Source organism: Salinarimonas chemoclinalis (assembly GCF_041514305.1).
Classification (GTDB): domain Bacteria; phylum Pseudomonadota; class Alphaproteobacteria; order Rhizobiales; family Beijerinckiaceae; genus Salinarimonas; species Salinarimonas chemoclinalis.
The window spans coordinates 162,619-217,677 of record NZ_JBGMWH010000005.1 but is presented as its reverse complement, the minus strand read 5'-3'; the positions used below and the strand labels follow the sequence as shown (position 1 = coordinate 217,677).

Sequence of the window (55,059 nt, the reverse complement as noted above, 5' to 3'; positions counted from 1 at the left end):
CGTCGTGTTCGTGCCCCCCTGCGTCGGGTCGTCCCCGGCGTTGGAATAGACCAGCGCGCCGAGAACGGCGTTGACGCTGTTCAGGCTCGCGAGCGCGGTGAACGTGACGACGGCGTTCGCGCCGAGGCCGCCGGCGAGCGTCGCGACGACGTCGCCGCCGATGGTGACGTGCCCCGTGCCGGCGTCGAAGGTGATGCCGTTCACGTCGGCGATGCCGAAGATGTCCTGCGCCTGGAAGGCGCCGGCGGTGAGGCTCACGGTCAAGGTGGCGCCCGTCACGGTGCCCGTCGCCGCCGCATTGGTGATGTCGACGTCGGTCACGGCGGCGCCGGCCTGCAGCAGGGGCTGCGTCCCCACGTTCTCGACATAGGTCGGGTTCGCCGCGGTGGCGGTGAGCACCGGCGGGTCGTTCACCGGGTCGATCGAGGTCGTGATCGTCGCCGTCGCCGCCGAGACGGCGGTCGCGCCGCCGTTCGCCGCGGCGTTCAGCGTCGCGCGGGTCTCGGTCCCCGCGGTGGACGAGAAGCCGCCTGCGTAGCTCGAATCGACGGCGCGGATGGTCAGCGCCGGCGGCGCGCCGTTGAAGTCCGCCACGGGCACGAAGCGCACCAGCGTCGCCGACGACAGCGCGAGCGCGGTGGCGTCGTCGGCGACCGCGCCGACGGCGAACCAGTTCGTCCCGCCGTTGGTGGAATATTGCCAGACGCCCTGCGTCCCCGCGTTCGCCGTGTTGCCGACGACGGCGTAGCCCGTCACCGTGCCGTCGACGTCCACGGCGGTGATGCCGAGCGCGCTCAGCGCCGCGCCGGGCGGGTTCGCGGTGTCCTCGTCCACGGCCGGGAGCACGCCGCCGCCGGTCAGCGTGGGCGCGTCGTTCACCCCGACCACCGTCACCGTGGCGGCGACGTTGGGCGAGGAGACGTCCACCCCGCCGTTCGCGACGCCGCCCGAATCGCGGATCTGCGTGATCGTGGCGACGCGGTTCGCCTCGGTGGGGTTCTCGCTCGTGTTGCGGTAGGCGAGGCCGTCGACCAGCGTCTGTGCGGCCGCGGTCGTGAGCCCGGCGCCGGCGAACGAGACGGTCGCCGTCGCGCCCGTCACGCTCACGGTCACGGTCAGGCCGTTCGTCGCGGTGAGGACCGAGTTGCCGTTCGTGAGCGCCACGTCGCTGCCGTCGATGCGCAGGATCTCGCTCGCGCCGTCGGTCACGTTGGAGATCGTCAGGGTGAGGCCCGTGATGGTCTGCCCGGCCTCGACGGTCGAGATCGTCACGCCCGAGAACAGGTCCGCGCCCGGGGCGGCGTCGCCCTCGGTGAAGGTGGGGGTGTTGCCGGTCGCCGTCAGGGTCGGCGGGTCGTTCACCGGCGTCAGGTTCACCGTGACGTTCGACGTCGCGGAGGTGCCGCCGTCGCCGTCGGTCAGGGTGAAGCCGACGGTGCGGGAGCCCGTCGGGTTCTGGCTGTCGTTGGAATAGGTGATGGCGTTGATCAGCGCCGCGGCCGCGGCCGGGCTCGAGTTCGCGTTGAACGTCACGACGAGGTTGGCGCCGTTCTGGCCGTTCGCGGTGATCGTGCCGATGGCGACGCCGCCGAACGTGACGGTGGAGCCCGCGACGCCGATTTGGCCCGCGCCGGTCCCCTGGTTGACGATCCCCAGATCCTCGTTGGCGTTGCCGCCGGTGATGGCGACCGTGAGCGTCCCGGTGTCGAAATTGGGCGAATCCGCGTCGGTCACCGTCGCGGCCGCGCCCTGGTCGAGGACCAGGGCGCCCGCGTCCTCGATGTAGGCGAGGGTGTCGCCGTCGAGGTTGGCGATGACGGGAGGGTCGTTGAACCCGGTGGACGTGAAATTGATGATGAGCTGGCCGCCCGACACGTAATTGAACGCGCCGATGACGATGGTGTCGTTGAAGCCGTCGGTCCCCGGGGTGAGCGCCCCATCGCCGGCGACCGCATCGCGGTCGGCGAGCGAGACGGTCGGAGCGGCGAACGTGGACGACGCGATCGAGACGGAATCGATGGACCTGAGGTTCGTGCCGTAGAAAACCAGTTCACTCGGCGTGAGGCTGCCGTTCTGAGTGAACGTGAAGATGATCTGATTTGCCGTGATATCGGCCTGCACAGCGGTTCCGCCGACTCCTCCGAACTGGAACTCCGGGCCGCCCGGATCGAGGATCACGCCGGTTCGAAAGCCGCCGAAATAATCGAAATTGGCACCGAGGACGTTCAGGGTGCCGGAAAAGCCGCTGGACGAGATGCTCGCGACGTCGATGGTCCCGCTGTTCCACTCCAGAACCCAGTCGCCGTTCGCCTCGGAGGCGCCGGTGAGGTTGTCCGATGCCGCTACGTCGGCATTCGTGGCGCGCGCGAATGCTTCGAGGAATGCGACACCGGTCTCGTCCGCACCGACGGAGCATCCATACAGCAGGATGTCACCGCCCTCCACGAGCGCGGCTCCGATGCGGGCGAGCACATCCGAGTATCCGTCCAGATTCGCGCCGTCCACGCGGCCGGATCCGAACGAGAGGGCACCGACGTCCCCGTGGCTCAGGATGTGAATGGCGGCCACGTCGGAGCGACCGTCGAGCGCGGCGGCGATCTGATGCAACGCATCGGTCCGCGCATCGAGGAGGATGACCTCCTTGGTGCCAGCGATGTCGTCGACGAGGTCGCGATAGCCCTCGATCGTCGTGTCGACGAACACGATCTCGACGGGCGGAGGCGTCTTGGTCTCTGCGACCGCGACGTCGGCCCCGTCCGCGGCATCGAAATAGGTCGCGGCGCCGGCGGCATCGAACATGATGCGCGGCTCGAGCGCCATCGTCAGGGGCGCGCGGGTCCACGGATCGCGATGCTTCCAGGCCATGACGATTCTCCGTCGTCGGGTTGCGGCACGCGACATTGCCCCGAAACCGCCCCCTTGCAAAGTGGCCGTGCCGCAACAGAAGCTGGCGAACTGAAGAGTTGTTGACCGGGACGCCTAAAGGGCCGCGCATTCCTCCGCCTGCGGCCGGGAACCGGCGATGAAGCCTTGGCTTCGATCCTCGGTCGTGTTCCCCTCCGGCAAGCCCGCGTTCTGCGAATCAGCGTACGGCCATTCCGGCGCGCGCGGGCGGAGCAAGGAGGGGCGGACATGGAAACCTTCATCGCGACGATCCTGATCTGGGCGCCGAACTTCGCGCCGAAGAACTGGGCCTATTGCGGGGGCCAGCTGATGGCGATCTCGCAGAACTCGGCCCTGTTCTCGCTGCTGGGAACCACCTACGGCGGCGACGGGCAGACCACCTTCGCGCTGCCGGACCTGCGCTCGCGGGTGCCGATCGGCGCCGGCATGGGCCAGGGGCCGGGGCTCTCCGACTACCGGCTCGGAGTCAAGGGCGGCGTGGAGGACGTCACGCTCAACCAACTGGAGATGCCGTCTCACAGTCACGTCGCACAGGGTGAGATTCGGGCCTTCGATACGAACGCCACCTCGAGCTCACCGCTCGCCGGGGGTGCTCTGGCAACGGTGGGAATCCCCGACGGTCCCAGCTTCACCAACGTCAACGCCTATGCCACAGCCGGTGGGAGTCCTGTGCTCCTCTCCCCGCAGGGTGTGAGCGTCCAGATCGGGAACACCGGCGGCAACCTGTCGCACGAGAACCGGATGCCGTTCGAGGGGCTGAGCTTCATCATCGCGCTCTTCGGCATCTACCCCTCGCGGGGCTGATCCGGCGCGGCCGATCCGCACCGCCGCGGCGCGCCGGACGTGCGCCGCGGTTCACGCAACGTTAACCAAGAAATCAATCTACGCCTGATCGTCATATCTCGGTAAGCCACACCGTGTTCCTCTCCGCCCGCGTCCGTTGCGTGTCGGCTCCCGCCGTCACCCCGGCGCGGTACACCTGGAGGGGACGATGGACTACTACATCGGGACGGTTCTGATCTGGGCGCCGAACTTCGCGCCGCTGCAATTCGCCTATTGCGCCGGGCAGACGCTCGGCATCGCGCAGAATACCGCGCTGTTCAGCCTCATCGGCACGGTCTACGGCGGCAACGGCTCCACCACCTTCATGCTGCCGGACCTGCGCTCGCGTGTGCCGGTCGGGGGCGGCATGGGTGCCGGCAACGGCCTGAGCACCTACCCGCTCGGCGTGATGGCGGGCACGGAGACGGTCACGCTGAACACGAGCCAGATGCCGATCCACAACCACGGCGCCACGGGCGAGATCGTCGCGACCAACGCCAATGCGACGAGCAGCCCGCCGCTGGCCGGCGGAACGCTCGCGACCGTCGGGATCCCCGATGGGCCGAGCTTCACCGGAGTGAACGCCTACGCTGCGACGGGCGGCACCCCCGTCACCCTCGCCCAGGGCAGCGTCGCCGTGCAGACGGCCAACAACGGCGGCAGCCAGCCCCATGAGAACCGGCAGCCGTTCCTCGGCATCTCCTTCATCATCTGCCTCCAGGGCATCTTCCCGCCGCGTCCGTGACCGCGCGGGACGGGGCGGCGGCGACCGCCGCCCCGGAGACGAACTGCGGCATCATTCCGCAGGCGGACTCGGCTCGACGCCGTCGTACGGATCGACGTCGGCGATCGCCACCTGCTCCTGCATGAGCACGTGCATGATCTTGAAGAACAGGCCGGCCGAGACGTCCGCGCGGGACACGCGTGCCTCCAGCATCTCCGGCGAGATCGCGGTGCCGCGCAGCGTGAGTTCGGCCGCGAGGCCGGCCCAGGTCTCGGAGCGGCTCCTCATGCAGGCCTCGAGATAGGCCGCGGCCTCCCGGTTCCAGAGGAACTCGGGCATCGGGATGGGATGCGGTAGGCTGATCATGACAGAGCCGCGACCCTCAGTGGTTCTCGATGTGTCTATCTTCCATTGCTTCACGTCGGGTTGTCCAGCGAAAAGAGGTGCCGATGCACGACGCCGCCGACGGACTCTCCTCCCTGCGCGTGCACCCCTGCGGCCTCGCTCACGAGGGTCGCACCGGGCGGGGCCTGTGCCCCCGTGCCGTGCGGGACGACAACGTCGCCTGCGCCCACACCATGGCACGGTGGCGCCTCAAGGCCGCGCTCGAGGCGCGCGCCGCCTCCGGCGTCCCGGGCGCCGCGGACGCGCTCGCGCGCTGGCACGCGCTCGACCTCGCGGTGGGGCGGGCCGACCACGACCGCACCCGCGCCGAGGCCGCCGGCGATGTCGCCGCCGTCGCCGCCGCGGTCGCCGCCCACGACGCCGCCGCCGCCGCGCTCGTCGGCCTGCTCGCGGAGGCCCGCACGCCGGCGATCCGGGAAACCGCCGCCTGAACCGTGCGGAAAGACGGGCGCTTGCCCCGAATCGCCGCGGCGGCGATGATGCGGCGATGGTCCTCTCGCTCCTGCGCCGCACCCTCGTCGCGCCGCCGGCCCGGCCGCTGCCGGAGCCGGGCGCGCTGCGCGTGGCGCACGGGGATGCGGCCTTCGAGGTCGTGCTCAAGCGCTCGGCGCGGGCGCGGCGGCTGACGCTGCGGGTGTCGAGCGCGACGGGGGAGGTCGTCCTCACCATCCCCGCGCGGACCGCGCTCGCCACCGCCGAGCGCTTCGCCCGCGACCACGCCGGCTGGATCGCCGCCCGGGTGGCGAAGCTCCCCGGCCGCGTGGCCTTCGCCGACGGCATCGCGGTGCCCCTGCGCGGCGCGCCGCACCGGATCGTCGCCACCGGCGGGCGGCGGGCGCCCGCGCGGATCGGGCGGGACGCCGACGGCGCGCCCGCGATCGTCGTGCCCGGCGACGCCGCTCTCGTCGGCAAGCGCGTGGCGGAGCTGCTGATGCGCGAGGCGCGGACCGACCTCGCCGCGGCGGTGGCCCGCCACACGGCGGTGCTCGGCATTCCGGCGAAGCGCCTGACGCTGCGCGACACGAGGAGCCGCTGGGGCTCCTGCTCGGCGCGCGGGCACCTCTCCTTCTCCTGGCGGCTGATCCTCGCCCCGCCCTTCGTGCTCGACTACCTCGCCGCGCACGAGGTGGCGCACCTGAAGGAGATGAACCATTCCGCCCGCTTCTGGCGCCTCACCGAAAGGTTGTGCCCGCGGACGGACGAGGCGGAGGCCTGGCTCCGGCGCAACGGCGCCGGGTTGCATCGCTGGGGTGCGTGACCCGGCCGACGGCGCGCGCGCTCACTCGCCGATCGCCCACTCCATCCCGACCTGCGCGCCGAAGACGAGCCGCGCCGGCGGCACGATCGGCACCGCGGGGGCGGCGGAGGCGCGCATCATCATGCGGTCCATCTCCGGCTGCGGCCCGCCGCCGACGTGCCCGTCGCCGATGCGGCGGATCGGGCCGAGCGTCACCCCGGCGGCCTCGGCCAGCACCTGCGCCTGACGCCGCGCGTCGGCGACGGCGCGGCGCATCGCCTCGTCCTGCGCCTCCTCGCTGCGCTCGAGCCCCCAGGCGATCGCCTGGAACGTGATCGCGTCGAGCGCCAGGATCTCGCCGGCGAAGGCGCCGACGGCGTCGGTGTCGCGCAGGACGATCGTCAGCCGGTGCGTCGCGGTGAAGGGCTCGACCGGGCGGGGATCGCCGTTTCGGTCGTATTCCTCCGGCGTCTCGAACACCTGGAAGTTGGCGGTCTGCACGTCCTCGCGGGCGACGCCGCGGGCCTCGATCGCGGCGAGCGCGTCCTCGGTCGCGGCCCGGTTCGCCTCGACGACCGCAGCGACGCTGTCGCCGCGGTTGGTGACCGACACGAAGACGCGCGCGAAGTCCGGCGCCCGCTCGACCTCGCCGGTGCCGGTGACGGAGATCCGCCCCACGGCTGCGGGCACCTCCTGCGCGGCCGCGGGCGGCGTCCCGGAGGCGAGCGGGCTCGCGAGCGCGGCGGCGAGGGCGAGGGGCGCGAGGCGGGCGGCGAGGCGGCTGGGCGGGCGAATCGGCATCGGATGCGGTCCTCGGACGGGATGAACGGGTGCGACACTCTGCCCGTCATTGCGGCCGTGTCGAGGCACCGGGACCATCCGGCCGCGCGGCGCGCCCCTCAGCCCGCGCGGATCTGCGTCGGATCGACGAAGTTGAATTCCTCCACCATCAGCTCGCGCACCACGTCCTCGCCCAGCCGGGCGTTCACGGATCGCGTGAGCCCCGCGAGGAAGCCGCGCATGTCGAAGGCGCGCAGGTTCGCGAAGTCGATCGTCTCGTCGGCGAACAGCCGCTGGAAGGTCTCGTCGAGGATGAAGCTCTCCGGCGGCACGCGCAGCCGGCGCAGGTCCTCGGTGTCCACCGTGTAGACGAACTGCGCCACCACGTAGCCGGCTATACGTCCGTCGCGCAGGATCGGCACGGAGAGCGGCCGGGTCTTCTCGTAGGAGACGCCGCGGAAGTAGCTCGGCTCGCCGGCGGCCTCGGCGGCGCGCTTGGCGCGCCAGTCGGCGACGAGGTGCGAGGAGACGAAGACCGTGGCGCACAGCCACAGCCCCGCGACGAGGAGGCGCGCCGTCATCGCCGCGAACCCTCGGCGCGCGCGCGCACCGGACGCTCGGCGTAGGTGCCGTCGGATTCGCGCGCCTCCAGCGCGCCGGCGATGGTGCCGGCGATCTCGCGCACGGCGTCGAGGTGGGTGGCGAGCACCTCTTGATTGCGGGCGATCGCGTCGCGCAGGCGCGCCAGGCGCTCGCGCAGCACGGGGGAGACCATCTGCTCGGCGAGCGGGCGTGCGGCGCGGGTGAACTCGAGCAGGCACAGGCTCTTGCGCCGGTTGAGCTCCTTGAGCTGTGCGGTCGACAGCCGCCCGAGCTCCGCGGTCTCGTGCTCGAGCACCGCCTCCAGCCGGCCGATCGCGGCGATCATGCCGGTGGCGTCGCCGAAGTCCGGGTTGAGCGCCGGCGCGAGCGGGACGGGGAGCGGAGGCGGCGCGGCGCCGCTTTCGTGCGCCTCGGTGCCGGTGTGCGCCGGGTCGGTGTCGTGGGGCGATGCGGTGGGGGTGGCGTCGGTCATGATCGATCCCGGGTCAGCTGCGGTAGAAGCCGGAGAAGTAGGGTGCGCCGCCGGACGGCCCGACGGCGCCGGCGGCGGCCGGCGCATGCTCGGGCCAGAGCGCGGCCTTGGCGGCGTTCACCCGGCCGAGCCCCGGATGGGCCTCGGCCACCGCCGCGGCGATGCCGACGCCGCCGGCGCGGGCGAGCTCGGCGCCGATCTCCTCGGCGAGGAAGCCGCGCCAGATCGAGCCGGCGGTGCCCTCGCCGAACACCGCCTCGCTCTCCGGCATCAGGGTCTCGACGACCTGGCGCAGGAAGGTCGCCTCGAAGGCCTGGGCCGGGGACTGCGGGCCGGCCGCCGCGCGCGGCGCGCCCGGCAGGTCGGGTCCGGTGCCGATGCGGGGCGTCGCCGAGGGCGCGAGCGCGGCGAGCGTCTCGCGCAGGCGCTCGGGGGAGGGGGGCGGCATGAGCACCGGGGGCGCCGGCCGCCGGGCGGCCTCCGCGACCATCGTGTCGAACCCCTCGCCGGAGCGGCCGCGGGCGGCGGCGATGTCGCGCAGCCGCTCCGTCGCGGCGGCGAGCGCGCTCGGGTCCGCCGCGCGGGCGACCTCGAGAATGATGTCGGAGGGCGGTGAGATGGTCATGGCGTGCCTCCTCCTCTCCTGGATCGGTCCGTGAGGAGGCTAGGGCCGGGCGCTTGCCCGAGGCTTGCGCCCGGGGCGATCGGCGGGTGGCCGCCGGCGAGGAAGGCTTCGAGGATCGCGAGGTCCTCCTGGCGCCGCCGCTCCTCCTCCACGCGTCGCGCGGCCTCCTTCTCGAGGATGCAGGCGGCCTTCTCGCGGCGCGCCTCGACGCGCATCGCCTCGCCCTGGCGCTCGGTCGCCGCCTCCAGGCTGCGCCGCTGGCGCGCGAGGCTCTCGAGCCGGCGCGCGCCGCTCTCGACGAACAGGCCCTTCAGCGGCCCGTCGGCGTTGAGCGCGGCTATGGTCTGCGCCTCCGCGTCGGAGACCGCGCGGGCGCGCCGGGTGAAATCGGCGAGCTTCCACTCCTCCAGCTTGCGCTTGGTCTCCTGGAGCGCGCGGATGCGCACGAGCGCGGCGTGCCGGGTGCGGGCGTCGGTCATGGTGCGTCCGTCATGGGGCGTCCCTCGTGCCGCTCACCCCGTCCGCAGCCAGTCGGCGAAGCCGGCGGCGAAGAGCGCGAGGTACTCGCCCACGAGGAAGTAGAACACGAACAGGCCGCCCATCAGCACGGCGGGGAGCGCCACGAAGTAGATCGGGATCTGCTGGGCGAGCTTGTTCATGACGCCGAGCGCGAAATTCGCCAGGAAGGCGAAGATCACGAAGGGCGCGGAGATCCGCAGCGCCAGCAGGAAGGCCTCGCCGATCCGGTCCGCGAGGGAGGCGAGCGAGGCGCGCGCGTCGAAGCCCGTGACCGGCGGCAGCGTCTCGTAGGAGACCGCCAGCCCGCGGAAGATCTCCCAATGCAGGTCGGCGATGAAGAACAAGGCGGTCGCCGAGAGCATCACCAGCGACCCGAGGGCGGGAATCGGCTCGAGCTCGTCGACCGGCGCGCCGGGCATGGCGCCGAAGCCCACCAGCATCGTGCTCGCGTGCGCCAGCGTCTGGAGCGCGAGGTAGAAGATCCGGCCGATGACGCCGATCTGCGCGCCGATCAGGGTCTCGGTGACGATCAGCGCCAGCACGTCCGCCTGCGAGGCGGCGGCGACCACGGGCAGGAGCCCCGGCACCACGATCGGCGCCATCGCGAGCGTCGCGCCGACGACGATGAACAGCCGTACCTGCGGCGGGACGCGCAGGGAGGAGAAGCCCGGCATCAGCATCAGGCACGCCCCGATCCGGCAGAAGACCAGGAAGGTCGCGAGGATCAGGTCCGGCGCGAGCAGGCTCACCCGACGGTCCCCAGGCTCTCGATGTCGACGCCGCGGGGGATCTCGACGTGGGAGAGCACCGGCAGCGTCGGGAACAGCCGCTCGATCACCATGCGCACGTAGGGCCGCGCGTCCGGCGCGGTGACGATGGCGAAGGGCTTGCCCTGCTCGAGCCGCTGCTTGATCGCCGTCGAGGCCGCCTGGCCGAACTCCTCGAGCAGCCGCGGGTCGATGTCGAACTCGGCGACCTCGCCCTTGGCGTCGCGCTTGACCGACTGGTGGAAGGCGAGGTCCCAGCGGTTGCCGAGCCGCAGCACCCGGAGCGACCCGCCCTCCGTGAGGTCACCGCAGATCTGCTGGGCCATGCGCATGCGCACGTGCTCGACCACCTGCTCGGAGCGGCGCACGTGCGGCGCGATCTCCGCCACCGCCTCGAGCACGAGGTTGAGGTTGCGGATCGAGACGCGCTCCGCGAGCAGCAGCTTGAGCACGCCCTGCAGGCCCGAGTACGAGATCTGCGAGGGCACGATGTCGTCGACGAGGCGCTTGTACTCGGGGTCGAGCCGGTCGATCAGCGCGCGCATGTCCTTGTAGGACAGGAGCTGGGGCAGGTTGTTGCGGATCACCTCGGACAGGTGGGTGAGGAGCACCGACAGGTTGTCGATGGGCGTGAAGCCCTCGCGCTTGGCCTCGGCCGCGTAGCTCTCCGCGATCCACATGGCGGGCATGCCGAAGGCGGGCTCGCGGGCCTCGTCGCCGGGCACGTCGGGCTTCGACTGGCTGGTGATGACCATGACCTCGCCGATGCGCAGCTCGCTCGTCGCGATCGGCGTGCCGTGGATGCGGATCTCGTAGGTCTTGCGCGGCAGCGTGAGCGAGTCCGAGAGCTTGATCTCGGGCACCACGAAGCCGTACTGGCGCGCGAACTTTCGGCGCATCTTCGAGACGCGGTGGGCGAGCTCGCCGTGGGCGGTGAGCAGCTCGGCCGAGAGCTGCTTGCCGAGCACGAGCTCGATCTCGGGCGTGCGCAGCTCCTCCTTGACCGAGTCGCGGCTCTCCTCCTCGACGCGGGCCTCCTCCTCGACCCGCAGCATCTCGCGCTGCGCCTCCGCCTCCGCGATCTTGCGCGGGATCGCCCAGGCGGCGAAGGCGAGGATGCCGGCGAGGACGGCGAGGGGGAAGAAGGGCAGGCCCGGCGTGAGCGCGAGCAGCAGCATGACGCCGCCGGCCATCAGCAGCGCGCGCGGGTAGCCGGAGAGCTGGGTCGTCACCGTCTCCTCGGCCGAGCCGCGGGTGCCGCCCTTCGAGACGAGCAGGCCCGCCGCGAGCGAGACGATCAGCGCCGGGATCTGCGTCACGAGCCCGTCGCCCACCGACAGCTTGACGAAGACGTCGGCGGCATCCGCGAGTTCCATGCCGTGGCGCGTCGTGCCGATGACGATCCCGCCGAGCATGTTGATCGCGGTGATGATCAGGCCTGCGATGGCGTCTCCGCGCACGAACTTGGAGGCGCCGTCCATGGCGCCGAAGAAGGAGCTCTCCTCCTCGAGCTCGCGCCTCCTGCGCTGCGCCTCCTTGTCGTCGATGAGCCCCGCCGAGAGGTCGGCGTCGATCGCCATCTGCTTGCCGGGGATGGCGTCGAGCGTGAAGCGCGCGCCGACCTCGGCGATGCGCGTCGCGCCCTTGGTGATGACGATGAAGTTCACCGTCACCAGGATCGCGAAGATGATGAGGCCGATGACGAAGTCGCCCGACATCACGAGGCGCGAGAACCCGTCGATGATCATGCCGGCCGCGTCGCCGCCGGTGTCGCCCTCGGACAGGATCATGCGCGTCGTCGCGATGTTGAGCGCGAGCCGCAGCATCGTGGCGATCAGCAGCACGGTGGGGAAGGCCGAGAACTCCAGCGGCTTCTGGATCCACAGCGCCACCATCAGGATGAGCACCGAGAGCGCGATCGACAGCGCGAGCCCGGCATCGATGAGAAAGGCGGGGATCGGCAGGAAGAGGATCGTCAGGATGACGACGATGCCCAGCGCGAACCCGATGTCGCGCAGTCCCCGCGCCTGCGCCGCCCCCGCGGCCGCGATCGCCTTCGCCATGCCCGATACGCCCCCGTGATGCGTGATACGTCGGGGAGGATGGGGGCTCGAGCTTGCGCGAGGGTGGTGGGCCGGCGTGCCGCTGATATTCCTACGAATGCGAATACAGGAATGTGTATTCGTGCACCAGAGTTCTTGATCCCGATCAACCGCCCCGCTCCGCCGCCGCGACATGCTCCCCCCGCGTAAGTCGTCGCGAGCAGACGAAGGGGTGAGGCGCCATGGTGGGGTATGTCGCCACGCGGACCGGACGCACGCTCGGGTATCGGCTCGGCTCCGCCGTGATCGGTGCGGCGTCCTTCGGCTTGGTCGCCGCGCCGTTGCTGCCGCTATCCTACCTGCCGGCGGCGGTAATACTCGCCTTCCTCTACGGCTTCTTCTTCCTGGGCGGGGCCGGATACCGCATTCTGACCGCGGTCACACGGCGCGACGCCGGTGCGCCGGCGCCGGTGTCGTGGACGGGCGGCGCCGCCGCTTCCGCCCTCGCTGCGGCCTTGGCGGGTGTGGCCCTCACGCTCGCGAGCGGCGACGGCGCGCTCCTCCTCGCCGCCTACGCGGTGGGCGCGAACGTGTCCTACGCCTTCGCCAAGCTCGGCTGCCTGGAGGCGGGGTGCTGCGCGGCCGCGCGCCCGGTGCCGCTCCTCGCGCGGCTCGACCTGCGCGTGGCGGAGGTCGCGGCGACGCTCGCGATCCTCGCGCTCGCGGGCGGTGGGCTCGCCGCGGGCCTGCCGGCCGCCGCGGCGCTCGCCGGCATCGGCGGGCATCTCCTCGTGCGGATCGTCTCGCGGTGGGCGCGCGATCGCCGCCCGCGGGGCGTCCTCACGCTCTCGGGCACGGGCCAGGAGCTGATCCCGCTCCTCGCCGTGCTCGGGGTCGCCATGGGCCTCGCGCTCTCGGGCGCCTGGTCTTCCCTCGTCCGGTGAGACGCAGACACGGGCCGCGGCCGGCCGCCGCGGCCCCTCGAAGACGGAGAGACCGAGAATGCAGACGAACGAGACTCGATCCCCCGCGGTCGCCGAGCCCGGCGACCCGCCCGCGATCGTGGCGGCTCCGGAGACGCCCGACCGGTCGCGCCTCGCGCTGCTCGGCGCGTTGAGCGCCGCTGCCGCCGGCGGCGGCTGTTCGGCGACGATCGAGGGCGGAGCCCAGGCGATCGGCAGCCACGCCCTGTCGCGGGCCCGGCAGCGTGCCGCGGAGGATCCGCGCATGCGCCAGCCGGACACCAGCGGGGGCGACAGTGGCGGTGGCGACGGTGGTGGTGGCGGTGGCGGCGCGCATTGAGGCACCCCGCGCCGAGCGGAGAGGCGAAAGGAGCAGCGTGATGGACGAAGGTCGGACGATGAACGACAGCCGGGTCTCGAATGCGGAGGAGGTCTCGGACGGGACCCTCGCACAGCCCGCGGAGGCGCCGGATCGATCCCGCCTCCAGCTCCTCGGCGCCCTGGGCGCGGGGGCGGCGGCGGGCGCCTGCACGCCCGTCGGGCGCTCGGACGCCCCCGTCGTCACCAACGATCCGCGGTTCAGGCCCATCGATTCGGGCGACGGCGGCGGCGACAGTGGCGGCGGTGGCGGCGGCGGCGGCGGCGGCGGATCGCATTGAGCGCCGCCGTGGAGAGCGCCCCCTTGGACCGGCGTCGCTTCCTGCGGATGGCGGCGGGGCTCGGCCTCGCCGCCGGCCTCGGCGGCTGCGAGACGCCGGGCGGGGCGGCGCTCCCGTCCCCGGCGGCCCGGCGCGTCCCCGGCGACCTCGCCGGCGCGGCGGTCTGGGTGCCCGGCTACGAGCCGGGCGCGGCGACCGCCAACGGCGTGCCCCTCGTCGCGAACCGGCGGATCGCCCGCGCCGTGCGCGACCCCAGCAAGCCCCATCGGCTGCTCTCCCGCATCGGCATGGACGGCGGCGTGCGCCAGGCGCTCCTGCCCGCCCACGCCCACGACGTCGCCATCGCGCCCGACCGCAGCGTCGGCGTGCTGTGCGGCTTCGAGGCCGCCGACCAGGTCGCCTTCGACCCGCTGACGCTCGATCTCGTGGCGAGCGCCCCCGCCTTCGGCGAGGGCTGGCGCGGCGGCGGGCACGCGGCGTATCTCGACGACGGGCGCAGCGTGCTGATCTCCGAGCGCGCCCCGCGACGAGCCCGCGACGGCGGGCCGATCGACGCCCATTTCGGGCGCATCACCATCCGCGACGCCGACACGCTGCGGGTGCGCGAGAGCTACTCCACCCACGGCATCGACCCGCACGAGATCGTCCTCGTCGAGAACGGGCGCTACCTCGTGGCGGCGAACTACGGCTCGCTCCCGCGCGACGGCGAGCGCTCGCTCGCCGTGCCCCGCCACGTCGTGGAGGCGAGCGTCACCATCGTCGACATGGCCGACGGGCGCCTCCTCGACAAGCGGGTGACGAGCACGCGCGACCTCGAGGTGCGCCACCTCGCGGTGGGCGGGCTCGCGCGCATCTTCGCCATCCAGGCGCGGCTCGGCAGCGAGGCGGACCTCGCGCGGGTGACGGCGGGCGACGCGCTCGCCGAGGGCGTCGACATCACGAGCGAGCCGGGCATCGCCTACCTCCCGGCGGCGACGCTGAAGCTCGCCGGCGGCGCGCGGCGCGGCGCGATGACGGCGCAGCCGATGGGCTCCGCCGCCGATCGCGCGCTGATGCGCCACGGGCTCTCGATCGTCTACGACCCGATCCACGACCAGGCGATCGCGACCTTCCCCAGCGCCCACGCGGTGATGGCCTTCGACGGCGCCTCGGGCGAGACCGTCTCGCGGCTCGACGGGCGCGGCGTCGGCCTGCGCTTCCCCTGCGGGATCACCCTGCTGCCGGACGGCGTCCACTACGCCGTCACCGGCTACTGGGAGAACCTCTACGTCTTCGAGCGCGGCAGCCACCGGCTGGTGCGCGATCTGTGCCTCTACCCCGCCTTCTTCGGCCACAGCCACGTGACCGCGGCCTAGGCCTACCTCGTGCAATCGACGTTTCCGCTCACGCCGCAGCCCTTTGTTCACTCTTCCCGGGCATGGTGCCCGCGCTCGGGAAGGTGTGGCGGGACGGGTATGCAGGCGTTGCAGGCGATACAGAACGAGATTCTCGAGCTCGTGGCGCGGGGCGTGCCGCTGCGCGACCTGGCCGAGCGGTTGTGCCGGCTGGTGGAGGCGCACGACGCCTCCGTCGTCTGCTCCGTCCTCGCCATCGACGACGAGCGGCGGCTGCGCCCCGTCGCGGCGCCCAGCCTGCCGGCGGACTACTCCGCCTCGATCGACGGCGTTCCGATCGGCCCGAAGGCCGGCTCCTGCGGAACGGCCGCCTTCCTGGGCCGGGAAGTGCTCGTCCGGGACATAGCGACCGATCCGCTCTGGGAGGGGTACGCGCACCTCGCGCTCGATGCGGGCCTCGCCGCCTGCTGGTCGCGGCCGGTGCGCGGAGCGGACGGGCGGGTGCTCGGCACCTTCGCGCTCTACTATCGCGAATGCCGCGGTCCGGCGCCGGCGCACCGCGCCATCATCGAGCGCTGCACGCACCTGTGCTCCATCGCGATGGAGCACGACCTGCTGATCGCCCGCAATCGGCGGATCGCGCTGGCGGACCAGCTCACCGGCCTGCCCAACCGCACCGCCTTCGAGGAGGACCTCGGGGCGCTCGCCGGGCGCGGGCCGTGCGCCACCGGCCTGCTGCTCGTCGACGTCGACGGGCTCAAGATCGTCAACGACACCCTCGGCCACGCGGCCGGAGACGCGCTCGTCGCCTCGGTCGCTTCGGTGCTCGCGGGGCTCGACGGCGGCATCCGCGCCTACCGGATCGGCGGCGACGAGTTCGCGCTCGTGCGCCCCGTCACCGCCACGCCCCAGGGGCTGCGCGCGCTCGCCTCCTCGATCTTCCGGCGCCTGCGGGCGCTGCCGCAGGACGCGACCGCCCTCGGCGCGCCGAGCGTGACGATCGGCGCGGCGATCGATCACGAGACCGGCGAGCTGCGCCGCAAGGCGGACCTCGCGCTCTACCACGCCAAGGCCGAGCGGCGCGGCAGCTACATGATGTACAAGGAGGGCATGCGCACCGCCATCGGCTCGCGGCTCGACGCCATCCGCGAGGTCGGCGCCGCGCTCGCGGACGAGCGCATGACCACCTGGCTGCAGCCGATCGTCGACCTCTCCGACGGACGCATCGTCGCCATGGAAGCGCTCGCGCGCATGCGCCGGGACGACGGGGTCGTGGTCACCGCCGGCGCCTTCCAGGCAGCGCTCGACGACGCCGGCATCGCGTGCGCCATCACCGACGCGACGCTCGCGCGGGTGGCGGCGACGATCCGCGCCTGGGACGACGCCGGCGTCGGCGCGCCGAGGATCGGCGTCAACGTCACCGCCTTCGACCTCGCCCGCGGCGGGCTCGACCGGCGCCTCGCCCGCGCCTGCGAGCGCGCCGGCATCGCGCCCTCGCGCATGTCGGTCGAGATCACCGAGAACGCCGTCATGCGCGCCGGCGACCGGGCGGTGACGACGACGCTCGCCGCCCTCAAGCGCCGGGGCGTGCGCGTGGCGCTCGACGATTTCGGCACGGGCTTCGCCTCGCTGACGCACCTGCTCGAGCTGCCGGTCGACGTCATCAAGATCGACCGCGCCTTCGTCTCGCGCATGCGCACGGACCCGCGGGCACGCACCATCGTCGAGGCGCTCCTGTCGATCTCGCGCGGTCTCTCGCTCAAGCTGATCGCCGAGGGCATCGAGACGATGCGCCAGGCGGAGGATCTGCGCGCCATGGGCTGCACGCTCGGCCAGGGCTTCCTCTTCGGCCGCGCCGAAGCACCCGAGATCGCGCGCGAGCTGTACCGCCGGCTCGGCCGGCCGACGACGACGCCCGCCGCGCGGACGGTGTCGGCGGCCTGAGCGTCGGAGGCACCCTGCCGGCGAGAGGCCTCCCGTCCACGAGGACGGGGGGCAGCGCGCGTGTTCGGACGGCGGAGCGTGAGGACGGCCTCTACAGGAAGCTCTGCGGGTCCACGTCCACCTGCACGCGGATGCCGCCGGTCGGCTTCGGGCCCGCGGCGAGCCAGTCGCGCAGGAAGCCCTGGAGGTCGCGGGTGCGCGCGGCGCGCACGAGGATGCGCACGCGGTGGCGGCCGCGGATCATGGCGATGGGGGCTTCCGCCGGGCCGAGCACCGAGAGGTCGGCGTCGAGCACGCCCATGGCGTGGGCGGCGCGCACCAGCGCACGGGCGTGGACGTGGGTCGCCTCCTTGTCCGCGCCCGTGACGACGAGCGCCGCGAGGCGGCCGAAGGGCGGCAGGCGCGCCGCCTCGCGCTGGGCCGTCTCCTCCGCGTAGAAGCGCTCCGCGTCGCCCGAGACGAGGGCGGCGATCACCGGGTGCGTCGGCTGGAACGTCTGGAGATACGCCCGCCCGGCCGCCCGGCCGCGACCGGCTCGGCCCGTCACCTGCTGGAGGAGCTGGAAGGTGCGCTCGGCGGCCCGCGGGTCGCCGGAGGTCAGCCCGATATCGGCGTCGATCACGCCCACCACCGACAGGAGCGGGAAATTGTGCCCCTTCGCCACGAGCTGCGTTCCGACGACGATGTCGCAGGCGCCGGACGCGATGGCGTCGAGCTCGTCGCGTAGCCGCTCGGCTCCGCCGGGGAAATCGGACGAGAGCGTGATCGCACGCTTGTCCGGAAACAGCGTCGCCACCTCCTCGGCGATGCGCTCGACGCCCGGGCCGCAGGGTACGATCGTGTCCACGCCGCCACAGGAGGGGCAATGCTCCGGCGTGCGTTCGACGTGGCCGCAATGGTGGCACACCAGCGCGCGGCGGAAGCGGTGTTCGACGAGCCAGGCGGTGCAGTTGGGGCACTCGTAGCGATGCCCGCAGGCGCGACACAGCGTCAGCGGCGCGAAGCCCCGGCGGTTGAGGAAGAGCAGCGCCTGCTCGCCGCGCGCGGTCGCCGCCTCGATCGCGGCGGCGAGCGGCGGTGCGATCCAGCGGCCCTGCGGCGGCCCATGCCGGCGCATGTCGATGGTCGCGATGTCGGGGAGCGTGCGCCCGCCGAAGCGCTCGGGCAGGCGGATGTGGGCGTAGCGGCCGCGCTCGGCGTTGACCCGCGTCTCGAGCGAGGGCGTGGCCGAGGCCAGCACCACGGCGGCGGGCTCGAGCCGGCCGCGGATCACCGCCATGTCGCGGGCGTGGTAGTGGACGCCGTCCTCCTGCTTGTAGCCGGCGTCGTGCTCCTCGTCGACGACGACGAGCTTCAGGTCGGCGTAGGGCAGGAACAGCGCCGAGCGCGCGCCGACGACGACCTTCGCGGCGCCGGACGCGATGTCGGCGTAGAGCCGCTCGCGGCGCCTGCCCGTCACGCCCGAATGCCAGGCGGCGGGGCGCACGCCGAAGCGCGCCGCGAAGCGGTCGAGGAAGCCGGAGGTGAGCGCGATCTCCGGCATCAGCACGAGGCTCTGGCCGCCCAGGCGCAGGGCCTGCGCGATCGCCTCGAAGTAGGCCTCGGTCTTGCCCGAGCCGGTGACGCCCTCGAGCAGGATCGGCGTAGGCACGCCCGATGCCGTCTCGCGCACCGCGGCGGCGAGCGCCTCCGCTGCGGCGCGCTGGGCGTCCGAGAGCGTCGCCGGCGCGTGGTCCGGGTCGGGCGCGGGCGGTCTCGGGTCGAGCAGCGCGAGCGTCTCGAGTGCGCCCTCGTCGACGAGCCCGTCGACGACGCTCGCGCTGACGCCGGCGGCGAGCGCGAGCTCGCGCTTCGCCCGCGCCGCGCCGTCCGCCGCGACGGCGAGGACCCGCGCGCGCGCGGGCGTCGTGCGCCTGGGCGGTGCACCCGTCGCGCGCACGCCGACGCGGGGCGTCTCGGGCCGGCTCGCGTCCGCGAGCTTGAGCGCCATCGGCAGGACGGCACCCTTCGGGGCGAGCGTCCAGTGCGCGACGAAGTCGAGGAGCGCGCGCAGGCTCTCGGGCAGGATCGGCGCGTCGATCGGGCCGGCGAGCGTCTTCAGGTTCGCCCCCGCGCCCTCGCGCAGGGCCCAGACGACGCCCACCGCCTCGCGCGGGCCGAAGGGGACGCGCACCGGCTGGCCGGGCACGAGCGCCATCCCGTCCGGAACCCGGTAGCTGAACAGCGTGTCGAGGGGCAGCGGGACGAGGACGTCCGCCAGCGTCTGGACCATGGGCGGGCGGCGTTGACGGTTTGGTGAGCCTGGGCGACGAGACTTACGCCATGTCGACGACCCGCGCCATACCGAGCCGCGCCCCATGATCGCCCGCATCCCCGCACGACGGCTCCGGGACCATGTCGGCCCTCGCCCGGAACGTTCGGGCGATCGGACGATGCGGGCCGCCGACGCTCTCCCCTCTCCCTCGTGGAGAGGGGTCGGGGGTGCGGGGCGTGCCGGATCGTCGCGACGCCGAGGACGAACTGCACATGCGGCATCCTCAGTCGCGGCATGGTCGAGCTCCGCACGACGCCCCACACCCCTAGCCCCTCTCCACGAGGGAGAGGGGAACCGCGTCGCGCCCGGTACGACTGTCGGCGGACGACCTGCCGGACCCGCCCCATGATCGCCCCCGCCGTCGACGCCGCGCTGCGCGCCCATCTCGTCGCGCTCGCCACCGAGCGCCGGTACTCGCCGCGAACGATCGAGGCCTACGGCCGCGACATCCGGCAGTGCCTGACGTTCCTCGCCGAGCATCTCGGCGGGCCGCCGGACGCGGCCGCGCTCGCGGCGCTGCCGGCGCGGGACCTGCGCGCATTCCTCGCCGCGCGCCGGGCCGGCGGCGCCGTGGACGCGACGCTCTCGCGCAAGCTCTCCGCCGTGCGCGGCTTCGTGCGCGCGCTCTCGCGGGAGACGGGGGTCGAGATGGCGGGCGTCGCCTCCGTGCGCGGACCGCGGCGCAGGCGCGACCTGCCCCGCCCCGTCGCCCCCGCCGCGGCGATCGCGCTGACCGACCCGGACCTGCGCGCCGACGAGGACCGCCCGACCTGGGTGCTGGTGCGCGACGCCGCCGTGCTCGCGCTCCTCTACGGGGCGGGTCTGCGCATCTCGGAGGCGCTCGGCATCCTGCGGCGGGACGCGCCGGTCGTCGCGGGCGCGACGCTCACCGTCGTCGGCAAGGGCGGGCGCACCCGCGCCGTGCCCATCATCGCGCCGGTCGCGCAGGCGGTGTCGGCCTACCTCGCCGCCTGCCCGCACCCGCTTCCGCCGGACGCACCTTTGTTTCGCGGCGAGAAGGGCGGGCCGCTCAACCCGCGGATCGTGCAGGGCGCGATGGCGCGGCTGCGCGGCGCGCTCGGCCTCCCCGATTCGGCGACGCCGCACGCGCTGCGTCACTCCTTCGCGACGCATCTCCTCGCCCGCGGCGGCGACCTGCGCGCGATCCAGGAGCTGCTCGGCCACGCCTCCCTGTCGACGACGCAGGTCTACACCCGCGTCGATTCGGCGGGCCTCCTCGCTGCCGTCGAAGCGGCGCATCCGCGCGCCCGCCTGAGATAGCGCGCGGCGATTTCGGCGCGCCGGAATTGCCGAATCCGCCGGGGTAACCTTCTGCAAAGCATTCCTGGTTACCGTCGGGCGCGTCAGTAGAGACGGGGGAATGGTCGGCATGGTCGAGCGGACGGCGCGCATGGCAGCCGAGGAGCGACGTCCCGTGCGCGTCCTCGTCGCCGATCCCGCCGCGGGATCCCGGCTGAGCCTGGTCGTCACCCTCAAGGGTTTCGACCCGGGCATGGAGATCATCGAGACGACCGAGGGTCGCGAGACGCTCGAGGCGCTGACGGCCGAGCGCCCCGACATCGCCTTCGTCAACGTCCACATGGAGGGCATGTCCGGCGCCGAGGCGATGGCGGTCGCCCGGCACCAGGGCGTGCGACCGCTCACGATCCTGATGGCCGACGGCGTGATGAAGCACTGGGTCGACCTCTCGGTCGAGCTCGACGCCTACGAGTTCATCAAGAAGCCGATCGACGCCGACCACGTCACGGCGCTCCTGAAGAACCACCGGCGCATGCGCCAGCCCCTGCGCCTCCTCCTCGTCGACCACGCCGACACCGCGCGGGCGACGGTGCGCAAGATCTTCGAGCGCAGCCGCTTCTCCTTCGAGATCGACGAGACCGACGCCGGCCGCCACGCCCTCAAGCTGCTGCAGCTCACGAGCTACGACCTCGCGCTCTTCGACATGAACCTGAAGGGGATGGACGGGCTCGAGACCGCCTGCCAGGCGCGCGAGGTCGCGCCGGACACCAAGCTGCTCATCATGAGCGTCTCGCCGGCGACCACGCTCCCGGGCGCGCTCAAGCATTTCGGCGTCGAGGCGCTGCTCGCCAAGCCCTTCTACATCCGCGACGTCGAGAAGGTCTTCCACAAGATCTACGGCCTGAGGCGCCCCTACCTCATGAACGCGCTCACGCCCGAGACCGAGGCGAAGGCCCGCGTCGCCGCCCTGCGCTGACGGCCACGCGGTTTTCCACCGCTGCGCTCAGTCGTGGAACGGGAAGCGGTCGAGTGGGATGCGCAGGATGCGCCGGCCCTTCGCGTCGGGCTCCGGAAGGCGCATGCCGTTCATGTTGACCTGGAGCGCCATCAGCATGCGGTCGGGCAGGGGCAGCGTGGCGTCCCGCTCGGAGCGGATGCGCACGAACGCCTCCCGCGACGGGTTGCCCTCGAAGTGCTTGTTCGACGCCTTGTGCTCGGCGACCGTCGCCTCGCCGGCCGGCGGCCGGCCGCCGGGCTGATAGTCGTGGCCCACGAAGAGGCGCGTGTCGTCGGGCAGGGCGAGGATCGCCATGATCGAATCGTAGAGCTCGCCCGCGTCCCCACCCGGGAAATCGGCCCGCGAGGAGCCGGAATCGGGCATCATCAGCGTGTCGTGCACGAAGGCGGCGTCGCCCACGACGTAGGTGACCGACGCGACCGTGTGGCCGGTCGACAGCATCACCCGTGCCTCGTGCCCGCCGATGCGGAACGTGTCGCCGTCGGCGAACAGCCGGTCCCATTGCGAGCCGTCGGCGGGGAAGTCGTCCATGGCGTAGAGGTCGCGCCAGATCTCCTGCACGCGCCGCACCCGCTCGCCGATGGCGATCGGCGCGCCGGTGCGCTCCTTCAGCCAGGCGGCGGCGGAGAGGTGATCCGCGTGGGGGTGCGTGTCGAGGATCCAGTCCACCGCGAGGCCCCTCTCGGCGAGATGGGCGAGGATGTCCCGCGCGAGGTCGGTCCGGGTCGCGGCCGCGCGCGGATCGAGCTCGAGCACCGGATCGACGATCGCCGCCCGCCTGGTGTCCGGGCAGGAGACGACGTATTGCAGCGATCCCGTCGCGGCATCGTAGAAGGGCTGGACGTCCGGGCTGCCGGGTCCGCGCGAGGGGGAGTGCGGGAGGCGCATGCCGATCTCCATCTTGTACGTTAGAAATATCTAATATGTCGTCATATCGGATCGGCGGCGGGGGATGCAAGGGGCGCCGCCGAACTCCGCGAAAACATGCTCCCGACGCCCTACGCCAGCCCCTCCACGAAACGCCGATCGATCCGATCCTTCAGCCACCATACCGCGCGCCCCTCCAGCGCGAGATGCCGGCCCCGCGCGGCGATGGCGCGGCCGTCGGCGGTGGACATCAGTACGAGCCAGTCCCGCTGCGGCTGGAACGGCGCGAGCGGCTCGCCGCGGGCGGCGCGGCGCAGGTTCTCGGCGAGTGCGGGACCCTGGCGCACGGCGAATACGCCGGCCTTCGGGCGCGGGTCGCCGACCGAGGTCGCGCAGTCCCCCGCGCCGAAGATCGCGTCGTCGCCCACGGCCTGGAGCGTCGGGCGCACCGCGAGGAAGCCCTGCGGGTCCGTCGCGAGGCCCGACTCCGCGATCAGCCGCGGCGCGCCGGCGCCCACCGCGACGAGGGTCGCGTCGGCCGCGATCTCGCGCCCGCTGGCGAGCGTGACGGCGCCCGGCGAGACGGCGAGGACGCGGTCGTCCTCCACGAGCGCGATGCCGGCGCGGGCGAGCGCCCCGCGGGCGAGGCTCCGGGCGCGGGCGTTCAGGTCCGGCAGGAGGGCGTGGGCGGTGATCAGCACCAGGTGCGGGCGCGCGGGGTCCCCGCCCGCGCCCGCCGCTTCCGCGCGCAGGCGCCGCGCGAGCGCGAAGGCGAGGCACAGCCCCGCCGCGCCGCCGCCGACGATCGCCACGTCCCGCGGCCCGGCGGGCGCACGAGCCGCGGCGATCAGGCGGTCGAGCTTGACGAGCAGGTCGCCGATGGGCTTGACCGCGATCGCGTGCGCATCCGCTCCCGCGATCGCCGAGAGGTCGGGGGTGATGCCGATGTCGAGCGAGAGAAGGTCGTAGGGGATGGCCGCGCCGCCGCGCGTCAGCACGCACCGCGCCGAGGCGTCGACCCGTGCGACCGCGTCCTCGACGAAACGCCCGCCCGCGGCGGCGACGAGGCGGCGCACGTCGATGTGCATCGCCTCTCGCGTGTAGATCCCCGCGACGTGGCCCGGCAGCATGCCGGAGTAGGGCGAGGCGGCCGCGGGCGAGACGAGGGTCACGTCGAGCCCCCGCTCGGGCCTGCGGCGCAGCGCGTCGAGCACGATCGCGTGGCTGTGCCCTCCCCCCGCCAGGACCAGGCGCGTTCGTTCCGCCATCGCACTCCCCCACCCGCTCTTCGTCGCCTGCGCGACTCGCCCACCTCGGCACCACGCGCACATCGGCGAATGTGTTGCATCCGGCGCACAGGTCCAGGCGGGGTCGGTCTGCTATGGTGCGACGATCGGCCCGAGCGTCCCCCGCGCGTCTCCCGCGCGGCGGGCGCATCGACGGCCTTCTAGACCGGTCAGGCCCCTGCGACCATGGTGCGCCAGCGTTCCCCACAACGAGATCCCGCCGCGGACGCGGCCGCGCTGCTGCGTCGCCTCGGCTTCGCCATCCTGATGATCGGCCTTCCGGTGGTGGCGCTGGTCACGCGCCGCGGCGTGGTCGTGCTCGCGCCGATCGGCGTCGCACTCCTCGCCATCGCCGCCTTCATCGACGGCGATCACCGCGGCGTCTCGGCGGGCGTGGCCTCCCTCTTCGGGCGCCTCGCGGGGATTGCCGGCCTCGTGGCGCTCGGCTGGGCGGTGCTCTCGCTCGCCTGGGCGCCCTTCTCCGGGCCGGCGGGCGAGCGGCTCGGCAACCTGGCGGCGACCCTCGCGCTCGGCGCGGCGGGGTACCTCGCCCTGCCCACGCGGATGCGCTCGGCGAACCTCTATCCGCTCGCCATCGGCGTCGGCCTCGCGGCGCTCGCCGCGATCGCTCTCCTCCTCGTCGAGACCCGGCCCGCCTGGGACGAGGAGACGCTGACCCGCGACCGCGGCGTGGTGGCGCTCGCGCTCCTGGTCTGGCCGGCGGCCGCGTGGCTGCATTCGCGCGGGCGCGATCTGCAGAGCGTCGCGGTGGTGCTCGCGGTGGCGATCGCGACGGGGCTCGCGCCGAGCGCGCTGGCCTTCGCGGGCTTCGCGACGGGCGCGGCCGTCTATCTCGTCGCGGCCTCGCAGCCTCGGGTCGCGGCGCGGCTCGTGGGGTTGGGCGGCGGCGGGCTGATCCTGGCGGCGCCGGTGCTGGCGCTCGCGCTCGCCCCGCTCGAGCCGGGGCTCGCCGCCTGGCGCGGGATGATCCTCGCCGAGCCGATCCGGCTCGTGACCGGCTACGGCTTCGAGACGGCGCTGCGCGGCGCGAGCGTCGGCCTCGTCCCGGCGGGCGCGCCGGCGACGTTCCTGTTCGAGCTCTGGGTCGATCTCGGCCTCGTCGGCGCGGCGGCCCTGGCGACGGCGGTGGCCGCCGCCGCGCTCGGCACGACCCGCATCCACGCCGCCGTCGCTCCGGGCGCGCTCGCCGCGCTCTCGGCCGGGCTGGCCATGCTGGTGGTGGGGGCGAGCTACACGCAGATGTGGTTCGTCACGAGCGCGACCGTCGCCGCCCTGCTCTTCGCGGCGGTGGAGCGCGGCCAGTTCCGCACGCAGCGCCCGAAGGCGATCCTGGGGGCGATCCTCGGAAGGGGCAAGCCGGGGGCCGAGTAGCTGGAACGCTCATTCCACGAGGCCGAAGACGCCTATGCGCGGATTGGCGAACGGGCCTTCCTCCGGGTTTGCGCGTGGCTCCCTCGCCGCCTCGCCTCGGTAGACGACTGCATATTTCCGATTGCGTCTGCTGATGAGCTGGACACCGAATTCGCGATCGAGATCGTCGAGCGGCACGGACAGTTCTCGGGCCGCATCGTCGAGAGTCGGCGGCCTGTCCGCGGCCCACCGGATCGTCATAATGGCGTCATCCATGTCACATACATCCTACGATGAGAGGATGGTGCGCCGCGACGTGCTGCGAGGGACGCACCTTACAGCACATTGGCGGCGGTGTCGAGCTGCGAGGTGTCTAGAACGCCGAATCCGTACTGGGCGTTCCAGCCACGCTGGTGCGGGTTGTCGGCGGTTTGCCTCAGGTAGTCGCGGATCGCCGCCGGAGAACGTCGCGGCGACGCAGGGTCCGTCGGAAACCGCGAGCGCAATGCTGCAACGACTCCGGCCGCTATCGGGCATGCGGCGGACGTCCCGGTGTCCGCCGCACTTGCTCCAAAGGCACGCGAGCCGAGGAAGTGGGTGTAGCCGGCGACATCCGGCTTTTCATGCTGCAGCGTTCCGGGGCCGTGCGATGCGTAGCCGGCCAGCCGGCGGTTGACGTCCACGCCGGTGACGCAAAGCACGTCGCGATGGGCATTCGCGCCGCCGATGCGGCGATGAGCGGGGTCGATCGACGGCGGCGGGCAGCGGCCGTCCGGGCAGTCGGGACCGCAGTTTCCGGCAGCGAACACGAGATCGACCCCCATCGACGCCAGGTCCTCCAGCAGTTCGAAGAAGGGGTGGAGAGGATCGTCGAAGTAGCTGCCGGGTGTCCCCGGCATGGCATCCCAATCGGGATGGAACATGCCCCAACTGTTGCTGACGACGAGGGAATGGAAGCCGCGCTCGTCCTCTGGCTGCTCATCAGGTCGCGCAGATGGTTGAAAGCCGGAATGACGTCGCTCAGAAACACCGACATCCGTCTCCGCCCGGTTGCCTCGCGACGATGCGTATGTGCGGCGATGTCGAGGAGGGTCGCTTCCGGCGCGACCGTCAAAGCGTTGTAGGCACACATCGTGCCGTGCCCCTTGGGCCATGCGCCCGGCTGAACGGCGCTGCGCGGGGGAGCCCAACTGCGATTGGCGTCGAGGCGTGGCGCTTGCCCCATGGTGTGCAGATGAGGGAGGTTGATCCCGGTGTCGACGACGGCGATGGCGACGCCGGCACCGGTCATGCCGCGGCGGCGAAGGCCCGCGACGTCGAGGCACGACCGCACATCGGCCTGTTTCCGATCGGCGGATCCGAGCCGCACACGCCGAGCATCGTGTCGATTTGCGGATCGGAGAAGACTCTCAGCACGCCGTCCGCATCGTACCGGATCTTGGGAAGGTCGGCATCCTCGAGCTCGCCCCGAAGCAAGTACCGCCCACCTTGTTCGTGCTCGACCCGGGCGAGCGCATTCGGGCGCGACGTCCTGATCGGGACGGGCTCGTAGTCCTCGTCGACGACGAAGCCGGCTGGAAGCCCTCGAAAGTTGCGGCCGGGGGGCGTGGAACTCACCGTCATCGACGCGTCGACGACGTCGTCCGTCGAATCGACGGCGTATAGAACACGCACGAGCCCCATCGAACACCCCGCCCTGTCCCAAGCATCACCCACATGGGTATCTCCCATGCGGCATCGCCATCGGACCATAATCGGGCAGATTCTGAATTCGAGGTAAGCGCGGCGCGAAATCAACAACTGTTCTGCCGAATGGAAGGTCCCGGAATAGCGTCGCCGTCCCTGGAGCCCCTCACGCGGCGTCCTTCACCGCGAGCCTCCCCTCGTGCACCGCGTGGCAGGCGACGCCGCCGGCGAGCGCCGGGCGCTCGGCGAGGCAGCGCTCGTTCGCCCAGGGACAGCGCGGGTTGAAGGTGCAGCCCGAGGGCGGGTTGATCGGGTTGGGGATCTCGCCCGCGACCGGGGCACGCTCCTGGCCGGACATCGCGAGGTCCGGCACCGCGTCGAGCAGCATGCGCGTGTAGGGGTGCTTGGGGTTCGTGAACATCTCGCGCCCGCCCGAGATCTCCACGATCCGGCCGAGATACATCACGCCGATCCGGGTCGCCATGTGGCGCACGACGGCGAGGTTGTGGGAGATGAACAGGTAGGTCAGCCCGAACTTGTCCTGGAGATCCCGCATCAGGTTGAGGATCTGCGCCTGGACGGAGACGTCGAGCGCGGAGGTCGGTTCGTCGCAGACCAGGAACTCCGCGTTCGAGGCGAGCGCCCGGGCGATCGCGACGCGCTGGCGCTGGCCGCCGGAGAACTCGTGCGGGTACTTGACGCCGTCGTCGGGGTGGAGGCCCACGAGCCCGAGCAGCTCGCCCACCCGCGCGCGGATGTCGGCCTCGCCCTCGATCAGGCGGAAGGCGCGGATCGGCTCGGCGACGATCCGATCGACCCGCCAGCGCGGGTTGAGCGAGGCGTATGGGTCCTGGAACACCATCTGGATGCGCCGACGCAGCCGCTGGCGCTCGGCCTCGGCCTTGCGGTCCGACATCGAGACGCCGTCGATCGTCACCTCGCCGCCGGACGGCGGCAGGAGGCCCACGACCATGCGCGCGACGGTCGACTTGCCGGAGCCCGATTCGCCCACGAGCGCGAAGGTCTCGCCCCTGGGGATCTCGAAGGAGACACCGTCGACGGCCTTGAGGTACTGCTTCTCGCCGCCCTCCAGCACCCGGTTGAGCCACGGCTTCGAGACGTCGAAGGAGCGCGAGAGGTCCCTCACGCGCACATAGGGCTGTGTCGTCACGCCGTGGCCTCCTCGTGCTTCTCGGCGGCGGCGAGGGTGCGGCCCTCGCCGAGGAAATGCGGCCCGGAGGCCGGATCGTAGAGATGGCAGGCGACCTGGTGCCCGCGCCAGGGCAGCGGATCGGGCCTGTCGACGGTGCAGCGCCCGAAACGGTAGCCGCAGCGCGGGTTGAAGGCGCAGCCCGGGGGGATTCGGGTCAGGCGCGGCATCGAGCCGGGGATCTGCACGAGCCGCGCGTCCTCTCCCGCCAGCGTCGGGATCGCGCCCATCAGGCCCTCGGCGTAGGGGTGGAGCGGGTTGCGCACCACGTCGTGCACGGGGCCGATCTCGGCGACGCGCCCGGCATACATCACCGCCACGCGGTCCGCGGTCTCGGCGATGACGCCCATGTCGTGGGTGACGAGCATGATCGCCGTGCCGTGCTCGCGCCCCAGCCGCTTCAGGAGCGTGATGATCTGCGCCTGGACCGAGACGTCGAGCGCCGTCGTCGGCTCGTCGGCGATGATCAGCTCGGGCTCGGCGCACAGAGCGAGCGCGATGACGACGCGTTGGCGCATGCCGCCGGAGAACTCGTGCGGATAGCTGTCGATGCGCTTCTCGGGCGCGGGGATGCCGACCTCGGTCAGGAGGTCGATCGCGCGCTTGCGCGCCTGAGCGGGCGACATGTCGGTATGGGTCGTGATCGTCTCGACGAGCTGCTCGGAGATCCGGTAGAGCGGGTTGAGCGAGGTCAGCGGGTCCTGGAAGATCATGCCGATGCGCTTGCCGCGCACCTTGCGCATCTCCTCGGGCGGCAGGTTGTCCACCCGCTGGCCCGAGAGCCGTATCTCGCCGCCGGCGATGCGCCCCGGCGGATCGATCAGCCCGATCACGGCGGAGCCGGTGACCGACTTGCCGGCGCCCGACTCGCCGACGACGCCGAGCACCTCGCCCTTGGCGATGTCGAAGGACACGCCGTCGATGGCCCTGAGCACGCCGCGGCGGGTGTGGAACTCGACCCGGAGGTCGCGGACGGAGAGGACGGGGTCGGTCATGGGATCAAGGCTCGTGGGGTCGAGATCGAGAGAACGGCTCTCTGTTTCATGAGACTAGCTCGCATCCGGATCGGATGCACGCGAGTGCGACCGTGCGCACCGATGGTCGTCGTCTCACCTCAGCTTCGGATTGAGCGCATCGCGCAGCCAGTCGCCGAGCAAGTTGATGGACAGCGCCAGCAGGATCAGCGCCATCGCCGGGAAGAACAGGATCCACCACTCCCCGGAGAACAGGAACTGCTGGCCGCTGCGGATCAGCGTGCCGAGCGAGGGCTGGGTCGGCGGCATGCCGGCGCCCAGGAAGGAGAGCGTCGCCTCCTCGATGATGGCGAGCGCGAGGTTGATGGTCGCGATCACCAGCACCGGCCCGGTGACGTTGGGCAGGACGTGCTTGACCATCACCACGAAGGGCTTGAGGCCGATGAGCCGGGCGGCGTCGACGTAGACCTTGGACTTCTCGACGAGGGTCGTCGCGCGCACGGTGCGCGCGTACTGCGCCCAGTTCGAGATGCCGATGGCGAAGATCAGCACGAACAGCGTCGCCTGCTCCTGCTGCGCGGGCGGGATGACGCCGCGCGCGATGCCGAAGACGAGAAGCGCGATCAGGATCGCCGGGAAGGACAGCTGCACGTCGGCGACGCGCATGATCACCGCCTCCGTGCGCCCGCCGAGATAGCCCGCGACGAGCCCGAGCGTGACGCCCACGGTGAGCGAGAACACGACCGACGCGAGCCCCACGACGAGCGACACCCGCGCCCCGTGGAGCACCGCGGAGTACATGTCGCGCCCCTGCGGATCGGTGCCGAGCAGGTACACGTTGCCGGTGAAGGCGTTGGGCTCGCCGGGCGGCGTGAAGCCGTCCATCATGTTCAGGCTGGCCGGATTGAACGGGTCCTGCGGCGTGATCCACGGCGCGAGCACCGCGGCGAGGATCATCACGAGCGCCACGGTCGCCGAGACGATCGTCACCGGCGAGCGCCGGAAGGAATAGGCGATGTCGGAATCCCAGGCGCGGGCGAGCACGCCCAGGCGCGCGGCCGGCGTCGCGATCACGTCGCCGGTCGTCGGTCCGTGGGCGCCGTCCACCACCGGCCGGGCGCGATCCGTCGTCTCCTCGGGCATGGGCCGGTCCCTCACTTGGCGAGCGCCCGCCCGCCGCGCAGGCGCGGGTCGAGCAGGACGTAGGTGATGTCGACGAGGAGGTTCATGGTGACGAAGACCGTCGCGACGAAGACGAGGTAGGCGGCCATCACCGGCACGTCGGCGAACTGCACCGCCTGGACGAAGAGCGATCCCAGGCCGGGCCACTGGAACACCGTCTCGGTGACGATCGCGAAGGCGATGATCGAGCCGAGCTGGAGGCCCGCGATGGTGACGACGGGGATCAACGTGTTGCGCAGCGCGTGGCGGAACTCGATCGTCCGCTCCGGGATGCCACGGGCGCGGGCGAAGCGGATGAAGTCCGCGCGCATGACCTCGAGCATCTCGGAACGCACGAGCCGCATGATCAGGGTGAGCTGGAAGAAGCCGAGCGTCAGCACCGGCAGGACGAGGGATTTCAGCCCCGATTCGGTGAGCAGCCCGGTCGTCCACCATCCGATCGAGACGGTCTGCCCCCGCCCGAAGGACGGCAGCCAGCGCAGCTCCACGGCGAAGATGTAGATCAGCCCGATGCCGATCAGGAAGGTCGGCAGCGACACGCCGATCAGCGACACCGTCATGACGGTGTTGGCGAGGAAGCCGTCGCGCCGGATCGCCGCGTAGACGCCCAGCGCCACGCCCACCGTGGTGGCGAAGAGGGCGGAGAGCAGGGCGAGTTCCACCGTCGCGGGAAGACGCTCGCGCATCAGGTCCGAGACCGGGCGGGCCTGGCGGTAGGAGACGCCGAAATCGCCCTGCAGGGCGTTGCCGACGAAGGCCGCGAACTGCAGCGGGAAGGGGCGCTCGAGACCCAGGCGCTCGCGCAGCTCCTGGCGGTCCTGCAACGTGGCTTCCTGCCCGACCATGTTGGCGACGGGGTCGCCGACGAAGCGGAACATCGAGAAGGCGATGAAGGCGACGACGAGGAGCACGAGCACGCCTTGCGCCATGCTCCGGAGAATGTAGGCGATCATCGATCCGCCGTTGTCACGAGGGTGCGCGTCGGGAGACGGCGAGCGCCGCCTCCCGACCGAGTTGCGTCGATCGGGCCGAGATCACTCGGCCATCTCGATGTACTTCATCTTCGGCTGGTTCTCGGCGTCGACCGGGATGTCCACGCTCTCGCGCATCGCGTAGGCGAGCATCTGGGTGTGGAGCGGGATGTAGACCGTGTCCGCCTTCACCTGCTCCCAGATCCGCGCGATCGTGGCGTCGCGCGCCTCGATGTCGGTCTCGGATGCGAGCGACTTGATCATCTCGTCCACCTCGGGGTTCGAGTACCCCGTCGGGTTCCAGGTGCCGAGGGCCGCGCCGTCGCGGGTGTGGTACAGGAACGAGAAGATGTACTCCGAGTCGAAGGTCGGCACGCCCCAGCCCACCAGGTAGAGATCCGTCTCCGGCGGCTCGCGCTGGATGAGCGGGAAGTGCAGCGAGCGCGACTGCGAGACCAGGTTGATGGTGATGCCGATCTGGCCGAACGCGCCGACCGCCGCCTGGCAGATCGCCTCGTCGTTCAGGTAGCGATCGTTGGGGCAGTGCATCGTCGCGGTGAAGCCGTCGCCGTAGCCGGCCTCCTCCATCAGCGCGCGGGCGGCGGCGATGTCCGGCTGCGGGTATGCGTTGAGCTCCTCGGTCCAGCCGTTGACGAAGGGCGGCGAGATGATTCCGGCCGGCATGGCCTGGCCGTGCATGACCACCTGCACGATGCCCTCGCGGTTGATCGCCATGTTCATGGCCTCGCGCACGCGCAGGTCGGCGAAGGGGTTGGCGCCCTCGACGTCGTCGGTGTCGAGGTCGTCGGAGCCGACGTCCATGCCGAAGAAGATCACCCGGTTCTCGACGCCGAGGTTGACCCGGATGCCGGGCTCGTTGGAGAGGCGCTCGATGTCCTGCACCGGGACGTCCTGCACGAAGTCGACCTCGCCCGACAGGAGCGCCGCCACGCGCGTCGCCGCCTCGCTGATGGGCGTGTAGACGATCTCGGCCGGGCCGACGGGGAACTGGTCGATGCCCCAATAGTCGTCGTTGCGACGCAGGACGGTGCGGACCTCGGCCTCCCGCGAGACGAGCACGTAGGGGCCGGTGCCGTTGGCGTTGCGCACGGCGAAGGTCTCCTGGCCGGCGGCGAAGTCCTGCGGCTCGACGACGCCGTTCTCGACCGACCACTCCTCGTCCATGATGAACGTGTTGGTGAGGTTGTTCGGCAGGAGCGGGTTCGGGCCCGAGGAGACGATGCGGACCGTGGAGTCGTCGATCTTCTCCGCGCCGGTCACCGTCGAGTGCAGGCCCTTCATGTCGGACGTCGGCGAGATGGCGCGCTCGATCGAGAACACCACGTCGTCGGCGGTGAAGGCATTGCCGTTGTGGAAGGTGACGCCCTCGCGCAGATCGAAGATCCAGGCGTTCTCGTTCTCGGGGTCGATGCGCCAGTCGGTGGCGAGCACGCCGATCATCTCGCCCGCCTGGTCGCGGCCGACGAGCGTCTCGTAGATGTGGTGGTTGAGGGCGTGCGTCGGCCCTTCGTTCTGCGCGTGCGGGTCCATCGTGAGCGCGTCGCCCACGCGCGCCCAGCGCAGGGTCTGGGCGTCGGCCGTGGCCGCGGTGAAGAAGGTCGCCCCGAGCAATAGGGCGGCGAGTGTGGTGCGAGTGGCTGACATCGTCCTCTCCTCTTGGTGGCCCGGCGCGTTCTTCCGTGCGCGCCGCGACCGATGGCGCGGATCATAGAAGGCCCGTTGTCGTGTTGTCACGGGCGCTTAGCGGAATCGAGCGGGGTTTTCGCGGGCGGGCGTCGGTCTCCCGACGCAATGCGCCCTCATCGCAGCTTGGGATTGAGTGCGTCGCGCAGCCAGTCCCCCAGCAGGTTGATGGCGAGCACGAGGGCGGCGAGGGCGATGCCGGGGAAGGCGACGATCCACCACTCCCCGGAGAACAGGTAATTGTTCCCGATCCGGATCAGCGTGCCGAGTGAGGGCATGGTCTCGGGCATGCCCGAGCCGAGGAAGGACAGGGTCGCCTCGGTGATGATGGCGAGCGCGAGGTTGATCGTGGCGATGACGAGCACGGGCCCCATGACGTTGGGCAGGACGTGGCGCGCCATGATCACCGGCGCCGGCAGGCCGATCAGCCGGGCGGCGGCGATGTAGTCCTTGTTCTTCTCCACCATGACCGAGCCGCGCACCGTGCGGGCGTACTGCACCCAGAACGACAGGCCGATGGCGAGGACGAGCACCGAGAGGATCGTCGTCCCGTCGAGCTGGCCGCCGAGGACGGACTTCGCCACGCCGTCGACGAGGAGCGCGATCAGGATCGCCGGGAAGGTGAGCTGCACGTCGGCGATGCGCATCACCACGGTGTCGACCATGCCGCCGAGATAGCCGGCGAGCAGCCCGAGCGTGATGCCGATGGCGGCGGCGAGGAAGACCCCGGCGAAGCCCACGAGCAGCGAGATGCGAAGCCCGTAGGCGATGGCGGAGAACATGTCCCGGCCCTGCTCGTCCGTGCCGAGCACGTAGGGCATCGTCCCCATGTCCGCCCAGATCGGCGGCAGCCGCGAATTGAACAGGTCGAGCTGCGCCGGATCGAACGGGTCCTGCGGCGCGACGACGCCCGCGAAGACGGCGAGCAGGAAGAAGGCGAGCGTCACGACGGCGGCGGCGATGGTGAGCTTCGAGCGCACGAAGCTCGCCACGATGTCGCTGTCGAGCGCGCGCACCAGGAGCGACGGCTGCCGGTCGATCGCGGCCTTCTCCTCGGTGTGGAGGCCGGAGGCGGGCGTGGGGTTGCGCATCCTGTCCGCTCCTCAGGTCGGGGCGCGCAGGGAGCTGCGCAGGCGCGGGTCGACGACCGTGTAGAGGATGTCGACGACGAGGTTGATGAAGACGAAGATCGCGCCGACGAACATCAGGTACGCGGCCATGATCGGGATGTCGACGTTCTGCACGGCCTGCACGAAGAGCAGGCCCATGCCCGGCCATTGGAACACCGTCTCGGTGATGATGGCGAAGGCGATGACCGAGCCGAACTGCAGGCCCGCGACCGTGATCACCGGCACGAGCGTGTTCTTGAGCGCGTGGCCGAAGTTGATGGCGCGGCTCGTCAGGCCCCGCGCCCGCGCGAAGCGGATGTAGTCCGCCCGCAGCACCTCGAGCATCTCGGCGCGCACGAGGCGCATGATCAACGTCATCTGGAAGAGCCCGAGCGTGATCGACGGCATGACGATCGCCGCCCAGCCGGACGAGGTGAGGAGCCCCGTCGTCCACCAGCCGAGATCGACGACCTGCCCGCGGCCGAAGGAGGGCAGCCAGCCGAGCGAGACCGAGAAGACGTAGATCAGGAGGATGCCGATGAGGAAGGTCGGTAGCGAGATGCCGACGAGCGAGACCGCCTGGAACACCTTGGCGAGCGCGGAGTCCCGTCGCAGGGCGGAGTAGACGCCCATCAGGACGCCCACCACGAGCGCGAAGATCGTCGCCACGATCGCCAGCTCGAGCGTCGCCGGGGCGCGGGACGCGAGCATGTCCGAGACCGGCTGGCGGAACTGGTAGGAGATGCCGAAGTCGAACTGCGCCGCCTTCACGATGTAGCGCGCGAACTGCATCGGCACCGGGTCGTCGAGGCCCAGTGCGGCGCGCAGCGCCTCGCGCTCCGCCGCCGGCGTGTCGATGCCCACGAGCTGGTTCACGGGATCGCCCGCGAAACGGAACATGGAGAAGGAGATCAGCCCGACGGCGACGAGCACGCCGATCGCCTGGAGCGCGCGGCGGATGATGAAGGCGATCATGGGACCGGCTCGATGAGCATGGCAGGAAAAGCAGGGGCGGCGGAGGAGGCTCGCTCCGCCGCCGCCCGCTGCGGGACCGGGCGATCACTCGCCCTTGCGGGCCCAGTACAGCAGCACCTGGTTGTCGGCGCGCTGGACGAGCTCGACGCCACTCGCGACGCCCCACGCCAGCGCCTGCTGGTGCAGCGGCACGTAGGCGAACTCGCTCGTCGTGATCTCGTAGGCCTGCTCGATCAGCGCGTTGCGCGCGTCCTCGTCCGACTCGACGAGGATCCGGTCGATCAGGGCGTCGACCTCCTCGTTGCAGTAGCCGCCGAGGTTGGTCTCGCCGCGGGGCGAGCCCTCGGTGCGGCAGCCGTGCAGGTCGTTGAGGACGTTGTGCGAATCGAACGTGCCGGGCGTCCAGCCGAGCAGGTAGAACGAGGTGTCGTAGCCGCCCGAGCGCAGGACCTTGGCGAAGTACTGCGCCTTGGGCTGGGCGTTGAGGTTGACCCTCACGCCGACGCGGGCGAGCATCGAGACCACGCCCTGGCAGATCGCCTCGTCGTTGACGTAGCGATCGTTCGGGCAATCCATGCCGACCTCGAATCCGTCCGGGTAGCCGGCCTCGGCGAGGAGCGCGCGAGCGCGGTCCGGATCGTAGGCGGTACGCTCGAACTGGTCCGAATACGCGAACAGCTCCGGCGCGATCATCAGCGCCGAGGGCGTCGACAGGCCGCGCATGACGCGGTCGCGGATCAGGTCGGCGTCGATGGCGCGCATGAACGCCTCGCGCACGCGCGGGTCCTTGAAGGGGTTCTCGCCCTCCACGTTCGAGTAGAGCAGCTCGTCGCGATCCTGGTCGAAACCGAGGAAGATCGTCCGCAGCTCGGGCCCGGTGAGCACGTCCGCGCGGTCGGAGGCGCGCACGCGCTCGATGTCCTGCACCGGGACCGGCTCGATCACGTCGACCTCGCCGGAGAGGAGCGCGGCGACGCGGGTGGCGTCCGACGCGATCGGTGTGAATACGATCTCGTCCAGATTGTGCTCGGGCTCGTCCCACCAATCGTCGTTCCGGGTGAAGACGGTGCGCACGCCCGGCTCGTGCACGGTGATGGAGAAGGGGCCGGTGCCGTTGGCGTTGAGCGCGGCGAAGCTCGGTGTCTCGGCGGAGGCGGGCGTCGGCATCTCGACGCCGTGCTCGACCGCCCATTCCTGGTCCATGATGTACCAGGTGTCCCATTGCGCGTTCAGGATCGGGTTGGGCGTCGGCAGGACGACGTCGACGGTGTAGTCGTCCACCTTCACGAACTCGGCGTCCGCCGGGACGCGCGTCTGGAAGTTCGAGCCCGTGGCGCGCACGCGGTCGGCGGAGAAGAGCACGTCGTCGGCGGTGAAGGGGTTGCCGTTCTGGAACGTGACGCCCTGGCGCAGGTTGAAGCGCCAGCGCTTGCCGTCGTCGAGGATCTCCCAGCTCTCGGCGAGCCCGGGCTCGATCGCGAGATCCTTGCCGCGCCTGGTCAGGCCCTCGTAGACGTGGCCGAGATGCGCGTTCGCGGTCGTCTCGTTGAGGGTGTAGGGATCGAGCGACTTGAGATCGCCCTGGTTGGCGTAGCGCAGCGTCGCGGCGGACGCCGAGAGCGCCGTGGCGCACAGCAGCGCCGCCGACGTCAGGGCCAGGATCGAGGTGCGATGGGTCATGAGCGGTCGTTCTCCACTGGAACGGGCCCGTCTGGCGCGGGCCTCGAGATCGTGCGCGGCCCCGAGATCGGCGCCGGCTCGCGCCCATCCTAGTGCGCCGCTCGCGCCGCGGTCCAGAGCCGCGACCCGATCTCGCGGGGACCGGCGCGCGCTTCGCACCCCGGACGCCGCCGCGGATCGGCGACGGGTCGCGGGCTTGCGCAGCCGGAATGCGCATCGACGCACGCGCGGGGCTTCCCCTCCGGTGAGCGTGTGCGGGTTCGCCCAGCACGGACGCGGCCATTGCGCCGATTGACCCTGGGGCATCGCCCTGCTTGTCTCGGTCGCGACCCGCCGTGGTCCGCCTGCGCCCAACGCAGCGTGCGTGGACGGCGGCCGCCCACCGAGGATCGATACCCATGCCCGTGATCAACCGCGTCGCCGAGATGGCCGACGAGATCGGCGTCTGGCGCCGCGACTTCCACGAGAACCCGGAGCTGCTCTACGACGTCCACCGCACCGCGGGCATCGTCGCGCGGATGTGCCGCGCGTTCGGCTGCGACGAGGTCGTCGAGGGGATCGGCCGTACCGGCGTCGTCGCCGTGATCGAGGGGCGGTCGAACACGAGCGGACGGGTGATCGGCATCCGCGCAGACATGGACGCCCTGCCCATCGAGGAGGCGACCGGCCTCCCGCACGCCTCGAAGACGCCGGGCAAGATGCACGCCTGCGGCCACGACGGCCACACCGCCATGCTGCTCGGGGCCGCGAAGTACCTCGCCGAGACGCGCAACTTCGACGGCAGGGCGGTGATGATCTTCCAGCCCGCCGAGGAAGGTGGCGGCGGCGGCGACGCCATGGTCAAGGACGGCCTGATGGAGCGCTTCGGCGTCCAGAAGGTCTACGGCCTGCACAACATGCCGGGCATCCCCGTCGGCGCCTTCGCGCTGCGCCCCGGCCCGCTGATGGCGGCGGCCGACCACTTCGACATCCATGTCGAGGGCAAGGGCGGCCACGCGGCGCGCCCGCACGAGTGCATCGACACCGCGCTCGTGGTCTCCCAGCTCGTCACGGCGCTCCAGGCGATCGTCGCGCGCAACGTCGACCCCCTCGAGAGCGCCGTGATCTCGATCTGCATGATCCGCACGGGCGACACCTACAACGTCATCCCGCAGACGGCGCACCTCAAGGGCACGACCCGCACGCTCGACGAGGACGTGCGCGACCTGTGCGAGGCGCGCATCCGCCGGGTGGTGGAGAGCGTCTGCGCGGCGCACGGCGCAACCGGCCGCGTCGACTATCGCCGCGGTTACCCGGTGACGAGCAACCACGCCGAGGAGGCCGAATTCCTCGGTCGCGTCGCCGAGGCGATCGGCGGCGAGCGCTCCGTCGACTGGACGGTCGCGCCGCAGATGGGTGCGGAGGATTTCTCCTACATGCTCCTGAGCCGCCCGGGCGCCTACATCTTCATGGGCAACGGCGACACCGCCGGCGTCCATCACCCCGCCTACGACTTCAACGACGCGGCGATCCCCTGGGGTGTCTCGCTGTGGGCGAAGCTCGTCGAGACGGCGATGCCCGCCTCCTGACGCCGATCGAGCCCCGCCGCGCGTCGCGCTCAGGCGACGGCGGCGCTGACGGCGTGCGCGCGGCGGCGGTCCTGGGCGGCGACCAGCCGCTCCATCTTGCGCAGGTCGGCGGCGCCGAGCGCCATGGCGGCGTCGACCCACATCTCGACGATGTCCACCATCTCCGCGAACGCCAGCGGCCGGGCCCGGCGCGCGGCGGCGTACATCGCGGCGTGCGCGTTGTGCCGCTTGCGGTTGCGGGCGACGTAGGCCTCGACCGCGGCCGCCCCTTCGCCCGGTTCGGCGAGGACGTCGACGAGGCCGAGCCCGGCGAGCTCCTCCGCGTCGTAGAGCCTGCCGCTCTCGATCATCTCGCGCATCGCCGTGCCGGGGAGCCTGCGGGAGAGGAACGAGTAGGCGCCCATCCCCGGGAAGAGGTTGAACAGGACCTCCGGGAAGCCGCACTTCGTGCCGCGCTCGGCGACGACCACGTCGCACGACAGCGCCGCCTCGAACCCGCCGCCGAGCGCGTCGCCCTGCACGAGCCCGATCGTGACGATCGGCAGGCCGTAGTTCTCGTGGTTGGCGTAGACCACCTCGATGCACGAGCGCGCGTAGGCGGAGAGGCCGGCGCGATCGCCGGCCTTGATGCAGGCGCCGAACAGCGCGAGGTCGCCGCCCAGGTTGAACACGCCGGGATGGCTCGAGCCGACGACGAAGTAGCGGAACGGCGGCTCGCCACCCTCGGGCGTGTCGGCGAACAGAGAAACCAGCGAGCGCTGCATCGCCTGGAGCCCGCGAAGCAATCCTTCAGTGTATGACGGTCGACCCGACGGCGCCATCGTGCACCAATAGGTCTCCCGCGTCGGATCCAGCCGGACCGAGACCTCCTCGAAGCGGTCGGCGGCGACGCGCAGGTGCGCGGGGAGGCCGGCGGCGGCCTTGAGCCCGTCGAGCGCCTCCAGCGGGGACAGGCGCCGGTTGGCCGCCGGGCGCCGCCAGGAACCACGGGCGATCGGCAGGTCGCGGCCGTCACGCCCTTCGCGTTGCTCGAGAGCCTCGAAAAGCTCGCCGATCGGCTCGGCGCCGCCGAGCACCGCGCGGAAATCCATGATCTGCCTCATCTCGGTGACCGCCCCCACGGGGGCGCTTCTCCGTCCGTCCGACCGCAACTAACCATAGGCGGCCCCGAAGGGGAACCGCTAGAATGCGATCGAAACCGGAAAGGTTTCGTTAGGGTTAATCGTACGTTCCGAGACCAACACCAACAATTAAAAGCTGCCGATCGCAGCTTGTCAAATGAAACACGTATTCTCGCTCGGATCGCAACGCCCGCGAACCGGCGTCGAAACGCGCGGAGCGTGGCCGTGGCTGGAGATCCCGCGGGCACCGCCGCGCTCGTGCGCGCAAATGTCGCGCTCAGCCCGGTGCCGCGGCGCAATGCGCGCCGGACGGCGCGGCGCCCGATCCGAGCGCGGCGGGGGCGGGCGCGCGGAACGGGTCGAGGGGGCGGCTCGCCCCGACGTCGAGGGCGACGAGGAGCGCGATCGCGGCGATCAGCGCGAGCCCGACGGTGCGGCGCTGCGGCATGACGGAGCCCTCCCTCTCAACGTGCCGGCTCGAGGCCCGCGGCCGGCCGCGGCGCGGCCTGCAGCCAGGCGAGGATCCGCACGCCCAGGATCGACCCGGCGAAGGCCGCAGCGAACCAGGCCCAGCCGTGCAGCGAGCCCGTGGCGATGCCGGAGAAGAAGGCGCCGACGTTGCAGCCGAAGGCGAGTCGCGAGGCGTAGCCCATCACCAGCGCCGCCACCACGATGCCGCCGACGAGACGCGCCGCCGGGCGCGCCGGCGGCGCGTCCATCGACCGGCGCCAGCGCGCCGCGATGAAGGCGCCGGCGACGAGGCCGAGGTTGGTCAGCGAGGTGACGTCGGTGAGGATCGACGAGACGAGCCGCTCGGCGTTGCCGGGCGCCGCCCAGAACGCGGTCTGGGAGAGGTCGGCGCCGGCCGCGGTCGCCACCTTCGCGCCCCACAGGCCGAGACCGTAGACGATGCCCCAGGGCTGGCCCGCGACGACGAGGTTGAGGACGGCGAGGCCCGCGAGCAGCCCCGCGGCGAGGAACAGCCGTCCCTGCGGCAGGCGTGCGCCCTTCTCGGCCCGCAGGCCGACGACGACGGCCACCGCCGCGAGCCCGGCGAGCGTCGCCGCGAGCGCGCCCTCGGCGCCGAGGAGGCCGGGCAGAGTCAGCACGGGCAGCGAGGCGAGGTCCGTCCACCAGGCGAGGTGCAGCGTGCCGAGGAAGGAGCCGACGATGAAGAAGAGGAGCGCCAGCGCCCCCAGCGCGTTGCCGGAGCCCGCGTTGACGAGCGTCCCCGAGCCGCAGCCCATGACGATCTGCATGCAGGTGCCGAAGACGAAGGCGCCGGCGATCATCGCCGCCCCGACCGGCGCGTGCGCGCCCATCAGCTCGCCCGGCGCCGCCGCGAGCAGCGGCAGCGCCACGGCGGCGGTGAGCCCGATGGCGAGGAGTTGCGCCATCACGCCCCGCCCGTCGCGGCGCGTGACGAGCGCCTTCCACGGCCCGGCGAACCCGAAGCGCAGGCCCTCGAGCGTCAGCCCGAAGCCGACGCCGACCAGGAAGAGGAGCGCGAAGCGCAAGCCCACGAACAGCGCCAGGAACCCGGCGACGACGAGGGCGAGGAGGACGAGGCCCGTGCGCGTGAGGAGCATACCAAGGTCCTTGCCGAGAGGACGGTGCGGCCCGCCGACGGGCGGCGGGCCGGTTGCGGTCGAGACGGGCGCGGACGGCGCGTCAGAGGATGCGGTCGAGCCACTGGCGCGTCGACATCAGCAGCCATTCCACCCGGCCCGGCTCGTTGTCGAGGGCGCGCCCGCCGTTCGACCACTCGACGACGCTCTCCGGATAGAGCTTCACGCCCTCGATCCCGGCGAGCTCGGAGAGCGCGAACCAGTTCGTCGCCGCCCAGTGCCCGGTGTTGCAGAAGGACACGAGCGTCGCGCCGTCGGCGAGCCCGGCGCTTCGCGCGATGGCGCGGGCGCGCTCGGCGTCGACCACGAGGGGGCCGCCGTCCACGAACCAGGAGGCGTGGCTGAAGTTCTCCGCCGTCGGCAGCGTGCCGGGCCGCGCCGCGGCGCCGTGCCAGAGGCGGCCGAGGAAGAACGGCTCGGGCCGCGCGTCCACCAGGGTGGCGTCACCGCGCGCGATCGAGGCCTCGATCCCCTGGGCGCTCGCCCGCCATTCGTCCGACAGGACGGCGTCGAAGATCGTCGGGTCCGGGCGGACCGGCTCCGTGGAGAGCGCGCGTCCCGACGCGACCCAGGCGCCGACGCCGCCGTTGAGGATGGCGATGCGCTCGACGCCGAGCGACTTCAGGGTCCAGTAGACCCGCGCGGCGGAGCCGAAGTCCGAGGAATCCGCGCCCTGGTGCACGACGACGACGGGCGTCGTCTCGTCGATGCCGCTCTCGCCGACGAGCACGGAGAGCAGCGCCGGCTCCGGCAGCGCGCCGGGATTGTCGCCGGGTCCGCGCCATTGCGTGTAGGGCGCGTTGACGGCGCCGGGTATGTGCCCCTGCGCGAAGGCCGCCGCGGCGCGGATGTCGAGGACGACCGGATCGACGGTCTCCCCGAGCGCGGCGAGCCGCGCGGGATCGACGAGCTTGTCCCATCCCTCCTGCGCGTGGACGGGCGCGGCCCATGCGATGCCGGCAATGAGCGCGGCGCCGGCGGCGGCGGCGCGTGCGGCGGCGGAGAAGCGGAGCGTGTGGGCGGCCATGCGGACCTCCTCGTAGAGACGATGTCGGCGCCGTGTATAGGCCCTTATTCCCCGTGTGTCACGCGAATTCTCTTATTTCACATTCTTACATGTGTTTGAACGTCGGAACCGCCCCGCCGCGCGTTCCGTTCTCTCCGCGAATCCCCTTCACGCAAAGACGGAACACACCTCCCATGGCCGACTTCCTGCGCATCCTCATCGCCGTCCTGCTGCCGCCGCTCGGCGTCTTCCTGCAGGTGGGCCTGCGCGGCCCCTTCTGGCTCAACATCCTGCTGACGATCCTCGGCTACATTCCCGGGATCATCCACGCGGTCTGGGTGATCGCGAAGTACGGGCCTAGCGCGGAACAGCGAGCGAGATCGTGATTCGCGCGTCGTCGAGCGCGAAGGAGATGCCGCCCTGCGCGAAGGCGCCGCGCACGCGTTCGACGTTCGCCGCGCTGGAGCGCAGAGGCCCCCGGGTCGGGTCCTCCATGCGCTGGATCGTCGGCAGCGACACGCCGGCGCGGGCCGCGAGATCGGCCTGCGTCCAGCCCACGAGGTCGCGCCCCGCCTTGATCATCCCACAGGTCAGCATCGTCTCGTCCACCCCGCGTCGGCAGCGATCCTCGCCTGCGAAGCTCGAGCGGCGCTGACCGCCGGGCGGGCCGCGACGCGCTCGACCGTTCGGCGCCGCTGGTCTATCCAGTGGCTCCCGTAGGACGTCGCGAGCCGGGAGCAGGGGCGGCATGCACACGATCGAGGATCCGCGCGGGCGCATCGAGCGGCTCGAGGTGGAGATCGCCGCGCTCGAGGAGAGCGCCGAGCGCTGCGGCAAGATCATGCTCGTCGCGCGGGTGGGGGTCGTCGCCGGCCTCGTGGTCCTGGCCGCGGCCATCCTCGGCTTCCTTCGCCTGGGCGGCCTCGCTTTCGTCCTCGCCGTCTCGGCGATCCTGATCGGCATCGTACTCTACGGCTCGAACCGCTCCACCCGCGACGGCCTGCGCGGCGACATCGCGCGGCGCCGCGAGGCCCGCGACGCGCTCATCGACGCGATCGGGCCGCGCACCGTGCATTGAGGCGGCGGGTGCGCGGCGGCGCGCGCGCGGCGTCGGAACCCGGGGCTCGTCTCGTCCACGCACCGGGTTCGCTCGATGGGACGTGCCCTGGATGGGACGTGCCCTGGATGGGACGTGCCCTAGCAGCCGGCGGCGTCCTCCGGGAGGTCCACCACGCACCGCGCCGAGAAGGCCTCGGGGCGAGGCGTGACGACAGCGACGGTCACCGGGGTGGCGAAGGTGGCGGAGACGTAGGCGTCGAGCGCGTCGCTCGCGAGACCCTCGAGCGCCTCGATCATCGCGTCGAGTCCGCCGTCGAGCCCCTCGGCGCGACGGGCGAGGACGGCCTGCGCCCAGGCGTTCGGGTCGCTCGCGGCCTGTGACAGGACCGCGAATTCCCGGTCCCTCGTGCGGGCGAACGCGCCGTCCGGCAGCCCGTCCGCGAGAGACACGAGCGTCTCGCGCATCGTCGTGGCGACCTCCGCCGCCCGATCGGGCGGGACGGCCGCGCCGAAACCGACGAGCGCCTGGTCGGGCGTGATCGCGTAGACGCGGACGCCGACATCGTAGGCCGCGCCGATCCGGCTGCGCAGGGCCTCGAACAAGAGCGACCCCGGCCCGCCCGCGAGCGCCGAGACCAGCAGGCGATCGTGCAGGTGATGCGCCGCGGTCGGGATCGCTGCGATCACGATCGCCTGGGCGGCTTCGGGGGCGTCGACGACCACCGTGTCACCGAGGTTGTGCCAGGCGACGGGGACGGGCTCGGGGGAGGGCACGCTCTCGGCCGGGAGCGCTTCCAGCACGGTGTCGATCGCCCCGGCGATGGCCGCCTGCGGCTGCGGCCCCGCCGCGACGACGACGGGCCGGCGATCGAAGACGGCCGCGCGCCACGCCGCGACGTCCTGCGCGGTCACGTCCTCGACGGTGCTCGTGGGCCTGTTGGTGAGAGCCGACAGGCGCCGGTCGCCACCGCCGACGAACGCGCCCAGCGCCCGCTCCGCCATGAAGCCGGGGTTCCGCTCGGTCGCGACGAGATTGTCCAGCATCGTCCGCGCGAGCCGCCCGAGATCGTCGGCGTCGAGGTCCGCGCGCACGAGCAGATCGGCGGCGATTCGCGCCGCCGGCCGGTAGGCCTCGCCCCCGACCTGCTGCGACAGCAGCGCGAGGCGCGTGTCGTGCAGCGTGTTCGTCAGGACGAATCCCTGCCGCGCGTCGTCCAGCCTCTCGCCCAGCGCGCGCGCCGGCGCGCCGTCGATGCGCGCACCCATGTGCTGCGGTCCGAGCGAGATCAGCCCCTCGCGGCCCGGCGAGCGGAGCGCATGCGTGTTCGGCCAGGCGAGGACGATCGTACCGTAGGGTGCATCGGGCAGGTCGACGTGGATGTAGGGAATGCCTGCGCCGGTCGTCCGCGACACCGGCTCGGAGGCGGCGGCGGCCTGGGCGAGGGCGAGGGCGGCCAGGGCGCAGAGGCCGGCCAGGACGGAGCGAGGACGAGGGCGGGAGAGTATCGTCGGGCGGCGCATCGGCACGGCTCACTTCATCTGGGGGCGGGGAGCAGGTCGGCGGCGACGGTGCGGTGGGGCGACGCGAGCGCCCGCGCCACCGCCGACGTGTCGGCGGGCGTGACGGCGTCCGCGATCCGCGCGCGATCTCGCCAGGATGCGAGATCGCGGCCCGCGGCGATCCAGTGCGCCAGAGCGACGCCGGTGCCGACGGGCCGGGCATCGGCCTCGCGCAGCCGGATCGCCGCGCGCCGCGCCACGCGCGCCAGCACCTCGGCCTCGATCCCGCCCTCCGCCAGCTCGGCGAGACGCGCACGCAAGGCGGCCTCGAGGTCGTCGAGCGCGGCGGCGGGCGTGCCCGGGCGCGCCGAAAGCCGCACCTCGAGCACGACCCAGCCCGGCGCGAGCGTCCGCGCGGCGAAGGCGATGTCGCGGAAGATCGCCGTCGCCGCGCGTTCCAGCTCCGGGCGCGGCGCGCCGGGAAGGCCGCTCGCGAGGTAGTCGAGCAGCAGCCCCGTCGCGGCGAAGGCCCGCGGCGTCTCCGGCACCCGGGCGAGGACGGCGAGGACGCGCTCCGGCGCGCCGACGGCGGGATCGGCGAGGGCGAGCGCGACGCGTTCGGCGGCCGGCGGCTCCGGGTCGAGGGCGCGCGCCGGCCGCGGGCGCGCCTCGGCCCGTCCGATCTCCGCCTCGACCCGCGCCCGCACGGCCTCGGGCGCGATCGGACCGGCGACGACGAGGACGGCGGCGTCGGCCCGGTATCGCTCCGCGTGGAAGGCGACGGCATGTGCCAGCGCGAGCGCCTCGATGTCCGCCGGCGCTCCGATCGGGTCGCGGCCGAGCGGCGTGCCGGGAAGGAGCGCCTCGCGTACCAGCGCCCCGAGCCGCCCCGCGGGGCTCGCGCGACGCCCTTCGCCCTCGCGCAGGATCGCCGCGCGCTCGCGCTCGAGGGCCTCGGGCGGGACGTCGACCCCGCGGAAGACCGAGAGCGTCGCGGCGACCACGTCGATGGCGGCTTCGGGAGGCGCCGCCGCCACGAACAGCGTCGCGTCGGAGGACACGAAGGCGTTGCCGTGCGCGACGACGGGCGCCAGATCGGGTTCGTGCAGGAGCAGGAGGTGCTCGAGCAGATGCGCCGCACCAGCCGCCCCGGCCGGCTCGTCCGCCGCGCCGGCGGGCACCCTGAGCACCACCTCGACGACGCGCGCGCGCGCGTCGGGTCGAATGCACAGCGTGATCCCGCGCGTTTCGCAGCGCGGCTCACTCGCCAGTGTCGGTGACACGACACAGGCGAGCGCGAGCGCGGCGAGGGCGAGGCGCGATCGACGAGGGCGTCGCGCGAAGCGTGGCGTGGAACTCATCAGAGGCCGAACGGCTGGTCGGGAGCGATGCCGTGTCGAACCTCGACACACGCGACCGAATTGTCAAGGCCGGTGGCGCACCATTCTAGAGATCCACCCCGTCCACCTCCCGCGACAGCCGCCCGACGATCGCCTCGATGCGCGGCAGGTGCGGGTGGATGGCGAGCGCGCGCTCGAAGCTCTCGAGCGCGCCGCGCTCGTCGCCGGCCCGCATCAGCAGGTTCCCGAGACCGGCCCAGGCGGCGAAGTGGCGCGGCTCCAGCGACACCACGCGGTAGATGTCGGCGATCGCCGAGACCGGGTCGTCGAGCATGGTGAAGGCGATGGCCCGGCGGTTCCAGGCCTCGGCCCAGCCCGGCTCGATGACGAGGATGCGGTCGATCAGCTCGATGGCGAGCGCGGGGTCTCGGGCGCGCATCGCGTCGCGGGCGCGGTTCATCAGCAGGTCCGCGGTGGGCGATCCGGAATCGAGCCAGCGGCGCTGGATGAGCAGGGCGACGCCGCGTGCCTCGGCGGCGCTGTCCGTCTGAGCGAGGCGCGCGAAGAGCTGGTCCACGCGCGCGTCCTGCGCGCGCGCGTCGGTTCCCGCCGCGAGGAGCGCGACGGCGAGGCCGAAGCCGAACAGCGAGCCGAGGAGCGAGGCGCGAAAACGACGCATGCCGGATGATCGCCTCATCCGGCATGCGTCGTCAATCGCGTCGTTCGCCGGTCGCCTGCGGCGGAAAGCGGCGGGGCCGGACTCGCGCCGCGGCCGCGGCTCCCTCAGCCCTGGCGGGCCTTGAAGCGCTTCTGCGTCTTGTTGATGATGTAGACGCGGCCCTTGCGGCGCACGATGCGGTTGTCGCGATGGCGCGTGCGCAGGGACTTCAGCGAGTTGCGGATCTTCATGGTATGCTCTCCTCGGCGCGCTCGCGCCCGGTGGCCCGTGCTCCGGCTCCGGCCGCCCGCATCGCCGGAGGCGACGTCGGAGACACGGGAACCGATCGCACGCGGCGCCCGCGTGACGTTGGACGGGGCAATACCCAAAACGCGCCCGCGGGTCAACGCCCGCGCGGGCGCATCCGGCACTTGACGCCCCGCCCGCCAGGCGCTTGATCAGCCCGACGCGCGAAACCGCCGAGGAACCGATGACCGACCCGACCGAGCTCGAACGCGACATCCTCGCCCGCATCGAGGCCGCGACCGACGAAGCCGCGCTCGAGGGCGTGCGCGTCTTCGCGCTCGGCAAGAAGGGCGTCGTCTCCGAGCGGCTGAAGTCGCTGGGCGGCATGTCGCCCGACGAGCGCAGGACCCTCGGCCCTCGGATCAACGGCCTGCGCGACGCCGTCCAGGGCGCGCTCGCCGCGCGGAAGGTCACGCTCGAGGAGGCGGCGCTCGCCGAGCGCCTCGCCGCCGAGCGCGTCGACGTCACGCTCCCCGTGCGCGAGAGCCCGGAGTCGCGCGGGCGCATCCACCCGATCAGCCAGGTGATCGACGAACTCGTGGCGATCTTCTCCGACATGGGCTTCTCGATCGCCGAGGGACCCGACGTCGAGACGGACCACTACAACTTCACCGCCCTGAACTTCCCCGAGGGCCACCCCGCCCGGGAGATGCACGACACGTTCTTCATGCGCGAGGACGCGCAGGGCGCGCGCAAGCTCCTGCGCACCCACACCTCGCCGGTGCAGATCCGCACCATGGAGAGCGTGGCGCCGCCGATTCGGGTGATCATCCCGGGGCGCACCTACCGCCACGATTCGGACCAGACTCACACGCCGATGTTCCACCAGGTCGAGGGGCTCGTGATCGACGAGAGCGCGACGCTGGCGAACCTCAAGTGGATCATCGAGGAGTTCTGCAAGGCGTTCTTCGAGATCGAGAACGTCAAGATGCGCCTGCGCCCGTCCTTCTTCCCCTTCACCGAGGTCTCGGCGGAGGTCGACATCCAGTGCGACCGCTCGGGCGGGGAGATCCGCTTCGGCGAGGGCAGCGACTGGCTCGAGATCATGGGCTGCGGCATGGTGCACCCGAACGTGCTGCGCAATTGTGGACTCGATCCCGATGTCTACCAGGGCTTCGCCTGGGGCATGGGCATCGACCGCATCGCCATGCTGAAATACGGCATCCCGGACCTGCGCGACATGTTCGAGGCCGACAAGCGCTGGATCGAGCACTACGGCTTCCGCCCGCTCGACCTGCCGACGCTGGCCGGCGGGCTGTCGAGCTGAGGGCGCGCACGCGCCGGGATCGCGCACACGAGGCGAGGCCATGACGGACGAGGAGATCAGACGGCTCGTCGAGCCCATCCTGCGCAGGCATCTCGGGCCCTTCGGCTTCGAGACGGCGGAGGTCGTCTCCGGCCGGGACCACGACGGGGACCCGGCGATCTTCGTCTCGGCGAAGTACCGGCTGGGTGAGCCGAAGCTCGACGCCGACGCAGCGCTGCTGGCGATGAACGAGGTCTGGGACACCGTGCGTAGTCGGAACGACGACCGGATCCCGTATCTCCAGCACCGCTTCCCGGAGCCGGAGGGCCGTCGATGACGCCCCAGGAGCTGATCGGCGCCGCGGAGCACATGCTTCGGCGTCGCAGGACGAGCCCGCGTCAGGCGCTCCTGAAGCGGGCGGTCAGTACCGCGTACTATGCGGTCTTCCACGCCGCCGCGCGCATGGCCGCCAACGCGCTCGTCGGCAGGACGAAGGCCTCGACGGATGCATGGCTGCTCACGTATCGCGCCGTCCAGCACGCCTTCGTGAAGAATGTCGTGCGGCGGGCGGATGTGCAGGCCCTGCACGACGGCGTGCGGCAGTTCGCGAGCATCTTCATCGCGCTCCAGGAGCTGCGCCACCTCGCCGACTACGACCCGAGCCGCTCGTTCACCCGCGAGGAGGCGGTGACCGCCGTCGAGCTCGCGCAGCGCGGCATCGCCGCCCTCGCGGCCGTCCCCGCCGCCATCCGCCTCGACCTCGCCGCCCGCCTCCTCTTCAAGCCCCGGCCCTGACCGGCGCCGCCCGCGACACGAACGGACCCGATCGATGAAGCTCACCCTCTCCTGGCTCAAGGAGCATCTCGAGACCGCCGCCACCCTCGACCAGGTCGCCGAGACGCTCACCCGCATCGGCCTCGAGGTGGAGGCCGTGGAGGACAAGGCGAAGGCGCTCGCGCCCTACCGCATCGCCTCGGTGCTCACCGCCGAGCAGCACCCCAACGCCGACCGGCTGCGGGTCTGCACCGTCGATCTCGGCGACGGCGCGCCGCCGACCCGGGTCGTCTGCGGCGCCCCCAACGCGCGCGCCGGCATGAAGAGCGTGTTCGCCCCGCCCGGCACCTACATCCCGGGCAAGGACATCACGCTCGGCGTCGGCGTCATCCGCGGCGTCGAGAGCGCCGGCATGCTCTGCTCGGAGGCCGAGCTCGGCCTCTCGGAGGATCACGACGGCATCATCGACCTGCCGCAGGAGGCCCCCACGGGGCAGGCCTTCGCGGCCTATGCGGGCCTCGACGACGCCGTCATCGAGATCGGGCTGACCCCGAACCGCTCGGATTGCGCCTCGATCCGCGGGATCGCCCGCGACCTCGCCGCCGTCGGGCTCGGCGCCCTGAAGCATGCGCCCGAGCCCACGCTCGAGGGCGCGTTCGAGCTGCCCGTGCGGGTCGTGCGCGACCTGCCCGGCGAGGAGCACCTGTGCCCGGCCTTCGGCCTGCGGCTCGTGCGCGGCGTGCGCAACGGCCCCTCGCCGGCCTGGATGCAGCGCCGGCTCAAGGCCATCGGCCTGCGCCCGATCAACGCGCTCGTCGACATCACGAACTACATGACGTTCGACCGCGGCCGCCCGCTCCACGTCTTCGACGCGGACAAGGTGAAGGGCGACCTCGTCGTGCGCAAGGCGCGCGCGGGCGAGAGCCTGCTCGCGCTCGACGGGCGCACCTACGCGCTCGACGAGAGCGTCGTGGTCATCGCCGACGAGAACGGCCCCGAATCGATCGGCGGCATCATGGGCGGCGAGCACACCGGCTGCGACGAGGGCACCACCAACGTTCTGATCGAGTCCGCCCTGTGGGACCCGCGCGACATCGCGCGCACGGGCCGCCGGCTCGGCATCGTCACCGACGCCCGCTACCGCTTCGAGCGCGGCGTCGACCCCAACGACACGCTGCCGGGCCTCGACGTCGCGACGCGGCTCGTGATGGACCTGTGCGGCGGCGAGCCGTCGACACGCATGCTCGCGGGCGCCATCCCCGACACGAGCCGCATCATCACCTTCCCCTGGAGCGAGACGAAGCGGCTCTCGGGCCTCGACGTGCCCCAGGCGGAGGCGAAGGTGATCCTCCAGGAACTCGGCTTCCACCTCTCCGGCTCGGGCGTCGGCGACACGGTGAAGGTGCTGCCGCCGTCCTGGCGCCCCGACATCGAGGGCAAGGCCGACCTCGTCGAGGAGATCGTGCGCATCGCCGGCATCGACCGCATCGAGTCGCGCCCCCTGGCGCGCGACCGCGGCATCGCCAAGCCCGTGCTCACCCTCGTCCAGAAGCGCACGCGCTCGGCCAAGCGCACGCTGGCGGCGCGCGGCATGCTCGAGGCCGTCACCTGGTCCTTCATCGCCAAGGAGCAGGCGCTGCTGTTCGGCGGCGGCGACCCCGCGCTCGAGGTGGCGAACCCGATCGCGGCCGACCTCTCCGACATGCGCCCCTCGCTGCTGCCCGGGCTGATCCGCGCCGCGCAGCGCAACGCCGACCGCGGCTATCCGGACGTGGCGCTGTTCGAGGTCGGTCAGTGCTTCCGCGACGACACGCCCGCGGGCCAGACGATACGCGCCGCCGCCGTGCGCCGCGGCACGGCGCGGCTCGAGGGTGCCGGCCGACATTGGGACGGCGGCGCGCGGCCCGTCGACGTCTTCGACGCCAAGGCGGACGCGCTCGCGCTGCTGGCGGCGCTCGGCATGCCGGTCGGGTCGCTCCAGATCGTCGCAGGCGGGCCGGGCTGGATGCATCCCGGGCGCTCCGGGCGCATCCAGCTGGGGCCCAAGGCGGTGTTCGGCCATTTCGGCGAGCTGCACCCCTCCGTGCTGAAGGCGCTCGACGCGAAGGGGCCGATCGTGGCCTTCGAGATCGACCTCGAGACGCTGCCCGCGCCGAAGCCGAAGCCGACGAAGGTCAAGCCGCCGCTCGTGCTCTCCGGCTTCCAGCCGCTCACCCGTGACTTCGCCTTCGTGGTCGACGCGGGCGTCGAGGCGGCGGCGATCGTGCGCGCGGCGCAGGGCGCCGAGAAGGCCCTCGTCACCGACGTCGCCGTCTTCGACGTCTACGAGGGCGAGCGCGTCGAGGCGGGCAGGAAGTCGGTCGCCGTCGCCGTGACGCTCCAGCCGCGGGAGAAGACGCTCACGGACGCGGAGATCGAGGCGATCTCGCAAAAGATCGTCGGCGAGGTGGCGAAGAAGACGGGGGCAGTGCTGCGGACGTGAGAGGCGGGGAGCGAGGGCGAAGGGTGGCACGATCCCCGAGCGGGAGGCGCCGCTTTCCCCTCGCGCGGCGGCGGCGGGTGCGCTAGAAGCGCGCCGTCCCCGCTCGACGACCGGATCCGCGCCATGGCCACGCCCGTCTCCCCCCTCGCCCCCGCGACGCTCCCGACGCTGCCCGAGATCGCGGGCGTGCGCCTCGCCACGGCCGCGGCCGGCATCCGCTACCGCGGCCGCACGGACGTGCTCTTCGTCGGGCTCGACGCCGGCACCGCGGTGGCCGGCGTCTTCACCCGCTCGAAGTGCCCCTCCGCGCCGGTGGACTGGTGCCGGGCGAACCTCGCGGGCGGGGCGGCACGGGTGCTCCTCGTGAATTCCGGCAACGCCAACGCCTTCACCGGCCGCAAGGGCGCCGACGCCGTGGCGCTTTCCGCCGAGATCGCCGCGCGCGCCGCCGGCTGCGCGCCGGCCGAGGTGTTCGTCGCCTCGACGGGCGTCATCGGCGAGCCCCTCGACGCGACCAGGTTCGAGGGCGTGCTGCCCGATTGCGTCGCGCGCGCCGAGGGCGGCGCTGCGGCCTGGGAGGCGGCGGCGCGGGCGATCATGACCACCGACACCTTCCCCAAGCTCGCGACCCGCACGGTCGCGCTCGACGGCGTGTCGGTCACGCTCAACGCCATCGCCAAGGGCGCGGGCATGATCCAGCCCGACATGGCGACGATGCTCGCCTTCGCCTTCACCGACGCGGCCGTCGCCGCTCCCGTGCTCCAGGCGCTGCTCGCGGCGGCGACGGAGCGCTCGTTCAACTGCGTCACGGTCGACGGCGACACCTCGACCTCGGACACGCTCGTCGCCTTCGCCACGGGCAAGGCGCCGATGGCGCCGATCGTGTCGGCGGACGACCCGCGCGCCGCCGTCCTCGGCGCGGCGCTCGAGGACCTGCTCGTCGAGCTCGCCCAGCTCGTCGCCAAGGACGGCGAGGGCGCGCGCAAGTTCGTGACCGTGCGGGTCTCGGGGGCGGTGGACGACGCCTCGGCGAGGCGCATCGCCTTCTCCATCGCCAACTCGCCGCTCGTGAAGACCGCGATCGCCGGCGAGGACGCGAACTGGGGGCGCGTGGTGATGGCGGTCGGCAAGGCGGGCGAGCCGGCGGACCGCGACCGGCTCTCGATCGCCTTCAACGGCGTGCGCGTCGCGCACGAGGGCGCCCGCGACCCCGACTACTCCGAGGAGGCCGCCTCCGCGGCGATGCGCCACCCCGACATCGAGATCGCGGTCGCGCTCGGGCTGGGCGAGGGTGCGGCGCGGGTGTGGACCTGCGACCTGACCAAGGCCTACGTCGAGATCAACGGCGACTACCGCTCCTGAGCCGGATCGTCGACGCGCGGCGCGAACGTCGTCATGGTCCTGCACGCCCCACACCCCCGGCCCCTCTCCACGAGGGAGAGGGGAGACCCGCTCCTGAACCGCGCTTGCACGGCGCGGCGCTTTGCGCCAAACACGTGCGCGCACGCGCCGTGCCCTCCGGAGATCCCCCTTGGCCAGCAAGTCCAGCTCCCGCAACCTGCTCACCGTCGTGTCGGTGATGATCCTCGTCGGCGTCGAGGTGTTCGGCGTCGCGCTCGCCGCCGGCTGGGCGATCGCGGGTCTGTTCGAGCTCGGCGACACGGTCAGCTACGTGCTGATGGCGCTGTTCAGCGTGCTGGGCCTTTGGCTGATGTGGGCCTTCTGGAAGAAGGCCGTCGAGGTCGAGCCCGTGACGGGCTGACGCCCGCCCGCACGCTTGCTCCGGGCTCGAAAGGTTCGTATCTGAACCGTGCCGCCCGTGCGCCGTTCTCATTCTGGTGCAGCCATGCTTCGCATCGCCGGCCCGGGCACCCGTGCGCGCGCCGGGACGATGCGCCAGCCGAGGGAGTGAACGCGTGAGCGACAACGACGCCCCGAAGACCGCGGCCGAGGAGACGGCGGAGAACCTGCCCCACCGCGAGGCGATGGATTTCGACGTCGTCGTGGTCGGCGCCGGCCCCGCCGGGCTCGCGACCGCCATGCGCCTCAAGCAGCGCGCGGCCGAGGCCGGCGCGGAGATCTCCGTCGTCGTGGTCGAGAAGGGCGCGGAGGTCGGCGCGCACGTCCTCTCGGGCGCCGTGATCGATCCCTCCGGCCTCGATGCGCTCGTGCCGGATTGGCGCGAGGATCCAGAGCGGCCGCTCGACACCGAGGTGACGAAGGACGAGTTCCTGTTCCTCGGCCCCGCCGGCGGCGTGCGGCTGCCGAACCTGTTCATGCCCTCCCTGATGTCGAACCACGGCAACTTCATCGGCTCGCTCGGCCGTGTCTGCCGCTGGCTCGCCCCGCGCGCGGAGGCGCTCGGCGTCGAGATCTACCCGGGCTTCGCCGCCTCGGAGGTGCTGGTCGAGGACGGCGAGGTGGTCGGCGTCGCCACCGGCGACCTCGGCATCACGCGGGAGGGCGAGCCCGGCCCGAACTACACCCGAGGCATGGAGCTGCGTGCGAAGTACACGATCTTCGCCGAGGGCGCGCGCGGCAACCTCGCCAAGCAGATGATCAACCGGTTCGGCCTGATGGAGGGCCGCGAGCCGCAGAAATACGGCATCGGCGTCAAGGAGCTCTGGGAGGTCCAGCCGGAGAAGCACCGCGCGGGCCTCGTGCAGCACTCCTTCGGCTGGCCGCTCGACAACCGCACCGGCGGCGGCTCGTGGCTGTATCACTACGGCGAGAACCTCGTCTCCGTCGGCTTCGTCGTGCATCTCAACTACGAGAACCCGACGCTGTCGCCCTTCGACGAGATGCAGCGTTTCAAGACGCATCCGCTCATCGCCGAGACCTTCGAGGGCGCCAAGCGCATCGCCTACGGCGCGCGGGCGATCGTCGAGGGCGGCTGGCAGTCCGTGCCGAAGCTCTCGTTCCCCGGCGGCTGCCTCGTCGGCGACGCGGGCGGCTTCGTCAACGTGCCGCGCATCAAGGGCTCGCACAACGCCATCCTGTCGGGCATGCTGTGCGCCGACCACGTCTTCGAGGCGGTGCGGGCGGGGCGCGGCCACGACGAGGTCGCCTCCTACGAGGAGGCCTGGCGCGCCTCCGCGGTGGGCGAGGACCTCTACCGCGTGCGCAACGTCAAGCCGATGTGGTCGAAGTACGGGACGGCGCTCGGCGTCGCGCTGGGCGGGCTCGACATGTGGACGCACCAGATCATGGGCTCGTCCTTCTTCGGCACGCTCCCCCACGGCAAGCCGGACCACGAGTGCCTGAAGCCGCTCTCCGAGGTGAAGCCGAAGACCTACCCCAGGCCCGACGGCGTGCTCACCTTCGACAAGCTCTCCTCCGTGTTCCTGTCGAACACGAACCACGAGGAGGATCAGCCGAGCCATCTCGTGCTGCTCGACCCGAAGGTGCCGGTGGAGCACAACCTGCCGAAATACGGCGAACCGGCGCGGCTCTACTGCCCGGCGGGCGTCTACGAGATCGTCTACGCCGACGCGGACGCGAAGACGGAGCCGAAGTTCGTGATCAACGCCCAGAACTGCGTCCACTGCAAGACCTGCGACATCAAGGACCCGACGCAGAACATCCGATGGGTGACGCCGGAGGGCGGCGGCGGGCCGGTCTATCCGAACATGTGAGAATGGGCGGGGGGCCGGTGCTTCCTCGCCGTAGGGGAGGAGTCCGCGCCTCGGCGCGGACGGCGGGCCGTTCGAGAGCAGGGCGGGCCGCCCCCGCTCTCTCCCCGCTCACCCCTCCTCCGCCAGCACCTCCGCGAGGTCGCGCGTCAGCGTGTCGATCAGCGGGGCGAGGCTCTCGCGCCGCGTGCGGCGCACGCGCTCGGCCTTGAGGATCGCTTCCAGGTCGTGGAAGGTGCGCTCCAGGTCGTCGTTGACCAGCACGTAGTCGTAGTCACGCCAGCGCTCGATCTCGCCCAGCGCCGTGCGCAGGCGGCGGCGGATGGTGGCGTG

Annotated in this window: 55 protein-coding genes (2 of these 55 cut by a window edge); 22 read left to right on the top strand and 33 right to left on the bottom strand. The window is 72.1% G+C overall.

Going from position 1 to position 55,059, the window contains the following annotated elements; genetic code table 11:
- On the bottom strand, positions 1-2,865 hold the 5' portion of the coding sequence (locus AB9M23_RS11640; RefSeq protein WP_372424705.1) for a DUF4347 domain-containing protein. It extends 4,086 nt beyond the left edge of the window; 2,865 of the gene's 6,951 nt are visible here — the first part of the coding sequence; the start codon lies at positions 2,863-2,865; its stop codon lies beyond the left edge, outside the window.
- A 267-nt stretch (positions 2,866-3,132) separates the two neighbouring features.
- On the opposite strand from AB9M23_RS11640, the gene AB9M23_RS11635 reads away from it, so the two are divergent.
- A complete protein-coding gene (locus AB9M23_RS11635; RefSeq protein ID WP_372424704.1) occupies positions 3,133-3,708 on the top strand; it encodes a phage tail protein in 576 nt (191 codons plus the stop codon).
- Between the two features lie 187 nt (positions 3,709-3,895).
- On the top strand, positions 3,896-4,471 hold the full coding sequence (locus tag AB9M23_RS11630; protein WP_372424703.1) for a phage tail protein: 576 nt from the start codon (positions 3,896-3,898) through the stop codon (positions 4,469-4,471).
- A gap of 51 nt (positions 4,472-4,522) precedes the next feature.
- Here the strand turns inward: AB9M23_RS11630 and AB9M23_RS11625 are convergent, their stop codons facing one another.
- Positions 4,523-4,816 (bottom strand): DUF6471 domain-containing protein, encoded by a 294-nt coding sequence (locus AB9M23_RS11625; protein WP_372424702.1) that lies wholly within the window; start codon positions 4,814-4,816, stop codon positions 4,523-4,525.
- Between the two features lie 83 nt (positions 4,817-4,899).
- Between AB9M23_RS11625 and AB9M23_RS11620 the strand changes: the two genes are divergently transcribed.
- Together AB9M23_RS11620 and AB9M23_RS11615 are read left to right on the top strand one after the other, a co-directional pair.
- Positions 4,900-5,286 carry a hypothetical protein gene (locus AB9M23_RS11620; protein WP_372424701.1) on the top strand — a complete coding sequence of 129 codons (387 nt, stop codon included), beginning with the start codon at positions 4,900-4,902 and terminating at the stop codon, positions 5,284-5,286.
- A gap of 56 nt (positions 5,287-5,342) precedes the next feature.
- On the top strand, positions 5,343-6,113 hold the full coding sequence (locus tag AB9M23_RS11615; RefSeq protein ID WP_372424700.1) for a M48 family metallopeptidase: 771 nt from the start codon (positions 5,343-5,345) through the stop codon (positions 6,111-6,113).
- Between the two features lie 21 nt (positions 6,114-6,134).
- Here AB9M23_RS11615 and AB9M23_RS11610 read toward each other — a convergent pair whose 3' ends face one another.
- From AB9M23_RS11610 to flhA, 7 genes are all read right to left on the bottom strand, one after another.
- Entirely contained in the window at positions 6,135-6,893 is a 759-nt protein-coding gene (locus AB9M23_RS11610) for an SIMPL domain-containing protein (protein WP_372424699.1), read from the bottom strand.
- Positions 6,894-6,991: 98 nt separating this feature from the next.
- Entirely contained in the window at positions 6,992-7,453 is a 462-nt protein-coding gene (locus AB9M23_RS11605) for a hypothetical protein (RefSeq protein WP_372424698.1), read from the bottom strand.
- A complete protein-coding gene (locus AB9M23_RS11600; protein ID WP_372424697.1) occupies positions 7,450-7,947 on the bottom strand; it encodes a hypothetical protein in 498 nt (165 codons plus the stop codon). Before AB9M23_RS11600 ends, AB9M23_RS11605 begins: the two co-directional genes overlap by 4 nt.
- Before the next feature lie 13 nt (positions 7,948-7,960).
- Entirely contained in the window at positions 7,961-8,572 is a 612-nt protein-coding gene (locus AB9M23_RS11595) for a rod-binding protein (protein WP_372424696.1), read from the bottom strand.
- Complete coding sequence (locus AB9M23_RS11590; protein WP_372424695.1) at positions 8,569-9,051, bottom strand: hypothetical protein; 483 nt, start codon at positions 9,049-9,051, stop codon at positions 8,569-8,571. Before AB9M23_RS11590 ends, AB9M23_RS11595 begins: the two co-directional genes overlap by 4 nt.
- Before the next feature lie 33 nt (positions 9,052-9,084).
- Positions 9,085-9,840, bottom strand: coding sequence for a flagellar biosynthetic protein FliR (locus AB9M23_RS11585; RefSeq protein ID WP_372424694.1), 756 nt, complete (start codon positions 9,838-9,840; stop codon positions 9,085-9,087).
- The gene (flhA, locus tag AB9M23_RS11580) at positions 9,837-11,921 is read right to left on the bottom strand and encodes a flagellar biosynthesis protein FlhA (protein ID WP_372424693.1); all 2,085 of its coding nucleotides are present in this window, start codon (positions 11,919-11,921) and stop codon (positions 9,837-9,839) included. The genes AB9M23_RS11585 and flhA overlap by 4 nt, the downstream gene beginning before the upstream one ends.
- Before the next feature lie 221 nt (positions 11,922-12,142).
- Between flhA and AB9M23_RS11575 the strand changes: the two genes are divergently transcribed.
- The 5 genes from AB9M23_RS11575 to AB9M23_RS11555 all read left to right on the top strand — a co-directional run bounded on the left by AB9M23_RS11575 (position 12,143) and on the right by AB9M23_RS11555 (position 16,799).
- On the top strand, positions 12,143-12,844 hold the full coding sequence (locus tag AB9M23_RS11575) for a hypothetical protein (protein ID WP_372424692.1): 702 nt from the start codon (positions 12,143-12,145) through the stop codon (positions 12,842-12,844).
- A 58-nt stretch (positions 12,845-12,902) separates the two neighbouring features.
- Entirely contained in the window at positions 12,903-13,202 is a 300-nt protein-coding gene (locus tag AB9M23_RS11570) for a hypothetical protein (RefSeq protein WP_372424691.1), read from the top strand.
- A gap of 40 nt (positions 13,203-13,242) precedes the next feature.
- Positions 13,243-13,521 (top strand): hypothetical protein, encoded by a 279-nt coding sequence (locus AB9M23_RS11565; RefSeq protein ID WP_372424690.1) that lies wholly within the window; start codon positions 13,243-13,245, stop codon positions 13,519-13,521.
- Between the two features lie 23 nt (positions 13,522-13,544).
- A complete protein-coding gene (locus AB9M23_RS11560; RefSeq protein WP_372424689.1) occupies positions 13,545-14,876 on the top strand; it encodes a DUF1513 domain-containing protein in 1,332 nt (443 codons plus the stop codon).
- Positions 14,877-14,984: 108 nt separating this feature from the next.
- Entirely contained in the window at positions 14,985-16,799 is a 1,815-nt protein-coding gene (locus tag AB9M23_RS11555) for a putative bifunctional diguanylate cyclase/phosphodiesterase (RefSeq protein ID WP_372424688.1), read from the top strand.
- Positions 16,800-16,890: 91 nt separating this feature from the next.
- Here AB9M23_RS11555 and AB9M23_RS11550 read toward each other — a convergent pair whose 3' ends face one another.
- Complete coding sequence (locus tag AB9M23_RS11550; RefSeq protein WP_372424687.1) at positions 16,891-19,071, bottom strand: primosomal protein N'; 2,181 nt, start codon at positions 19,069-19,071, stop codon at positions 16,891-16,893.
- Between the two features lie 387 nt (positions 19,072-19,458).
- Between AB9M23_RS11550 and AB9M23_RS11545 the strand changes: the two genes are divergently transcribed.
- On the top strand, positions 19,459-20,394 hold the full coding sequence (locus tag AB9M23_RS11545) for a tyrosine recombinase XerC (RefSeq protein WP_372424686.1): 936 nt from the start codon (positions 19,459-19,461) through the stop codon (positions 20,392-20,394).
- 100 nt (positions 20,395-20,494) lie between these two features.
- The gene (locus AB9M23_RS11540) at positions 20,495-21,349 is read left to right on the top strand and encodes a response regulator (RefSeq protein WP_372424685.1); all 855 of its coding nucleotides are present in this window, start codon (positions 20,495-20,497) and stop codon (positions 21,347-21,349) included.
- A 27-nt stretch (positions 21,350-21,376) separates the two neighbouring features.
- On the opposite strand, the gene AB9M23_RS11535 is transcribed toward AB9M23_RS11540, so the two are convergent.
- Both AB9M23_RS11535 and AB9M23_RS11530 read right to left on the bottom strand, forming a co-directional pair.
- The gene (locus AB9M23_RS11535; RefSeq protein WP_372424684.1) at positions 21,377-22,279 is read right to left on the bottom strand and encodes an MBL fold metallo-hydrolase; all 903 of its coding nucleotides are present in this window, start codon (positions 22,277-22,279) and stop codon (positions 21,377-21,379) included.
- Positions 22,280-22,389: 110 nt separating this feature from the next.
- Positions 22,390-23,526: an FAD-dependent oxidoreductase gene (locus tag AB9M23_RS11530; protein WP_372424683.1), complete on the bottom strand. Its 1,137-nt coding sequence runs from the start codon at positions 23,524-23,526 to the stop codon at positions 22,390-22,392.
- 204 nt (positions 23,527-23,730) lie between these two features.
- Between AB9M23_RS11530 and AB9M23_RS11525 the strand changes: the two genes are divergently transcribed.
- A complete protein-coding gene (locus tag AB9M23_RS11525; protein ID WP_372424682.1) occupies positions 23,731-24,936 on the top strand; it encodes a peptide ABC transporter permease in 1,206 nt (401 codons plus the stop codon).
- A 9-nt stretch (positions 24,937-24,945) separates the two neighbouring features.
- Here AB9M23_RS11525 and AB9M23_RS11520 read toward each other — a convergent pair whose 3' ends face one another.
- The 11 genes from AB9M23_RS11520 to AB9M23_RS11470 all read right to left on the bottom strand — a co-directional run bounded on the left by AB9M23_RS11520 (position 24,946) and on the right by AB9M23_RS11470 (position 36,406).
- On the bottom strand, positions 24,946-25,191 hold the full coding sequence (locus tag AB9M23_RS11520) for a hypothetical protein (protein ID WP_372424681.1): 246 nt from the start codon (positions 25,189-25,191) through the stop codon (positions 24,946-24,948).
- 59 nt (positions 25,192-25,250) lie between these two features.
- Positions 25,251-26,069, bottom strand: coding sequence for a S8 family serine peptidase (locus tag AB9M23_RS11515; protein WP_372424680.1), 819 nt, complete (start codon positions 26,067-26,069; stop codon positions 25,251-25,253).
- Between the two features lie 133 nt (positions 26,070-26,202).
- A complete protein-coding gene (locus tag AB9M23_RS11510) occupies positions 26,203-26,598 on the bottom strand; it encodes a hypothetical protein (RefSeq protein WP_372424679.1) in 396 nt (131 codons plus the stop codon).
- 169 nt (positions 26,599-26,767) lie between these two features.
- On the bottom strand, positions 26,768-27,772 hold the full coding sequence (locus tag AB9M23_RS11505) for an ABC transporter ATP-binding protein (RefSeq protein WP_372424678.1): 1,005 nt from the start codon (positions 27,770-27,772) through the stop codon (positions 26,768-26,770).
- Positions 27,769-28,806, bottom strand: a complete 1,038-nt coding sequence (locus AB9M23_RS11500; RefSeq protein WP_372424677.1) for an ABC transporter ATP-binding protein — start codon at positions 28,804-28,806, stop codon at positions 27,769-27,771. Before AB9M23_RS11500 ends, AB9M23_RS11505 begins: the two co-directional genes overlap by 4 nt.
- A 114-nt stretch (positions 28,807-28,920) precedes the next feature.
- Positions 28,921-29,928: an ABC transporter permease gene (locus AB9M23_RS11495; RefSeq protein WP_372424676.1), complete on the bottom strand. Its 1,008-nt coding sequence runs from the start codon at positions 29,926-29,928 to the stop codon at positions 28,921-28,923.
- A gap of 11 nt (positions 29,929-29,939) precedes the next feature.
- On the bottom strand, positions 29,940-30,920 hold the full coding sequence (locus tag AB9M23_RS11490; RefSeq protein ID WP_372424675.1) for an ABC transporter permease: 981 nt from the start codon (positions 30,918-30,920) through the stop codon (positions 29,940-29,942).
- Positions 30,921-31,001: 81 nt separating this feature from the next.
- Complete coding sequence (locus AB9M23_RS11485; RefSeq protein ID WP_372424674.1) at positions 31,002-32,603, bottom strand: ABC transporter substrate-binding protein; 1,602 nt, start codon at positions 32,601-32,603, stop codon at positions 31,002-31,004.
- A gap of 155 nt (positions 32,604-32,758) precedes the next feature.
- The gene (locus tag AB9M23_RS11480; RefSeq protein ID WP_372424673.1) at positions 32,759-33,733 is read right to left on the bottom strand and encodes an ABC transporter permease; all 975 of its coding nucleotides are present in this window, start codon (positions 33,731-33,733) and stop codon (positions 32,759-32,761) included.
- Between the two features lie 12 nt (positions 33,734-33,745).
- Entirely contained in the window at positions 33,746-34,726 is a 981-nt protein-coding gene (locus tag AB9M23_RS11475; RefSeq protein ID WP_372424672.1) for an ABC transporter permease, read from the bottom strand.
- An 84-nt stretch (positions 34,727-34,810) separates the two neighbouring features.
- Positions 34,811-36,406: an ABC transporter substrate-binding protein gene (locus tag AB9M23_RS11470; RefSeq protein WP_372424671.1), complete on the bottom strand. Its 1,596-nt coding sequence runs from the start codon at positions 36,404-36,406 to the stop codon at positions 34,811-34,813.
- A 398-nt stretch (positions 36,407-36,804) separates the two neighbouring features.
- Between AB9M23_RS11470 and AB9M23_RS11465 the strand changes: the two genes are divergently transcribed.
- Complete coding sequence (locus AB9M23_RS11465) at positions 36,805-37,974, top strand: M20 aminoacylase family protein (protein WP_372424670.1); 1,170 nt, start codon at positions 36,805-36,807, stop codon at positions 37,972-37,974.
- Positions 37,975-38,003: 29 nt separating this feature from the next.
- On the opposite strand, the gene AB9M23_RS11460 is transcribed toward AB9M23_RS11465, so the two are convergent.
- The 4 genes from AB9M23_RS11460 to AB9M23_RS11445 form a co-directional block, all read right to left on the bottom strand.
- Positions 38,004-39,095 (bottom strand): crotonase/enoyl-CoA hydratase family protein, encoded by a 1,092-nt coding sequence (locus tag AB9M23_RS11460; RefSeq protein ID WP_372424669.1) that lies wholly within the window; start codon positions 39,093-39,095, stop codon positions 38,004-38,006.
- 277 nt (positions 39,096-39,372) lie between these two features.
- Positions 39,373-39,543: a hypothetical protein gene (locus tag AB9M23_RS11455; RefSeq protein WP_372424667.1), complete on the bottom strand. Its 171-nt coding sequence runs from the start codon at positions 39,541-39,543 to the stop codon at positions 39,373-39,375.
- A 16-nt stretch (positions 39,544-39,559) separates the two neighbouring features.
- Positions 39,560-40,684 (bottom strand): YeeE/YedE thiosulfate transporter family protein, encoded by a 1,125-nt coding sequence (locus tag AB9M23_RS11450; protein WP_372424666.1) that lies wholly within the window; start codon positions 40,682-40,684, stop codon positions 39,560-39,562.
- Between the two features lie 82 nt (positions 40,685-40,766).
- A complete protein-coding gene (locus tag AB9M23_RS11445; protein ID WP_372424665.1) occupies positions 40,767-41,750 on the bottom strand; it encodes a sulfurtransferase in 984 nt (327 codons plus the stop codon).
- Between the two features lie 173 nt (positions 41,751-41,923).
- Here AB9M23_RS11445 and AB9M23_RS11440 point away from each other — a divergent pair, with 173 nt between their 5' ends.
- On the top strand, positions 41,924-42,115 hold the full coding sequence (locus AB9M23_RS11440; protein WP_029030088.1) for a YqaE/Pmp3 family membrane protein: 192 nt from the start codon (positions 41,924-41,926) through the stop codon (positions 42,113-42,115).
- On the opposite strand, the gene AB9M23_RS11435 is transcribed toward AB9M23_RS11440, so the two are convergent.
- A complete protein-coding gene (locus AB9M23_RS11435) occupies positions 42,087-42,326 on the bottom strand; it encodes a helix-turn-helix domain-containing protein (RefSeq protein ID WP_372424664.1) in 240 nt (79 codons plus the stop codon). The genes AB9M23_RS11440 and AB9M23_RS11435 overlap by 29 nt on opposite strands.
- Positions 42,327-42,477: 151 nt before the next feature.
- On the opposite strand from AB9M23_RS11435, the gene AB9M23_RS11430 reads away from it, so the two are divergent.
- The gene (locus AB9M23_RS11430; RefSeq protein ID WP_372424663.1) at positions 42,478-42,807 is read left to right on the top strand and encodes a hypothetical protein; all 330 of its coding nucleotides are present in this window, start codon (positions 42,478-42,480) and stop codon (positions 42,805-42,807) included.
- Between the two features lie 119 nt (positions 42,808-42,926).
- Here the strand turns inward: AB9M23_RS11430 and AB9M23_RS11425 are convergent, their stop codons facing one another.
- The 4 genes from AB9M23_RS11425 to ykgO all read right to left on the bottom strand — a co-directional run bounded on the left by AB9M23_RS11425 (position 42,927) and on the right by ykgO (position 46,537).
- Positions 42,927-44,309, bottom strand: a complete 1,383-nt coding sequence (locus AB9M23_RS11425; RefSeq protein ID WP_372424662.1) for an insulinase family protein — start codon at positions 44,307-44,309, stop codon at positions 42,927-42,929.
- 14 nt (positions 44,310-44,323) lie between these two features.
- A complete protein-coding gene (locus AB9M23_RS11420; protein WP_372424661.1) occupies positions 44,324-45,649 on the bottom strand; it encodes a M16 family metallopeptidase in 1,326 nt (441 codons plus the stop codon).
- 85 nt (positions 45,650-45,734) lie between these two features.
- Positions 45,735-46,307, bottom strand: a complete 573-nt coding sequence (locus AB9M23_RS11415) for a tetratricopeptide repeat protein (RefSeq protein WP_372424660.1) — start codon at positions 46,305-46,307, stop codon at positions 45,735-45,737.
- A 104-nt stretch (positions 46,308-46,411) separates the two neighbouring features.
- Positions 46,412-46,537 (bottom strand): type B 50S ribosomal protein L36, encoded by a 126-nt coding sequence (ykgO, locus tag AB9M23_RS11410; protein ID WP_029030085.1) that lies wholly within the window; start codon positions 46,535-46,537, stop codon positions 46,412-46,414.
- A gap of 239 nt (positions 46,538-46,776) precedes the next feature.
- Between ykgO and pheS the strand changes: the two genes are divergently transcribed.
- From pheS to AB9M23_RS11375, 7 genes are all read left to right on the top strand, one after another.
- A complete protein-coding gene (gene pheS / locus AB9M23_RS11405; protein ID WP_372424659.1) occupies positions 46,777-47,859 on the top strand; it encodes a phenylalanine--tRNA ligase subunit alpha in 1,083 nt (360 codons plus the stop codon).
- 40 nt (positions 47,860-47,899) lie between these two features.
- Positions 47,900-48,175, top strand: coding sequence for a hypothetical protein (locus AB9M23_RS11400; protein WP_372424658.1), 276 nt, complete (start codon positions 47,900-47,902; stop codon positions 48,173-48,175).
- On the top strand, positions 48,172-48,633 hold the full coding sequence (locus tag AB9M23_RS11395; protein ID WP_372424657.1) for a hypothetical protein: 462 nt from the start codon (positions 48,172-48,174) through the stop codon (positions 48,631-48,633). The genes AB9M23_RS11400 and AB9M23_RS11395 overlap by 4 nt, the downstream gene beginning before the upstream one ends.
- 34 nt (positions 48,634-48,667) lie before the next feature.
- Positions 48,668-51,094 carry a phenylalanine--tRNA ligase subunit beta gene (pheT, locus tag AB9M23_RS11390; protein ID WP_372424656.1) on the top strand — a complete coding sequence of 809 codons (2,427 nt, stop codon included), beginning with the start codon at positions 48,668-48,670 and terminating at the stop codon, positions 51,092-51,094.
- A 123-nt stretch (positions 51,095-51,217) separates the two neighbouring features.
- A complete protein-coding gene (gene argJ, locus AB9M23_RS11385) occupies positions 51,218-52,456 on the top strand; it encodes a bifunctional glutamate N-acetyltransferase/amino-acid acetyltransferase ArgJ (protein WP_372424655.1) in 1,239 nt (412 codons plus the stop codon).
- 217 nt (positions 52,457-52,673) lie between these two features.
- The gene (locus tag AB9M23_RS11380; RefSeq protein WP_372424726.1) at positions 52,674-52,856 is read left to right on the top strand and encodes a hypothetical protein; all 183 of its coding nucleotides are present in this window, start codon (positions 52,674-52,676) and stop codon (positions 52,854-52,856) included.
- Positions 52,857-53,079: 223 nt separating this feature from the next.
- Positions 53,080-54,729, top strand: coding sequence for an electron transfer flavoprotein-ubiquinone oxidoreductase (locus tag AB9M23_RS11375; RefSeq protein ID WP_372424725.1), 1,650 nt, complete (start codon positions 53,080-53,082; stop codon positions 54,727-54,729).
- A 108-nt stretch (positions 54,730-54,837) separates the two neighbouring features.
- Here AB9M23_RS11375 and gmk read toward each other — a convergent pair whose 3' ends face one another.
- Positions 54,838-55,059, bottom strand: partial view of a guanylate kinase gene (gene gmk / locus AB9M23_RS11370; RefSeq protein WP_372424654.1) — the end only. The gene runs 477 nt beyond the window's last position; the window shows 222 of its 699 coding nt (coding positions 478-699); the start codon falls outside the window, past its right edge — the gene reads right to left on this strand; it ends in the stop codon at positions 54,838-54,840.

Bases quoted from the DNA above. Each gene is read 5' to 3' on its own strand.
- flhA (WP_372424693.1), bottom strand. From the start codon at position 11,921: ATGGCGAAGGCGATCGCGGCCGCGGGGGCGGCGCAGGCGCGGGGACTG.
- AB9M23_RS11590 (WP_372424695.1), bottom strand. From the start codon at position 9,051: ATGACCGACGCCCGCACCCGGCACGCCGCGCTCGTGCGCATCCGCGCG.
- AB9M23_RS11510 (WP_372424679.1), bottom strand. From the start codon at position 26,598: ATGGGGCTCGTGCGTGTTCTATACGCCGTCGATTCGACGGACGACGTC.
- AB9M23_RS11450 (WP_372424666.1), bottom strand. From the start codon at position 40,684: ATGCTCCTCACGCGCACGGGCCTCGTCCTCCTCGCCCTCGTCGTCGCC.
- AB9M23_RS11535 (WP_372424684.1), bottom strand. From the start codon at position 22,279: ATGCGCCTCCCGCACTCCCCCTCGCGCGGACCCGGCAGCCCGGACGTC.
- AB9M23_RS11415 (WP_372424660.1), bottom strand. From the start codon at position 46,307: ATGCGTCGTTTTCGCGCCTCGCTCCTCGGCTCGCTGTTCGGCTTCGGC.
- AB9M23_RS11445 (WP_372424665.1), bottom strand. From the start codon at position 41,750: ATGGCCGCCCACACGCTCCGCTTCTCCGCCGCCGCACGCGCCGCCGCC.
- AB9M23_RS11485 (WP_372424674.1), bottom strand. From the start codon at position 32,603: ATGTCAGCCACTCGCACCACACTCGCCGCCCTATTGCTCGGGGCGACC.
- AB9M23_RS11495 (WP_372424676.1), bottom strand. From the start codon at position 29,928: ATGCCCGAGGAGACGACGGATCGCGCCCGGCCGGTGGTGGACGGCGCC.
- AB9M23_RS11570 (WP_372424691.1), top strand. From the start codon at position 12,903: ATGCAGACGAACGAGACTCGATCCCCCGCGGTCGCCGAGCCCGGCGAC.
- AB9M23_RS11500 (WP_372424677.1), bottom strand. From the start codon at position 28,806: ATGACCGACCCCGTCCTCTCCGTCCGCGACCTCCGGGTCGAGTTCCAC.
- pheS (WP_372424659.1), top strand. From the start codon at position 46,777: ATGACCGACCCGACCGAGCTCGAACGCGACATCCTCGCCCGCATCGAG.
- AB9M23_RS11635 (WP_372424704.1), top strand. From the start codon at position 3,133: ATGGAAACCTTCATCGCGACGATCCTGATCTGGGCGCCGAACTTCGCG.
- AB9M23_RS11625 (WP_372424702.1), bottom strand. From the start codon at position 4,816: ATGATCAGCCTACCGCATCCCATCCCGATGCCCGAGTTCCTCTGGAAC.
- AB9M23_RS11380 (WP_372424726.1), top strand. From the start codon at position 52,674: ATGATCCTCGTCGGCGTCGAGGTGTTCGGCGTCGCGCTCGCCGCCGGC.
- AB9M23_RS11630 (WP_372424703.1), top strand. From the start codon at position 3,896: ATGGACTACTACATCGGGACGGTTCTGATCTGGGCGCCGAACTTCGCG.
- pheT (WP_372424656.1), top strand. From the start codon at position 48,668: ATGAAGCTCACCCTCTCCTGGCTCAAGGAGCATCTCGAGACCGCCGCC.
- AB9M23_RS11545 (WP_372424686.1), top strand. From the start codon at position 19,459: ATGATCGCCCCCGCCGTCGACGCCGCGCTGCGCGCCCATCTCGTCGCG.
- AB9M23_RS11515 (WP_372424680.1), bottom strand. From the start codon at position 26,069: ATGGCCCAAGGGGCACGGCACGATGTGTGCCTACAACGCTTTGACGGT.
- AB9M23_RS11475 (WP_372424672.1), bottom strand. From the start codon at position 34,726: ATGATCGCCTTCATCATCCGCCGCGCGCTCCAGGCGATCGGCGTGCTC.
- AB9M23_RS11375 (WP_372424725.1), top strand. From the start codon at position 53,080: ATGGATTTCGACGTCGTCGTGGTCGGCGCCGGCCCCGCCGGGCTCGCG.
- AB9M23_RS11600 (WP_372424697.1), bottom strand. From the start codon at position 7,947: ATGACCGACGCCACCCCCACCGCATCGCCCCACGACACCGACCCGGCG.
- AB9M23_RS11525 (WP_372424682.1), top strand. From the start codon at position 23,731: ATGGTGCGCCAGCGTTCCCCACAACGAGATCCCGCCGCGGACGCGGCC.
- AB9M23_RS11480 (WP_372424673.1), bottom strand. From the start codon at position 33,733: ATGCGCAACCCCACGCCCGCCTCCGGCCTCCACACCGAGGAGAAGGCC.
- argJ (WP_372424655.1), top strand. From the start codon at position 51,218: ATGGCCACGCCCGTCTCCCCCCTCGCCCCCGCGACGCTCCCGACGCTG.
- ykgO (WP_029030085.1), bottom strand. From the start codon at position 46,537: ATGAAGATCCGCAACTCGCTGAAGTCCCTGCGCACGCGCCATCGCGAC.
- AB9M23_RS11540 (WP_372424685.1), top strand. From the start codon at position 20,495: ATGGTCGGCATGGTCGAGCGGACGGCGCGCATGGCAGCCGAGGAGCGA.
- AB9M23_RS11575 (WP_372424692.1), top strand. From the start codon at position 12,143: ATGGTGGGGTATGTCGCCACGCGGACCGGACGCACGCTCGGGTATCGG.
- AB9M23_RS11435 (WP_372424664.1), bottom strand. From the start codon at position 42,326: ATGCTGACCTGTGGGATGATCAAGGCGGGGCGCGACCTCGTGGGCTGG.
- AB9M23_RS11420 (WP_372424661.1), bottom strand. From the start codon at position 45,649: ATGAGTTCCACGCCACGCTTCGCGCGACGCCCTCGTCGATCGCGCCTC.
- AB9M23_RS11610 (WP_372424699.1), bottom strand. From the start codon at position 6,893: ATGCCGATTCGCCCGCCCAGCCGCCTCGCCGCCCGCCTCGCGCCCCTC.
- AB9M23_RS11425 (WP_372424662.1), bottom strand. From the start codon at position 44,309: ATGCGCCGCCCGACGATACTCTCCCGCCCTCGTCCTCGCTCCGTCCTG.
- AB9M23_RS11615 (WP_372424700.1), top strand. From the start codon at position 5,343: ATGGTCCTCTCGCTCCTGCGCCGCACCCTCGTCGCGCCGCCGGCCCGG.
- AB9M23_RS11395 (WP_372424657.1), top strand. From the start codon at position 48,172: ATGACGCCCCAGGAGCTGATCGGCGCCGCGGAGCACATGCTTCGGCGT.
- AB9M23_RS11430 (WP_372424663.1), top strand. From the start codon at position 42,478: ATGCACACGATCGAGGATCCGCGCGGGCGCATCGAGCGGCTCGAGGTG.
- AB9M23_RS11595 (WP_372424696.1), bottom strand. From the start codon at position 8,572: ATGACCATCTCACCGCCCTCCGACATCATTCTCGAGGTCGCCCGCGCG.
- AB9M23_RS11620 (WP_372424701.1), top strand. From the start codon at position 4,900: ATGCACGACGCCGCCGACGGACTCTCCTCCCTGCGCGTGCACCCCTGC.
- AB9M23_RS11440 (WP_029030088.1), top strand. From the start codon at position 41,924: ATGGCCGACTTCCTGCGCATCCTCATCGCCGTCCTGCTGCCGCCGCTC.
- AB9M23_RS11400 (WP_372424658.1), top strand. From the start codon at position 47,900: ATGACGGACGAGGAGATCAGACGGCTCGTCGAGCCCATCCTGCGCAGG.
- AB9M23_RS11565 (WP_372424690.1), top strand. From the start codon at position 13,243: ATGGACGAAGGTCGGACGATGAACGACAGCCGGGTCTCGAATGCGGAG.
- AB9M23_RS11550 (WP_372424687.1), bottom strand. From the start codon at position 19,071: ATGGTCCAGACGCTGGCGGACGTCCTCGTCCCGCTGCCCCTCGACACG.
- AB9M23_RS11605 (WP_372424698.1), bottom strand. From the start codon at position 7,453: ATGACGGCGCGCCTCCTCGTCGCGGGGCTGTGGCTGTGCGCCACGGTC.
- AB9M23_RS11470 (WP_372424671.1), bottom strand. From the start codon at position 36,406: ATGACCCATCGCACCTCGATCCTGGCCCTGACGTCGGCGGCGCTGCTG.
- AB9M23_RS11490 (WP_372424675.1), bottom strand. From the start codon at position 30,920: ATGATCGCCTACATTCTCCGGAGCATGGCGCAAGGCGTGCTCGTGCTC.
- AB9M23_RS11520 (WP_372424681.1), bottom strand. From the start codon at position 25,191: ATGGATGACGCCATTATGACGATCCGGTGGGCCGCGGACAGGCCGCCG.
- AB9M23_RS11455 (WP_372424667.1), bottom strand. From the start codon at position 39,543: ATGCCGCAGCGCCGCACCGTCGGGCTCGCGCTGATCGCCGCGATCGCG.
- AB9M23_RS11530 (WP_372424683.1), bottom strand. From the start codon at position 23,526: ATGGCGGAACGAACGCGCCTGGTCCTGGCGGGGGGAGGGCACAGCCAC.
- AB9M23_RS11465 (WP_372424670.1), top strand. From the start codon at position 36,805: ATGCCCGTGATCAACCGCGTCGCCGAGATGGCCGACGAGATCGGCGTC.